54 protein-coding genes (2 of these 54 cut by a window edge) are annotated in these 55,890 nt (G+C 62.1%); 24 read left to right on the top strand and 30 right to left on the bottom strand.

The genetic code is table 11. From position 1 onward, the window contains the following. The 4 genes in view from KYK33_RS17695 to argC are tightly spaced (at most 51 nt apart) and all read right to left on the bottom strand, a layout consistent with a single transcriptional unit that may run on beyond the window. Nucleotides 1-676, bottom strand: the 5' portion of a protein-coding gene (locus KYK33_RS17695; RefSeq protein WP_042044275.1) for an argininosuccinate synthase. The gene continues 560 nt to the left of window position 1, outside the view; 676 of the gene's 1,236 nt are visible here — the first part of the coding sequence; its start codon is at nt 674-676; its stop codon lies beyond the left edge, outside the window. Between the two features lie 51 nt (nt 677-727). Further along, a complete protein-coding gene (locus tag KYK33_RS17700) occupies nt 728-1,639 on the bottom strand; it encodes an ornithine carbamoyltransferase (RefSeq protein ID WP_042044276.1) in 912 nt (303 codons plus the stop codon). A 21-nt stretch (nt 1,640-1,660) separates the two neighbouring features. Then, nucleotides 1,661-2,440 (bottom strand): acetylglutamate kinase, encoded by a 780-nt coding sequence (argB, locus tag KYK33_RS17705; protein WP_042044277.1) that lies wholly within the window; start codon nt 2,438-2,440, stop codon nt 1,661-1,663. Between the two features lie 15 nt (nt 2,441-2,455). Next, nucleotides 2,456-3,463 (bottom strand): N-acetyl-gamma-glutamyl-phosphate reductase, encoded by a 1,008-nt coding sequence (gene argC, locus KYK33_RS17710; protein ID WP_042044278.1) that lies wholly within the window; start codon nt 3,461-3,463, stop codon nt 2,456-2,458. Nucleotides 3,464-3,752: 289 nt separating this feature from the next. Between argC and argE the strand changes: the two genes are divergently transcribed. The 3 genes from argE (at nt 3,753) to ybaK (ending at nt 8,836) form a co-directional block, all read left to right on the top strand. Continuing rightward, complete coding sequence (gene argE, locus KYK33_RS17715) at nt 3,753-4,898, top strand: acetylornithine deacetylase (RefSeq protein WP_224431364.1); 1,146 nt, start codon at nt 3,753-3,755, stop codon at nt 4,896-4,898. Between the two features lie 339 nt (nt 4,899-5,237). Beyond that, nucleotides 5,238-7,871 (top strand): phosphoenolpyruvate carboxylase, encoded by a 2,634-nt coding sequence (gene ppc, locus KYK33_RS17720; protein WP_042044280.1) that lies wholly within the window; start codon nt 5,238-5,240, stop codon nt 7,869-7,871. 500 nt (nt 7,872-8,371) lie between these two features. Then, nucleotides 8,372-8,836 carry a Cys-tRNA(Pro) deacylase gene (gene ybaK / locus KYK33_RS17725; protein WP_042044281.1) on the top strand — a complete coding sequence of 155 codons (465 nt, stop codon included), beginning with the start codon at nt 8,372-8,374 and terminating at the stop codon, nt 8,834-8,836. A 106-nt stretch (nt 8,837-8,942) separates the two neighbouring features. On the opposite strand, the gene KYK33_RS17730 is transcribed toward ybaK, so the two are convergent. Genes KYK33_RS17730 through KYK33_RS17740 form a run of 3 tightly spaced genes read right to left on the bottom strand, consistent with a single transcriptional unit; the run spans nt 8,943 to nt 10,610 of the window. Next, complete coding sequence (locus tag KYK33_RS17730) at nt 8,943-9,692, bottom strand: GNAT family N-acetyltransferase (RefSeq protein WP_224431365.1); 750 nt, start codon at nt 9,690-9,692, stop codon at nt 8,943-8,945. After that, entirely contained in the window at nt 9,682-10,131 is a 450-nt protein-coding gene (locus KYK33_RS17735; protein ID WP_042044283.1) for a rhodanese-like domain-containing protein, read from the bottom strand. The genes KYK33_RS17730 and KYK33_RS17735 overlap by 11 nt, the downstream gene beginning before the upstream one ends. Beyond that, nucleotides 10,128-10,610: an OsmC family protein gene (locus tag KYK33_RS17740; RefSeq protein ID WP_224431366.1), complete on the bottom strand. Its 483-nt coding sequence runs from the start codon at nt 10,608-10,610 to the stop codon at nt 10,128-10,130. Before KYK33_RS17740 ends, KYK33_RS17735 begins: the two co-directional genes overlap by 4 nt. A gap of 135 nt (nt 10,611-10,745) precedes the next feature. On the opposite strand from KYK33_RS17740, the gene KYK33_RS20155 reads away from it, so the two are divergent. From KYK33_RS20155 to pdxR, 3 genes are read left to right on the top strand one after another with little or no spacing between them, the layout of a single operon-like run. After that, the gene (locus tag KYK33_RS20155) at nt 10,746-10,877 is read left to right on the top strand and encodes a hypothetical protein (protein ID WP_263479967.1); all 132 of its coding nucleotides are present in this window, start codon (nt 10,746-10,748) and stop codon (nt 10,875-10,877) included. Next, nucleotides 10,874-11,005: a hypothetical protein gene (locus KYK33_RS20160; RefSeq protein WP_259236950.1), complete on the top strand. Its 132-nt coding sequence runs from the start codon at nt 10,874-10,876 to the stop codon at nt 11,003-11,005. The genes KYK33_RS20155 and KYK33_RS20160 overlap by 4 nt, the downstream gene beginning before the upstream one ends. After that, nucleotides 11,002-12,468 (top strand): MocR-like pyridoxine biosynthesis transcription factor PdxR, encoded by a 1,467-nt coding sequence (gene pdxR, locus KYK33_RS17745; protein ID WP_224431367.1) that lies wholly within the window; start codon nt 11,002-11,004, stop codon nt 12,466-12,468. Before KYK33_RS20160 ends, pdxR begins: the two co-directional genes overlap by 4 nt. Before the next feature lie 74 nt (nt 12,469-12,542). Here pdxR and KYK33_RS17750 read toward each other — a convergent pair whose 3' ends face one another. Continuing rightward, nucleotides 12,543-13,424 (bottom strand): LysR family transcriptional regulator, encoded by an 882-nt coding sequence (locus KYK33_RS17750; RefSeq protein WP_224431368.1) that lies wholly within the window; start codon nt 13,422-13,424, stop codon nt 12,543-12,545. A gap of 125 nt (nt 13,425-13,549) precedes the next feature. On the opposite strand from KYK33_RS17750, the gene KYK33_RS17755 reads away from it, so the two are divergent. Both KYK33_RS17755 and KYK33_RS17760 read left to right on the top strand, forming a co-directional pair. Then, nucleotides 13,550-13,945 carry a CidA/LrgA family protein gene (locus tag KYK33_RS17755; protein ID WP_224431369.1) on the top strand — a complete coding sequence of 132 codons (396 nt, stop codon included), beginning with the start codon at nt 13,550-13,552 and terminating at the stop codon, nt 13,943-13,945. Further along, complete coding sequence (locus tag KYK33_RS17760; RefSeq protein ID WP_224431370.1) at nt 13,938-14,627, top strand: LrgB family protein; 690 nt, start codon at nt 13,938-13,940, stop codon at nt 14,625-14,627. Before KYK33_RS17755 ends, KYK33_RS17760 begins: the two co-directional genes overlap by 8 nt. Nucleotides 14,628-14,829: 202 nt before the next feature. Here KYK33_RS17760 and KYK33_RS17765 read toward each other — a convergent pair whose 3' ends face one another. Both KYK33_RS17765 and metB read right to left on the bottom strand, forming a co-directional pair. Further along, complete coding sequence (locus KYK33_RS17765; RefSeq protein WP_224433049.1) at nt 14,830-17,277, bottom strand: bifunctional aspartate kinase/homoserine dehydrogenase II; 2,448 nt, start codon at nt 17,275-17,277, stop codon at nt 14,830-14,832. A 56-nt stretch (nt 17,278-17,333) separates the two neighbouring features. Beyond that, complete coding sequence (gene metB / locus KYK33_RS17770) at nt 17,334-18,500, bottom strand: cystathionine gamma-synthase (protein ID WP_042044291.1); 1,167 nt, start codon at nt 18,498-18,500, stop codon at nt 17,334-17,336. 172 nt (nt 18,501-18,672) lie between these two features. On the opposite strand from metB, the gene metJ reads away from it, so the two are divergent. Beyond that, a complete protein-coding gene (gene metJ / locus KYK33_RS17775) occupies nt 18,673-18,996 on the top strand; it encodes a met regulon transcriptional regulator MetJ (protein ID WP_005891844.1) in 324 nt (107 codons plus the stop codon). 250 nt (nt 18,997-19,246) lie between these two features. Here metJ and KYK33_RS17780 read toward each other — a convergent pair whose 3' ends face one another. Both KYK33_RS17780 and KYK33_RS17785 read right to left on the bottom strand, forming a co-directional pair. Next, complete coding sequence (locus KYK33_RS17780) at nt 19,247-19,669, bottom strand: DUF417 family protein (protein WP_042044421.1); 423 nt, start codon at nt 19,667-19,669, stop codon at nt 19,247-19,249. A 29-nt stretch (nt 19,670-19,698) separates the two neighbouring features. After that, a complete protein-coding gene (locus KYK33_RS17785) occupies nt 19,699-20,238 on the bottom strand; it encodes a carboxymuconolactone decarboxylase family protein (protein WP_224433050.1) in 540 nt (179 codons plus the stop codon). Nucleotides 20,239-20,351: 113 nt separating this feature from the next. Between KYK33_RS17785 and KYK33_RS17790 the strand changes: the two genes are divergently transcribed. Next, nucleotides 20,352-21,191: an AraC family transcriptional regulator gene (locus tag KYK33_RS17790; RefSeq protein WP_224431371.1), complete on the top strand. Its 840-nt coding sequence runs from the start codon at nt 20,352-20,354 to the stop codon at nt 21,189-21,191. 86 nt (nt 21,192-21,277) lie between these two features. On the opposite strand, the gene cysQ is transcribed toward KYK33_RS17790, so the two are convergent. Both cysQ and nudE read right to left on the bottom strand, forming a co-directional pair. Continuing rightward, entirely contained in the window at nt 21,278-22,096 is an 819-nt protein-coding gene (cysQ, locus tag KYK33_RS17795) for a 3'(2'),5'-bisphosphate nucleotidase CysQ (RefSeq protein ID WP_224431372.1), read from the bottom strand. Nucleotides 22,097-22,130: 34 nt separating this feature from the next. Further along, nucleotides 22,131-22,715, bottom strand: coding sequence for an ADP compounds hydrolase NudE (nudE, locus tag KYK33_RS17800; protein WP_042044294.1), 585 nt, complete (start codon nt 22,713-22,715; stop codon nt 22,131-22,133). 105 nt (nt 22,716-22,820) lie between these two features. On the opposite strand from nudE, the gene yrfG reads away from it, so the two are divergent. Then, nucleotides 22,821-23,489, top strand: a complete 669-nt coding sequence (yrfG, locus tag KYK33_RS17805) for a GMP/IMP nucleotidase (RefSeq protein ID WP_042044295.1) — start codon at nt 22,821-22,823, stop codon at nt 23,487-23,489. Nucleotides 23,490-23,617: 128 nt separating this feature from the next. Here the strand turns inward: yrfG and tyrS are convergent, their stop codons facing one another. Continuing rightward, nucleotides 23,618-24,886 (bottom strand): tyrosine--tRNA ligase, encoded by a 1,269-nt coding sequence (gene tyrS, locus KYK33_RS17810; RefSeq protein ID WP_224431373.1) that lies wholly within the window; start codon nt 24,884-24,886, stop codon nt 23,618-23,620. 142 nt (nt 24,887-25,028) lie between these two features. Between tyrS and KYK33_RS17815 the strand changes: the two genes are divergently transcribed. Further along, nucleotides 25,029-25,838 carry a helix-turn-helix transcriptional regulator gene (locus tag KYK33_RS17815; RefSeq protein ID WP_224431374.1) on the top strand — a complete coding sequence of 270 codons (810 nt, stop codon included), beginning with the start codon at nt 25,029-25,031 and terminating at the stop codon, nt 25,836-25,838. A gap of 60 nt (nt 25,839-25,898) precedes the next feature. Here the strand turns inward: KYK33_RS17815 and exeN are convergent, their stop codons facing one another. The 12 genes from exeN to exeC all read right to left on the bottom strand — a co-directional run bounded on the left by exeN (nt 25,899) and on the right by exeC (nt 37,244). Next, on the bottom strand, nt 25,899-26,654 hold the full coding sequence (gene exeN, locus KYK33_RS17820) for a GspN family type II secretion system protein ExeN (RefSeq protein WP_224431375.1): 756 nt from the start codon (nt 26,652-26,654) through the stop codon (nt 25,899-25,901). After that, a complete protein-coding gene (gene exeM / locus KYK33_RS17825; RefSeq protein WP_224431376.1) occupies nt 26,651-27,142 on the bottom strand; it encodes a GspM family type II secretion system protein ExeM in 492 nt (163 codons plus the stop codon). Before exeM ends, exeN begins: the two co-directional genes overlap by 4 nt. Beyond that, on the bottom strand, nt 27,139-28,323 hold the full coding sequence (gene exeL / locus KYK33_RS17830) for a GspL family type II secretion system protein ExeL (protein WP_224433051.1): 1,185 nt from the start codon (nt 28,321-28,323) through the stop codon (nt 27,139-27,141). The genes exeM and exeL overlap by 4 nt, the downstream gene beginning before the upstream one ends. 88 nt (nt 28,324-28,411) lie before the next feature. Then, nucleotides 28,412-29,425 carry a GspK family T2SS minor pseudopilin variant ExeK gene (exeK, locus tag KYK33_RS17835; protein WP_224431377.1) on the bottom strand — a complete coding sequence of 338 codons (1,014 nt, stop codon included), beginning with the start codon at nt 29,423-29,425 and terminating at the stop codon, nt 28,412-28,414. Further along, nucleotides 29,409-30,074, bottom strand: coding sequence for a GspJ family T2SS minor pseudopilin variant ExeJ (exeJ, locus tag KYK33_RS17840; RefSeq protein ID WP_224431378.1), 666 nt, complete (start codon nt 30,072-30,074; stop codon nt 29,409-29,411). Before exeJ ends, exeK begins: the two co-directional genes overlap by 17 nt. A 37-nt stretch (nt 30,075-30,111) precedes the next feature. Next, complete coding sequence (exeI, locus tag KYK33_RS17845; RefSeq protein ID WP_224433052.1) at nt 30,112-30,468, bottom strand: GspI family T2SS minor pseudopilin variant ExeI; 357 nt, start codon at nt 30,466-30,468, stop codon at nt 30,112-30,114. Between the two features lie 11 nt (nt 30,469-30,479). Then, complete coding sequence (exeH, locus tag KYK33_RS17850; RefSeq protein WP_224431379.1) at nt 30,480-31,037, bottom strand: GspH family T2SS minor pseudopilin variant ExeH; 558 nt, start codon at nt 31,035-31,037, stop codon at nt 30,480-30,482. 40 nt (nt 31,038-31,077) lie between these two features. Then, nucleotides 31,078-31,509: a GspG family T2SS major pseudopilin variant ExeG gene (gene exeG / locus KYK33_RS17855; protein ID WP_224431380.1), complete on the bottom strand. Its 432-nt coding sequence runs from the start codon at nt 31,507-31,509 to the stop codon at nt 31,078-31,080. A 76-nt stretch (nt 31,510-31,585) separates the two neighbouring features. Then, on the bottom strand, nt 31,586-32,806 hold the full coding sequence (gene exeF / locus KYK33_RS17860; RefSeq protein ID WP_042044305.1) for a GspF family T2SS innner membrane protein variant ExeF: 1,221 nt from the start codon (nt 32,804-32,806) through the stop codon (nt 31,586-31,588). Nucleotides 32,807-32,815: 9 nt separating this feature from the next. Next, a complete protein-coding gene (gene gspE, locus KYK33_RS17865) occupies nt 32,816-34,324 on the bottom strand; it encodes a type II secretion system ATPase GspE (protein ID WP_042044306.1) in 1,509 nt (502 codons plus the stop codon). Further along, nucleotides 34,324-36,357 carry a GspD family T2SS secretin variant ExeD gene (gene exeD / locus KYK33_RS17870; RefSeq protein ID WP_224431381.1) on the bottom strand — a complete coding sequence of 678 codons (2,034 nt, stop codon included), beginning with the start codon at nt 36,355-36,357 and terminating at the stop codon, nt 34,324-34,326. The genes gspE and exeD overlap by 1 nt, the downstream gene beginning before the upstream one ends. A gap of 20 nt (nt 36,358-36,377) precedes the next feature. After that, entirely contained in the window at nt 36,378-37,244 is an 867-nt protein-coding gene (gene exeC / locus KYK33_RS17875) for a GspC family type II secretion system variant ExeC (RefSeq protein ID WP_224431382.1), read from the bottom strand. A gap of 186 nt (nt 37,245-37,430) precedes the next feature. On the opposite strand from exeC, the gene hslR reads away from it, so the two are divergent. The 7 genes from hslR (at nt 37,431) to KYK33_RS17910 (ending at nt 44,540) form a co-directional block, all read left to right on the top strand. Continuing rightward, the gene (hslR, locus tag KYK33_RS17880) at nt 37,431-37,829 is read left to right on the top strand and encodes a ribosome-associated heat shock protein Hsp15 (protein ID WP_042044309.1); all 399 of its coding nucleotides are present in this window, start codon (nt 37,431-37,433) and stop codon (nt 37,827-37,829) included. Between the two features lie 102 nt (nt 37,830-37,931). Further along, a complete protein-coding gene (gene hslO, locus KYK33_RS17885) occupies nt 37,932-38,816 on the top strand; it encodes an Hsp33 family molecular chaperone HslO (protein WP_042044310.1) in 885 nt (294 codons plus the stop codon). A 148-nt stretch (nt 38,817-38,964) separates the two neighbouring features. After that, on the top strand, nt 38,965-40,590 hold the full coding sequence (pckA, locus tag KYK33_RS17890) for a phosphoenolpyruvate carboxykinase (ATP) (RefSeq protein ID WP_224431383.1): 1,626 nt from the start codon (nt 38,965-38,967) through the stop codon (nt 40,588-40,590). Between the two features lie 165 nt (nt 40,591-40,755). Beyond that, a complete protein-coding gene (locus KYK33_RS17895) occupies nt 40,756-41,421 on the top strand; it encodes a GntR family transcriptional regulator (protein WP_042044312.1) in 666 nt (221 codons plus the stop codon). 34 nt (nt 41,422-41,455) lie between these two features. After that, a complete protein-coding gene (locus KYK33_RS17900) occupies nt 41,456-43,258 on the top strand; it encodes an aminopeptidase P family protein (protein WP_224431384.1) in 1,803 nt (600 codons plus the stop codon). A gap of 174 nt (nt 43,259-43,432) precedes the next feature. Then, entirely contained in the window at nt 43,433-43,894 is a 462-nt protein-coding gene (locus KYK33_RS17905; RefSeq protein ID WP_224431385.1) for a GNAT family N-acetyltransferase, read from the top strand. 181 nt (nt 43,895-44,075) lie between these two features. After that, the gene (locus KYK33_RS17910) at nt 44,076-44,540 is read left to right on the top strand and encodes an outer membrane lipoprotein (RefSeq protein WP_042044314.1); all 465 of its coding nucleotides are present in this window, start codon (nt 44,076-44,078) and stop codon (nt 44,538-44,540) included. A gap of 85 nt (nt 44,541-44,625) precedes the next feature. On the opposite strand, the gene KYK33_RS17915 is transcribed toward KYK33_RS17910, so the two are convergent. The 3 genes from KYK33_RS17915 to KYK33_RS17925 form a co-directional block, all read right to left on the bottom strand. Beyond that, entirely contained in the window at nt 44,626-46,617 is a 1,992-nt protein-coding gene (locus KYK33_RS17915; RefSeq protein WP_224431386.1) for a bifunctional 2',3'-cyclic-nucleotide 2'-phosphodiesterase/3'-nucleotidase, read from the bottom strand. 114 nt (nt 46,618-46,731) lie between these two features. After that, nucleotides 46,732-47,352, bottom strand: a complete 621-nt coding sequence (lysE, locus tag KYK33_RS17920; protein ID WP_224431387.1) for an L-lysine exporter — start codon at nt 47,350-47,352, stop codon at nt 46,732-46,734. A 242-nt stretch (nt 47,353-47,594) separates the two neighbouring features. Beyond that, a complete protein-coding gene (locus tag KYK33_RS17925) occupies nt 47,595-48,377 on the bottom strand; it encodes a LuxR family transcriptional regulator (protein ID WP_042044316.1) in 783 nt (260 codons plus the stop codon). Between the two features lie 59 nt (nt 48,378-48,436). On the opposite strand from KYK33_RS17925, the gene KYK33_RS17930 reads away from it, so the two are divergent. The 5 genes from KYK33_RS17930 to KYK33_RS17950 form a co-directional block, all read left to right on the top strand. Next, nucleotides 48,437-49,093, top strand: coding sequence for an acyl-homoserine-lactone synthase (locus KYK33_RS17930; protein WP_224431388.1), 657 nt, complete (start codon nt 48,437-48,439; stop codon nt 49,091-49,093). Nucleotides 49,094-49,298: 205 nt separating this feature from the next. After that, complete coding sequence (locus KYK33_RS17935; RefSeq protein WP_224431389.1) at nt 49,299-50,192, top strand: LysR family transcriptional regulator ArgP; 894 nt, start codon at nt 49,299-49,301, stop codon at nt 50,190-50,192. Nucleotides 50,193-50,306: 114 nt separating this feature from the next. After that, nucleotides 50,307-52,328 (top strand): exoribonuclease II, encoded by a 2,022-nt coding sequence (locus KYK33_RS17940; RefSeq protein WP_224431390.1) that lies wholly within the window; start codon nt 50,307-50,309, stop codon nt 52,326-52,328. Between the two features lie 675 nt (nt 52,329-53,003). Further along, entirely contained in the window at nt 53,004-54,932 is a 1,929-nt protein-coding gene (locus KYK33_RS17945) for a PTS mannitol transporter subunit IICBA (protein ID WP_224431391.1), read from the top strand. 35 nt (nt 54,933-54,967) lie between these two features. After that, on the top strand, nt 54,968-55,890 hold the 5' portion of the coding sequence (locus tag KYK33_RS17950) for a mannitol-1-phosphate 5-dehydrogenase (protein WP_224431392.1). 220 nt of this gene lie beyond the right edge of the window; the window shows 923 of its 1,143 coding nt (coding positions 1-923); it begins with the start codon at nt 54,968-54,970; its stop codon lies off the right edge, out of view.

Here is a 55,890-nt window from a genome sequence, read left to right on the forward strand (position 1 = left end):
TGACGGTCAGCTTGACGTATTCCGGCTCGTTCGGTGCCTGCTCCGGGGAGACGGTCCACTGCCAGACGGCGTCGGACGGCTCGTTCCAGGTGCTCTCCAGCTCGCCACCCTCGGTGGAGATGTGCCAGGCGTTGGCATCGCGGCTGTAGAGCTTCTTCAGGGTCGCCTTGCAGGGGATGTTGCGCGCTTCCAGATAGGCAAGCAGCTCTTCCCGGGAACGCATGTCCCAGATGCGCCAGGGGGCGATCACTTTGAGCTGGGGTGCCAGGGAGGCCACGGCCCCTTCGAAACGCACCTGATCGTTGCCCTTGCCGGTGCAACCGTGGGCGATGGCATCGGCCCCTTCGGCCTTGGCCACTTCCACCATGGCCTTGGCGATCACCGGACGGGCCATGGAGGTGCCCAGCAGGTAAGTGCCTTCGTAGATGGCGCCCGTCTTCAGGGTCGGATAGACGTACTCCTTGACGAACTCTTCCTTCAGGTCATAGACGATGCACTTGGTGGCACCGGAAGCCAGGGCCTTCTCTTCCACCCCTTCCAGATCATCTTCACCCTGACCGACATCGGCCACGAAGGCGATGATCTCGGCGTTGTAGTGCTCTTTGAGCCAGGGAATGATGGCCGAGGTATCCAGTCCGCCCGAGTAAGCCAGTACTATCTTGTTGATTCCGCTCATTTACTTCTCTCCATGATCAATCTTGAAAACATTAAAAACAGGGTCGGTCGCTCAGTTGTGGCCCATCAGGGTCAGCAAGATGGCGTTCTGGATATGCATCCGGTTCTCTGCCTCGTCCAAAATGAGGGAGGCGGGGCCGTCCATCACTTCCGAGGTGATCTCCAGCTCCCGATGGGCCGGTTGGCAGTGCAGCACATGCGCGATGCCGGTCCGGTCGAGCAGGGCCTGGTTGATCTGATAAGGCATGAAGATCTCTTTTACCTGCTCCATTGGGGTGTTGTCACCCATGGAGACCCAGGTATCGGTGTAGACAACATCGAAGCCCTCGATGTCGGCCACATCGTCACTGATGTGAATGTGCGCGCCAGATTGCGCCGCCAGCGCCTCGGCCTGCTTGAAGATCTGGGTATCGGGGCCATGGCCTTTCGGGCAGATCAGGGTCACGTCCGTACCCAGGGTCGCCCCCAGCAGCATCAGGGAGTGACTGACGTTGTTGCCATCCCCCAGGTAGGCGAGCTTCACCTTGGACAGGTCGTCATAGTGCTCGGCGATGGTCATGAAATCCGCCAGCCCCTGGCAGGGGTGATAGAGGTTGCACAGGCTGTTGACCACGGGCACTGTCGCGTACTTCTGCAGATCGACCAGGGTCTGATGATCGAATACCCGGGCGACGATGGCATCACACCAACGGGACAGGTTGGCAGCGAAATCCTGCACGGATTCGCGCTTGCCGAGCGCCCCGTTCTGCTGATCCAGATAGACGCTGTGGCCACCCAGCTTGGCGATGCCGATGTCGAAGGTGACCCGGGTGCGCAGCGAGGGCTTCTCGAACAGGGTCACCACTGCCTTGCCCGCCAGGGCCTGACGGTACTTTTTCGGGTCTGCCTTGACCTGTTTGCCCAGGGCAATCAGGGCCAGGATCTGGGCCTTGTCGAGGTCGCTGTCTTTGAGCAGGTGTTGCATCGAATCGTCCTTTTGTCGCGCTTAGAGGGTAACCTGGGTGCCGATGGCGGCGCCGCCGAGCAGCTTGAGCAGCTGATCCGGGTAGCGCCAACTGGCGACGCAGACCGGCTGGCCCAGGGTCTCGGCGGCGTGCAACGCGGCCTTCACCTTGACGGCCATGCCATCGGTGATCACCCCCTTCTCCATCAGATCCTGAGCGGTGGCCTTGTCCAGCTGGGGAACCAGCTTGCCCTTGCCATCCAGGATGCCGCTCACGTCCGACAGCATCACCAGATCCGCGCCGAGCGCCTCGGCAATGGCGGTGGCCGCCTGATCCGCATTGACGTTCATCAGCTGACCCTCGCTGGTGATGCCGATGGAGCTGATGACCGGCAGGAACTGCTGGGAGAGGATCCCTTGCACCAGGGCCGGGTTGCCCGGGGAGCAGTCGCCGACCGCGCCGAGATCCGGATCCAGCTGCACCACCTGGCACAGACCGCCATCGGCCAGACACAGACCCACGGCCGGGATGCCACAGGCGATGGCCTTGGCCATCATCTGCTTGTTGGCGGTACCGGCCAGGGCGCCTGCGATAAAGGGGATCTGGTCAAAGGGGGTCACCCGCAGGCCATTCTTCTTGGTAGAAGTGAGCCCCAGCCCTTTGAGCAGGTCATCGACCAGGCAGCCACCGCCGTGCACCAGCACCAGCGGCCTGTGCTGCTCATCCAGGAAGCTCTTCAGGGTCGCGAACAGGGCGGTCAGGGCCTCATCATTCTCGATCAGCGCCCCACCCAATTTGATGACTAATGTCGGTTTGTCCATCTTCTCGATCCTTCCTTAAATCAGGCCGGTGGCCGGTTTAAAACCAAATTTGATGTTCACGCACTGGATGGCCTGGGAGGCCGCGCCCTTGAGCAGGTTGTCGATGGCGGACACCACCACCAGCATGTTGCCCTGCTGCTGCCAGGCCAGATCGCAATAAGGGGTGCTCGCCACGCCACGGATGGAAGGCATCTGGCCGGTGAGACGCACCAGCGGCTTGCCTTCGTAGGCGGCGAGGTAGGCTCTGTCCACCTGCTCCGGGGTCACCCCTTCGGCCAGCTGCACATAAATGGTGGCCAGGATGCCGCGCACATAGTTGCCAAGGTGGGGCTGGAACAGCACGCCCTTGCCCAGATGATGGCTGATCTCCGGCTGATGTCTGTGGCTGAAGGTGCCATAGGGGCTCAGGCTCACTTCGCAGAAGCTGGTGTTGACCGATGCCTTGCGGCCCGCGCCGGAGACACCGGACACCGCATTGATGATGGGTTGCCACTCCGCCTTGATGAGGCCCGCCTGCTGCAATGGCTTGAGGGCGCAGAGGGAGGCGGTCGGGTAGCAACCGGGTACGGCGATGAGCTGGGCGGCGGCGATGGCGTCGCTGTTCCACTCGGCCAGACCGTAGGCCGCCTGAGCGAGCCACTGTTCATTGGCGTGGGTGAAGCCGTAGTAATCCTGATAGAACTGCTGATCCTGCACCCGGAAGGCGCCGGAGAGATCGAATACCGGCAGCCCCTTGGCCAGGAACTTGGGCGCCAATTCGGCACTCACCTCGTGGGCGGTGGCCAGCAGCACCAGATCGGCCTGGGTCAGGATCCGGGTCATGCCATCCTCATCCAGGGGCAGCAGCGGCTGATCCAGCTCGCCGACCCACTGGGGATGAAGAGAGGAGAAACGCTTGTGGGCATCCTGGCTGCCGGCGGAGACATAGAGGCCGAACAGCTTGAGGTCAGGGTGGTTCTGCACCAGGGCGGCCAGCTCTGCTCCCGCGTAGCCACTGGCACCGACGATAACGGTGTTAAGCATTGATCAATTCCAAAATATGAGGTCTGGGTTCACAGCATGATGCTGCATAAGGATTAAGAGGCCGTGAATCGCCTCTCCATTCTTGCGTAGCAAGGGTGCAACGAGCGGGTCAGCTCATGCGGAGGCAATTCAGGCGGGGTTGCGTCGTCGGTGATAGATCAGGTGACAGAACATTGACTTTCCCTTACAACTAGAGCCTTATCGGTGAGCGCAAGAACAGAATATTCATTCACTCAGTTTGCATTTGTATTTTCTAACAGAAACCTTCCGAGGGTGCAAGGAGGAGCTAGTGGCCAATCAGGATTTTTTTTCACTTTATAAGAATATTATTGCAATACCCTCTATCAGCAGCACGGATCCCAAGTGGGATCAGAGCAACGAAGGAGTGATCCGGTTGCTGGCCGACTGGTTCGGCCAGCTCGGGTTTCACTGTGAGGTGACGCCACTGGCGGAGCTGCCCGGCAAGTTCAATCTGGTCGCCACCTATGGTCAGGGAGAAGGCGGTCTGCTGCTGGCAGGCCATACCGATACGGTGCCGTTTGACCAGGGTGCCTGGCGCAAGGATCCCTTCAAGGTGACCGAAGAGGGCAATCGCCTCTATGGTCTGGGCACCATCGACATGAAGGGCTTCTTCGCCTTTATCGTCGAGGCGCTCAAGGAGATCGATCTCAAGACCCTCAACAAGCCCCTGCGCATCCTGGCCACCGCCGACGAGGAGACCACCATGGCGGGAGCCCGCGCCATCGCCGCGGCCGCCGAGCTCAAACCCGACTATGCGGTGATAGGCGAACCCACCGGCCTGGTGCCCGTGGTCGCCCACAAGGGCCATATGTCGGAAGCCATCCGCATCACGGGCAAGAGCGGTCACAGCTCGGATCCCGCCAACGGCATCAACGCCATGGAGATCATGCATCAGGCCATGGGTCAGGTATTGGCGCTGCAACGCAGCCTCAAGGATAAGTATGCAGATCACCGCTTCAAAGTACCGCAACCGACCCTGAATCTGGGGTACATCCAGGGGGGCGATAGCCCGAATCGCATCTGCGGTTGTTGCGAGTTGCACATCGACATGCGCCCCACTCCCCAGGTCGGTCCCGACGAGCTGCTGGGCTTGCTCAAAGAGGCGCTCGCCCCCATCGAAATCCACCAGCCGGACTGCCTGCACCTGCAACACCTGCACGAGCCCATCCCCGCCTACGCCTGCGACGATGCCTCCTTGCTGGTACGCGAAGCCGAGTTGGCGAGCGGCAAGCGCGCCGAATCGGTCAACTACTGCACCGAGGCGCCCTTCATCCAGCAGCTCGGCTGTCAGACCATAGTGATGGGCCCTGGTCACATCGCCCAGGCACACCAGCCGGACGAGTACCTGGATCTCTCCTTCGTCGAGCCCACCAAGGCGGTGCTGCAACATCTGGTCCGCCGCTTCTGCGTCTAGCCCTGACCGGCACCCATGGCGAAGTGTGCATGGCAGCCATGGCATCCTTGCTGATGCGGCTAGCGATTCATTCGCAACAGGTGCAACCGAGCGCAGGGAGGCGCAACCGGATATGTAGGAAAGTTACATGACAACGAGGGGGACGAAAGGACTCAGCCATGCCAGGGAACTATCGAAAATACATGTTCTAAATTGGCTTGTTATTTGACCTTGCGCAGACAATCTGGGTAGATTGTCCCCCTAAGATGACGGAGCATATGTTGTAATCGCACAACAATAAGTGGGGCAGCCCCATGCCGAGGAGCGGCGGCCGGGCACCAACAAAAATAAGGATGTGGAATGAACGATACTTACGCAGCACTACGGGCCAACGTAGGCATGTTGGGCCAGTTGCTGGGCAAATCCATCAAGGACCATCAGGGCCAAGCCTTCCTCGACAAGATCGAGACCATTCGCCAACTGGCCAAGTCCTCTCGCAAGGGTAATGAAGCAGACCGTGAGCGGTTGCTCGACATCCTGCGCAATCTTTCGGACGACGAGTTGCTGCCCGTGGCACGCGCCTTCAGCCAATTCCTCAATCTGGCCAACGTGGCCGAACAGTTCCACACCATCTCCCGCCATTGCGAAGAGCATATTTGTACCCCGGATCCCCTGGAGGAGATGTTCGCCAAGCTCAAGGCGTCCAACCTCTCCCAGGAAGCCATCATCCAGGCCGTGCGCGAGCTGGACATCGACCTGGTGCTGACCGCTCACCCGACCGAGGTGACCCGTCGTACCCTGATCCACAAGCATGTGCAGCTCAACGACTGCCTGGAAGCCCTTGAGCTGTCCGATCTGCTGCCCCGCGAGCGGGACAAGATCCAGAGCCGCATCGAACAGCTGGTCAATCAGGCCTGGCACACCAACGAGATCCGGGTGCAGCGTCCGACCCCGGTCGATGAAGCCAAATGGGGCTTCGCCGTGGTGGAAAACAGCCTCTGGCCCGCCATCCCCGAATTCATGCGCAACCTGGACGAACGGCTGCAGCAGCACCTGGGGGTGCGCCTGCCCCTGGACGCCGCCCCGGTCAAGTTCACCTCCTGGATGGGGGGTGACCGTGACGGCAACCCCTTCGTCACCGCCAAGGTGACCGCCGAGGTACTGGAACTGGGCCGCTGGATGGCGGTGAGCCTGTTCTACAAAGACATCAAGGAGCTCACCTCTGAGCTCTCCATGTCTGACTGCACCCAGGCCGTGCGCGAGCGCGTGGGCGACAGCGCCGAACCCTACCGTGCCCTGATCCGTGAGCTGCGTGAGCAGTTGCGCGAGACCCAGGAGTTCCTCACCGCCAAGGTGCAGGATCAGGCGAGCGAGAGCCGGGATCTGGTCAAGACCACGGCCCAGCTGCGCGAGCCCCTGGAGCTCTGCTACCACTCCCTGCACGCCTGCGGCATGGGCAACATCGCCGACGGCATGCTGCTGGACGTGCTGCGCAAGCTGGCCTGTTTCGGCATCCATCTGGTCAAGCTCGATATCCGTCAGGATGGCGAGCGTCACGGTCAGGTCTTCTCCGAACTGACCCGTTATCTGGGCATGGGCGACTACGCCGAGTGGAGCGAGGACGACAAGCAGGCCTTCCTGCTCAATGAACTCAACTCGCGCCGCCCGCTGCTGCCCGTCGACTGGGAGCCGAGCGCAGAGACCAAGGAGACCATCGACACCTGCAAGGTGATCGCCGCCCATGATCCGGATGCCTTCGGCATCTACATCATCTCCATGGCCGGTGCCCCCTCGGACGTACTGGCGGTGCAACTCTTGCTCAAGGAAGCGGGTTGCAAGTTCCGCATGCCGGTTGCCCCCCTGTTCGAGACCCAGGAAGACCTGATGGCAGGCACCCAGGTGATGGATCGCCTGCTGTCGGTTGACTGGTATCGCGGTTACATCCAGGGTCGCCAGTACGTGATGATCGGCTACTCGGACTCTGCGAAAGATGCGGGCATGATGGCCGCCGGTTGGGCCCAGTACGCCGCCATGGAATCCCTGGTGGCCCTGGCCGAAACCAACAAGGTACGGCTCACCCTGTTCCATGGCCGTGGCGGTACCGTCGGTCGCGGTGGCGCCCCCGCCCATCAGGCTATCTTGTCTCAACCGCCAGGATCCCTGCGCGGCGGCCTGCGGGTCACCGAACAGGGCGAGATGATCCGCTTCAAGTTCGGCCTGCCGAAAGTCGCCATCAACAGCCTGAACCTCTACACCAGCGCCGTGCTGGAGGGCAACCTGCTGCCGCCGCCCAAGCCCAAAGAGAGCTGGCGCACCGTGATCGAACAGGTGGCCGAGGCCTCCTGCGAACACTACCGCAGCATAGTGCGCGGCCACCCGGACTTCGTGCCCTACTTCCGCGCAGCCACCCCCGAGATGGAGCTCGGCAAGCTGCCGCTCGGTTCCCGCCCCGCCAAGCGCAAGCCCAATGGCGGCGTCGAGAGCCTGCGCGCCATTCCCTGGATCTTCGCCTGGACCCAGAACCGCTTGATGCTGCCGGCCTGGCTCGGTGCCCATGAGGGCCTGAAGCAAGCCATCGACAGCGGTCACCAGTCCGTGCTGGAAGAGATGAGCCGTCAATGGCCCTTCTTCCGCACTCGCCTCGAGATGCTGGAGATGGTGTTCCTCAAGGCCGATACCTGGTTGGCGGAGTACTATGACACCCGTCTGGTACCCGAAAGCCTCTGGCCGCTGGGCAAGCAGCTGCGCGCCGAACTGGAAGCGGCCGCCGAACTGGTGCTGGCTCTGCGTCCCCAGGGAGACTTGCTCGACGATCAACCCTGGATCAAGGAGTCCATCAAGCTGCGCAACCCCTACACGGATCCCCTCAACGTGTTGCAAGCCGAGCTGCTCAACCGCTCGCGCAGCAACCCGGGATCCCTGCACGAGGAGATCGATCAGGCGCTGATGGTCACCATCGCCGGTATCGCCGCCGGTATGCGCAATACCGGTTGATAGACGGGGCTATCAAGCTCCCCGCAATGACAAAGGGCGCCACAGTGGCGCCCTTTTTATTTCCACGAATTGTCTCGCCTGATGCAGCCTCTCCTCTGGATGCATGTTGTCGTAGGAACATTGGTCGTTAGGCGTTGCCGTGCAATCGTAGGGTCGATTAGCCGTCAGGCGTAATCGTCCGTTCCGCGGGTTGGAAGGGAATGGCACGGCGTCGCCGTGCAGGACACGAGGCCGCTGGCCTCGACGGGGTTTCGCCCGCCCTTAGAGCCGGGGCGAGTGACTTCTTGAAGGCCCAAGAAGCGCGTAGGGTGCAATAAGCGCAGCGCATTGCACCGCAAAAAAGATGAGGCTGCTGGCCTCGACAGGATTTCGCTGGCCTCGGCGAATCAGAGGGGGATCAATACCGTCCCCCTCCAGGAAACGACGAAAGCTGCGGAGCCTTGCATAGCCACTCGTCTGGGAGCAGACTGTTTGACCTTGCCAAGGCTCGAGGAAATCTGATGACCCCCGCTATCAACTTGCTGAAAAAGCTAAAGATCCCCCATAAGCTCTATCCCTACGAGTGCGAGGCCCACGACGATTTTGGCAAGCATGCCGCGACTCAACTTGGCCTGCCCGAAGCGCAAGTGTTCAAGACCCTGATCGCCCATCACGACAAGCAGGCGGTGGTGGCTATAGTGCCCTCATCGGGCCTGTGCAGCCTCAAGCAGCTCGCCAAGGCGGCGGGCCTCAAGAAGGTGGAGATGATGAAGCCTGCGGAGGCCGAGAAGCTGACCGGTTACAAGGTGGGGGGCATCAGCCCGCTGGCCCAGAAGAAGCTGTTGCCCACCGTGCTCGATGACTCCGCCCTGCAGTTTGACGAGATCCTGGTGAGCGGCGGCAAGCGCGGCCTCTCGGTCGGGGTGGCGCCCCGAGACATGCTTCGCCTTCTGAAATGGCTAGCCGCGCCCATAGGTGAACACTAAGGGACGATCACCATGATGAGGTCGCAGAGGTGATAGCAAAGAGGCCCCGACATCCGGGGCCTCTTTGGTTTTATCGAGTGTTGCCAGCCAGGGCGCCAACCGACGCTCAGGGCACTTTATCTGCCTGAGCGCGGCAGGCCGCCGTCAAGTCGGAGAGCCGCAGCCGCTGGCGCCCCTGCCCATCGAAGTTGTCATCGGCCAACCACCCCTCGAAACTGGCCGCCAGTGCAGGCCACTCGCTGTCGATCACCGAGAACCAGGCGGTATCGCGGGAACGGCCCTTGTCGACCCTGGCCTGGCGGAAGGTGCCCTCGTAACTGAACCCTAGCCGCAGCGCCGCCTGGCGGGAGGGCAGGTTGAGATCGTTGCACTTCCACTCGTAGCGACGATAGCCCAGGGCAAAGGCCCGCCCCATCATCAGTGCCATGGCGGCGGTCGAGAGGCGGGTGCGCTGCATGGCGGGGGAGAAGTGCAGCCAGCCCACCTCTATGCTGCCAGCGGCAGGATCGATACGCAGGTAGCTGGCGAGCCCCAGCGCCTTGCCGCTCGGCTCATCGACAATGACATAGAACTGGGGATCGACCTTGGCAGCGCACTGCTGCAACCAGGCCAGCATGGCCGACTCGTCCGCGAAGGGACCGCTGGTGAGGTAGGTCCACATGGCCCCATCATCGGCACTGAACGCCTGCCACAGCGGGCCGCCGTGCAGCCCGGGGTCAAGGGGCTCCAACCGGCAGCCCCAGCCCCTCATCAGCTGATGAGGGGGAAACTCGGCCCCCGTCCAATCCGGCACCACAGCGCCCAGGGGTTGATTGAATTCGTTAGTGATATGAGAGGTAACGTTGTTAGCAGCCACAGGCTATCCCTCCTTCTTGCAAGACACCGGCCTCGCTGCCGGTGGCGACGGCGAAACCGTCCTGACGCCACCAGTGCAGGCCGCCGATCAGCTCCTTGACCTGAAAGCCCAGCGCGGCCAGCTTATGGGCCCCCTGGGTCGAGCCGTTGCAGCCGATGCCATCGCAGTAGCAGACATAGACCTTGTCTCGCGCCAGCCCGGCCGTGGTGACCGGGCTCATGGTGCGATGGGGAAAGGAGACGGCCCCCGGAATATGGCCCTCGGCATAATGTTCAGGGGAGCGGGTGTCGATGACGACGATGCGCCCCTCCTCACCCGCCTCTGCGTTTAACAGATCGGCGGCGAGATCCGCCGGGTCGGTGCGAAATTTCAGCTGGGCCTCGAAGAAGGCGCTGGCCTCCTGCGGGCTGGCCACTCCCGTGCTCAATACATGACTCATACCGGCTCCTGATATAGCGCGACTTCTGTGGTGATCTCGGTTCTCACCGAGTTGGCGATAAAGCACTGCTCGTGGGCCTGATGGTGCAGCCGCTCCAGCTCGACCAGGCTCGGCTGGCGATCCCCACCAAACAGTACCCGGGGGCGCAGGGTGACGCGGCTGATCGACTGGCGACCCCGCTCGTCCTGCTCCATGACCCCGACCGCCTTATCGCGGTAGTCTTCCACCAGATAGCGCGCCTTGGCCGCCAGCCAGAGGAAGGTCAGCATGTGACAACTGGAGAGCGAGGCGACGAAGGCCTCCTCCGGATCGACATGCTCCGCCACCGACCAGGGCAAGGGCACCACGTGGGGGGAGGAGGAGGCGGGCACCCGCACGCCGCCGTCAAACTCCCACTCATGGGCCCGACTGTAACGCTGGTCGACGAAGGGCTCGCTGGCCCCCCGCTGCCAGCTGATGATGGCACTGAACTCTGACATCCCGACTCCTTGTGATGGTTGTATCCCTTTCTCTGACCCTCAATGTAGCGCCATAATGGCCTTGCCACGCCGACCAATTTTGCCAATATAAGCAGACCAATTTTGATGGACTGACTGCCCCGTCCGGAGGCCACCATGACCGCCCTGCCTACCCTGTTTGCCGACCAGCAACAAAACAGTTTGCCGTTGCACGAGCAGCTGGCGCGCACTCTGCGCGGCGCCATCTTGGCCGGTCACCTGCCCCCGCTCACCCGGAGACTGCCATGACCGCCCTGCCTACCCTGTTTGCCGACCAGCAACAAAATAGTTTGCCGCTCCACGAGCAGCTGGTGCGCACTCTGCGCGGCGCCATCTTGGCCGGTCACCAGCCCCCACTCACCCGGAGGCCATCATGACCGCCCTGCCTACCCTGTTTGCCGACCAGCAACAAAACGATCTGCCACTGCACGAGCAGCTGGTACGCACATTACGTAGCGCCATCTTGGCCGGTCACCTGCCCCAGCACAGTCGGCTGCCCGCCAGCCGCATGCTGGCCCGGGATCTCGGCATCTCCCGCAGTACGGTGGAGCTGGCCTATGGCCGACTGGAGGCCGAGGGCTACCTGGTGCGCAAGGTGGGGGCCGGCAGCTTCGTCGCCCTGGCGGCGGTGCGGCCCACTCCAAGGCCGCCCCAGTCGGCGGCCGGACTATCCCGTCGCGGTCAGGAGATGGCGGCAGGCGGTGCCTGTCACGATGCCCCCGAGGTCGGCGTCTCCTTTGCCTCCAGCCAGCCGGATCCGCGCATCTTTCCCCAGGCGCTCTGGGGCCGCTTGATGCAACAGCAGTGGCGCCAGCGCGCCAGCCAGTGGATGAACTACGGGGATCCGCAAGGCTTAGGGGAGCTGCGCGCCGCCATCAGCAGCTATCTGGTGCAGTCGCGGGGGGTGCAGTGCGAGCCGGAGCAGATCCTGATCCTCACCAGCTCCCAGCAGGGGATCTTGCTGGCAACCCAGCTGCTCATCGACGCCGGCGACACCGTCTGGGTCGAAGATCCCGGTTATCCGGGAGCCAGAACCGCACTGGAGAGCGCCGGCGCCCGCATTCACCCGGTGCCGGTGGACGAAGAGGGCCTCGACCCGGCGGGGGAACATCCGCAGCCCAGGCTCATCTACTGCACCCCGGCCCATCAGTATCCCCTCGGCGTACCCATGAGCCTGCCACGGCGGATGGCATTGCTGGCCGAGGCCGAGCGGCACGGCGCCTGGATTTTGGAAGACGATTACGACGGGGAGTATCAGTATGATCAGCGCCCGCTGCCCGCCTTGCAGGGGCTCGACAGCCAGGGGCGGGTCATCTATGTGGGCACCTTCAGCAAGGTGCTGTTCGGCTCGTTGCGTCTCGCCTATCTGGTGCTGCCGCGCCCGCTGATGGAGGCCTTCAGCCGGGCCCGCGCCGCCTTCGATGGCCACAGCAACCAGTTGCAGCAGGCGGTCACCGCGGACTTTATCCGGGCCGGCCACTTCGCCACCCATCTGCGCCAGAGCCGCCTGCTCTACCAGAGTCGCCGGGATCTGCTGCTGAGCGAACTGGCCGAACACTGCCCCCAACTGACCCCCATCCACAGCGGCGCCGGCCTGCAGTGCGCCGTGCTGCTGCCCCCGGGCGGCGAGGCCCGCTGGACTCAGGCTGCCAATGCCCTCGGGCTGGGGCTGCGCCCCTTGCGTCAGTTCTATCTGGGGGAGCCCAGGCTGGAGGGCTGGCTGCTCGGCTTTGGCTGCCTCGACAATCAGACCCTGCGCCAACTCTGCCGACGACTCGGGGCCCTGATGCGCACTGCGTCATATGGATTGCTGGGCACAGCAGATCGGGACAAGCCCTGATGGATAGCGGCGTAGAGAGCGGGGTGGCCGAGCAAGAGAGCCTCAACCCTGGGTCGCGGATCCAACACCCAGCCTTAGCCTGCCTGGAACTCACGGCAGAGCGCCAGCCAGGCTTCGGCACTGCGTGACAGATAGCGGCCCTGGGGCCAGATCACCCCGAGTTGCCAGCTCAGCTCCGGCAACAAGGGTCTGAGCAGCAGACCCTCCGGGTTCAGGCGACGACAGACGGGCTCTGGCAGGAAGGCGACCCCCATGCCACTGCGCACCATGGCGGTGAGAAAGTCCCACTGACTGCTGCGGGCCGCCACCTGAGGGCTGAACCCTGCATCCAGACAGGCCTGCTCGATGCGATCGCTCAGGGTGAAAGCCTGGGTATAGAGCAGCAGCGGCTCGTCACGCAGATCCGAGAAACGGACGCAGGCCCGCTCGCGCCAGTGCGGCTCGGCTGGCAGCACCACCTGGATCGGATAGCTGGCCAGTACCAGGGCGTTGAGTGCCCCCGTCTCCCGGGTCGGCAACATGGTGATGGCCAAGTCCAGCTCCCCCTCCAGCACCGCCTGTTCGATACGACGCCCGCCATATTCCACGATGGAGAGCTCTATGGCCGGGTAACGCTGGCGATAGGTACGGATCAAATCGGCATAGACATGCCCCACCATGGGGGGCATGCCCAGCGCCAGGCGCCCCCCCTTGAGACTCTGCAGATCCGCCAGTTCGGTCTCGAGCTGCTGCATCTGCGTCAATATCTCCTGGGCACGGGCGAACAGCACCTGGCCGCTGTCGGTCAGGGTGAAGCGGCGCCCCTCCCGGTTGAGCAGCGGCTGACCGAGCTCCTCTTCCAGGCTGCGGATCATCTTGCTGATGGTGGGCTGAGTGACGAACAGCTTCTCGGAGGCGCGGGTGAAGCTCTGCTCCCGCACCAGTTCGACGAAGTAACGCAAGGCACGGATATCCATGATTCCTCCTCCAGGGGCAAGGTCGTATCATGCCAATTTGGCATGAATTTCATAATTTAAATTCATTTTTTGCAGGTTTAGTCCGGCGGTAGACTGAAAGCCTTCTTACCGAATGGCCCTCTCTCATGGCTCTGCCCCTCTGGTTTATCACCCCCTTGCAGGTCGCCCTGCTGGCCGCCATCTGGTGGCTCGCCGATGCGGCAGTGCGCCTCTTTCATCTGCCTTTGCCCGCCAATCTCACCGGCATGCTGGTCCTGCTCGCCCTGATCCTGACCGGCATCGTCAAGACCCGCTGGTTTAGCGCAGGCTCGCGCTGGCTACTGGCCGAGATGCTGCTGTTCTTCGTGCCCGCCGTGGTGGCCGTGGTCAACTATCAGGATCTGCTGCTGCATCAGGGGCTGCGCATCCTGCTGGTGATAAGCCTCAGCACTGTGCTGGTGCTCGGCACCACGGCCCTGGTGGTCGACAGGGTCTACCGGCTCGAGCTCAAACTGGCTCGCAGGCAGCGCCGTCATGACTAACCAGACCCTGAGCCTGCTCTGCCTGGCCCTCACTCTGCTGTTCTATTACCTCAGCAAATGGCTCTATGGCCGCAAACGCATACTGCCGCTGATGCCCCTGCTGCTGGCCCCTGCTCTCCTGATCGCCCTGGTGCTGTCGTGCCACATCCCCTATGAGACCTATATGGCCGACAGTCACTGGCTGCTCTGGCTGCTGGGCCCGGCCACGATCGCCTTCGCCATCCCCGTGTATGAGAACAAGGCCCTGATGCGCAAACACTGGCTGTCCCTCTCCATCGGGGTCCTGGCCTCAGTGGTGATGGCGGTGGGCAGCTCAGTGCTGCTGGCTCGCTGGCTCGGGCTCTCGGATCTGCTGCAACGCAGCCTCGCCATGCGCTCCATCACCACCCCCTTCGCCGTCGAGGCGAGCAAGAGCGTCGGGGGTCAGAGCGACCTGACCGCGCTGTTCGTGGTACTGACCGGGGTGATAGGCATGGCGGTGGGGGATGGGGTGCTGCGCCGTCTCGCCATCCGCAGCAAGCTCGGCAAGGGGGCGGGCTTTGGCGCATCGGCCCACGGGGCAGGCACCGCCAAGGCCTATCAGCTGGGCAACGAGGAGGGGGTGGTGGCCAGCATGGTGATGATGATTGCGGGCATGGTGACCGTGCTGCTCGCTCCCCTGCTCGGCCAGCTGCTGTGGTGAGTCGGGCCAGCCGGTTAGCGTCATGCAAAGAGGCGCCCGAAGGCGCCTCTTTGGTGGTCAGTTGGCTGGTTGCAAGGGATCAGCTCGCCACCATCACCTTACAGGCTGACGCAGCGCTGTCGGAGATCTCGCTGAGGTGTGGTTGCTGCCAGTTCACCGTTCACCGTTCACCGTTCACCGTTCACCGTTCACCGTCATAGGCTTACAGCTCGGCGCAGATCTGCCAGAGATCGTACTGGATGGCACCGGCGGTCACCTCCCGTCCCGCCCCCGGCCCCTGAATGACCAGGGGATTGCTGCGGTAGCTGTCGCTCTCGATGGCGAACACATTGTCGCAAGGGAGCAGATTGGCGAAGGGGTGGTGCGGCGCCAGGGTCTCCAGTCCGACGCGCGCCTTGCCGCCTCGTTCGAAACGGGCCACGAAACGCAGCACCTTGCCGACCCGATGCGCCCCCTCGAACGCCGCCTGCAGCGGGCCGTCCAGCTCGCCCAGCCTGTCCATGAACTCCTCGACCGACAGCTTGCGCAGGGCCGCTGGCACCAGATTTTCCAGCTCGATATCGGCAGAATCCAGCTCGAAGCCCGCTTCCCGCGCCAGAATGAGCAGCTTGCGACGCACATCCTGGCCGGAGAGATCCTCGCGCGGATCCGGCTCGGTCAACCCCTGCTGCCAGGCGTCGTCCACCAGCTCGGAGAAGGGACGACTGCCGTCATATTGCTGGAACAGCCAGCTCAGGGTACCGGAGAAGATGCCGGACACGCCCTGGATGCGATCCCCGCTCTGGCGCAGCATCTGGATGCTGGACTGGATGGGCAGCCCGGCACCGACGGTGGCGTTGTAGCGCCACTGCACCTGATGATCCCGACAGCTCTGCTTGATGCGCTGATAGAACTCGCTCTCGGCGGCACCGGCGAACTTGTTGGCGGCGATGATGTGGCAGCCGAGCTGGGCAAAGTCGGGATAGTAGCGACTCACCGTCTCGCTGGCGGTCAGATCCAGGGCGATCAGACTGTCGAAACTGTGCTGTTCGAGCTGGTTTAGCAGCTCTGGCCAGATGAGCGGGCTGGGCTCGAAGTGCTGCTGCACCTTGACGGGATCCAGCCCCTCCTCGTCCAGCAGCCCCCCCTGGGAGTTGAACACCCCATAGAGGGTGAGCGCCACGTTCAGTTCGCGCTCGAGACGAGCCTGCTCGCGGCCATAGAGGTTGAGCCACTGGCTGCCGATGTTACCCTTGCCAAACAGCACCAGGCCGACCCGGGTCGGGCGGCTGAACAGGGCGCTGTGCAGGGCTATCATCAGCGGCTCCAGCACCACCTGGCGCAGCACGGCCACCAGGCTCAGGCCATCTTTGGCGACCTGCACGAACTCCTGGGGCTGATCCGAGAGCAGTTGATAGAAGCGATGACACTGCTCGGCGTTGTCCGTCACCCCGGCTCCCACCAGGGCGACCAGGCTGTAACCCTCTTTCTGGATAAGGCCGGTGAAGCCCCCCTGCAGCTGGAAGTCCCGCAGCAGGTCGTAGGCGCCGACCGCCACTTCCAGGGTATAGGCGAGGCGCAGCACCCGCCTGTCCGGCTGACGTTGCAGGGTCAGCGGGCTGAGACGATGACGGTCCAGATGGGCCTCTATGGTCTTGACCGCCTGCTCGAAATCACCCTGAGGCAGCACCTTGAGCTCGATCAGCGCAATCTGATCCACCGAGTTGACGATGCGGGCACCGTTGCTGCGCGGCGCGCGGCGCAAGATATGGGTACAGCCCTCGTCGGGGTTGTAGCTGCAACGCAGAGTGAGCCGCTGGCGGCTGTCCGCCACCGGTTGCAGGGTACGCGAATGCAGCACGGAGGAGCCCAGCCGAGCCAGTTCGTTGGCCTCGGCCAGACTGAGCCGCTCCAGCAGGCGCGCCTCCTTGACCCGGCGCGGATCGGCGCTGTAGACCCCGGCCACGTCGCTCCAGATGGTGGTGGAGTCGCCATCGGCCAGCAGGGCCAGCAGGCTGGCACTGTAGTCGGAACCATTGCGGCCAAGCAGCAGGGAGCGCCCCTCCATGTCGGCGGCGATAAAACCTGTCACCACGATGCGGCCCGCATGCTCGGCGAGCCGCGCCTTGAGCAGCTCACGGGAGAGCACCTCGTCCACCTTGACCAGGGCGCCATCCTCTGCGCGCAGGAAGCTGCGGGCATCGAGCCAGATGGCGGGTTCGCCACGGCTGCTGAGCAAGGCGGCCAGGAGGCGCGCCGACCAGACTTCCCCGAAGGCGAGCAGGCCGTTGCGCTCGAAGCGATCGAACTGCCCCTCCAGGATCAGGCCCAGACTGCTGATATCGCCGTTGAGCTGAGCGGTCAGGCTCTGGTGCAAATCCCCTTCCAGCAGGCCGTCGATCAACCCTTGCTGATAGGCACGCAGGGCGTTGAGCGCCTCACCGGCCGCCTCGTCCCCCGCCTCGGCCAGCTCCACCAGCTGGATCAGCCGGTTGGTGGTCTTGCCCGCGGCCGAGACCACAATCAGTTCGCTGCCGTTGCCCTGTTGCTCGACGATGGCCGCGACCCGGCGATAACAGACGGGATCCGCCAGGCTGCTGCCACCGAACTTGTGTACTTGCCGATGCTTAACGTTGACCGTCACCTCGGCCTCCTTGACCATTTCACTCATCTTGGTGCTACCCGTTGTGGCTTGGCCACCGAGGACGGCGGCTTGACTGCTCTGACTCATTGCGCGGCCACCTGCCCGGCGACCGCCAGGGCCTGGGCCAGATCCGCGACCAGATCCTCGCCGTGTTCTATGCCGACCGAGATCCGCAGTAATTGGGGGCTGATCCCCGCCGCCTGCTGCGCCTCGGCGCTCATGGCCCTGTGGGTCATGCTGGCCGGGTGGGCCACCAGGCTCTCCACCCCCCCTAAAGACTCGGCCACCGAGAAGTAGTTGAGGGCGCCGAGGAAGGCGCGCAGACCCGCCTCGTCGCAATCGAGCTCGAAGCTCAGCATGGCACCGAAGCCGGACTGCTGGCGCAGCGCTATCTCGTGGCCGGGGTGAGTCGGCAGACTGGGGTGATAAATGGTTTTCACCAGGGGCTGGGTCTGCAGGAAGGCCAGAATGCTCTGGGTATTCTCCTGATGGGTGCGCAGACGGGGCCCCAGGGTACGCAGGCCGCGCAGGGTCAAATAGGAATCGAAGGCGCCACTGGTCAGCCCCAGGCAGTTGGCCCACCACAGCAGGCTATCGGCCAGCGCCTGCTCCTTGGCGATGGCCACCCCCCCCACCACGTCCGAGTGACCATTGATGTACTTGGTGGTGGAGTGCACCACCAGATCGGCGCCGAGGGCCAGGGGCTGTTGCAGCAGCGGAGAGAGGAAGGTGTTATCGACCGCGACCAGAGCGCCCACGGCATGGGAGGCATCACAGATGGCGGCCACATCCACTACCCGCAACAGCGGGTTGGAGGGGGTCTCGACCCAGACCAGCTTGGGCCCCTCGGCCAGGGCGGCGGCCAGGGCCTGCTCATTCCCCTGATCGACGAACTTGACCCTGTAGTTGCCCTTTGCGGCCAGGAATTCAAACAGGCGCCAGGTACCGCCGTAGCAATCATGGGGGGCAATCAGCAGATCCCCCACCTGCAACAGGGCCTGGGTCACCAAATGGATGGCCCCCATGCCGGTGCCGGTCACCACGGCGCCCGCTCCCCCTTCCAGGGCCGCCAGCGCGTCCGCCAGATTGCCACGGGTCGGGTTGCCGGAGCGGGCATAATCGTATTGACGGGGCACGCCGAAGTCGGCAAAGGTGTAGTTGCTGGAGAGATAGATGGGCGGCACTACGGCACCATGCTGAGTATCTGTCTCTATGCCGGTGCGTACCGTCAGGGTTGCCTTATGGGTCATCTCTCTCTCCTCATCCTTGTGCGAGTCCATCCTCGCCATTGCACAAGACATTACGCCACCCCAATAAAGCCGTCAACACTTCTAGACGTCTAAATGGCTTTGCTGTTGGATTGCCATTGATTTCCTTAAGGGTTAAAATCCGCGCTCAAGGCCAAATGAGAACAGGTGAATCATGGGTACAGAGTGGAACGGCGACTACGTCAGCCCTTATGCGGAACACGGTAAGAAGAGTGAACAGGTCAAGAAGATTACCGTCTCGATCCCGCTCAAGGTGTTGAAAGTGTTGACCGATGAGCGCACCCGTCGCCAGGTGAACAACCTGCGCCATGCGACAAACAGCGAACTGCTCTGCGAGGCCTTTCTCCATGCGTTCACCGGCCAGCCACTGCCCGGCGACGACGATTTGCGCAAGGATCACCCGGACAGCGTTCCGGCTGAAGCCCGAGCCATCATGGAAGCGCTCGGCAAAGAGATTGAAGATTACGATGCCGAGTGAGTTTTCACTCGAAGGCTCACGAAAACGCGGCTCTCAGGCCGCGTTTTTGTTGTCTGGATATCGAAGCCCGCGGCTCTCGGTCATGGCAGCGCTCGGCAAAGAGATTGAAGATTACGACGCCGAGTGAGTTTTCACTCAACGGCTCACGAAAACGCGGCTCTCAGGCCGCGTTTTTTTATTGCCAGGCGCTGGCGACAACCATAAGAAAGCGCCTCATCCTGAGGCGCAAACAGTAGCTGAAAGCTTGAAATTACAAGGCCCGGCTACGGTTGATCACGGTCAGCGAGACCCCTAGCAGCACCAGATCCTTGAGCAGGAAGAAATCGACTATCGGCATGCCATCCACCCAACGCCAGGCGCCGGGCAGGGTAAAGATAAAGCTCAACGTCATCAGGAAGATGATGCAGGCGCCCAAACCGCCGTAAACACCCGCCAGGCGATAGCGCAGGGAGAGCAGCAGGGCCAGGGCGACCACCAACTCGGCGATCCCCACCAGATTGGAGACCCCCTGCACCGACCAGATGCCATAGAGCCAGCTCATCAGTGGATGGCTCGCTACCAGCGGCCTTATCGCCTCCGCCTCGGTGGGAGTGAACTTGAATATCCCGAGCCAGACGAGGATGAGCAGCACCCCCGCCAATCCCACCAGATAACCGCTCTCTTCCCGGGTCACGGGCTTGGCCCGTGCCAACCAGCCGTCCCTCATGGCTGCACCTCAACCAGGGGGAAGTCGATCTCGGTACCCGCCACATGGTTGCTGTAGTTGGTGAAGGTGTTGAGGGCGACCTGTCCCAACACTTCGATGAGCAGTTCATCGTCCACCCCGGCGGCTCTGGCCGCGGTCAGCTGGCCATCATCGATGACGCCCCGCTGACGAACCAGCTGGATTGCCAGCGAGATCAGCCCCTGATCCAGCGGATCCTCCGCCTCCCCCAGACGGGCTTGACGGATCTGCACCGGGGAAAAACCGGCCTTGTTGGCGCCCAGCACATGGGCGCTCAGGCAGTATTGGCAGGCATTTTCCTGGCCGATGGCCAGTGCCAGCAGCTCCCGTTGGCGGACACTGAGTCGCCCTTGGCCCAGGGTCTCGGCAAAGGCCAGATAGGCCTTGAACACCGTGGGGGAGTTGGCCAGGGTGGAAAACAGGTTCGGCACCATGCCGAGTTTGCCCTTGATGGCGGTGAGGGTCGTTGCGGCGGCGGGTTTGGCCTGGGCTATGGTCAGGGGATGGATACGTACCATGGACATTGTCCTCTCGTGTTAATGGATTGGCTGGTCAACGAGAGGGAGTATTTCAAAAAGCATGATACGATTTATCACCAACAGTCCAAAAATAGTCACCTATCGTATCAATCATGGATTCCTTGTCGGTACTGCTTCATCAATACGCGCCCCGGGCCCGGCTCTTCTACGCAGGCAGCCTGTGTGGTCGGGTCGATTATCAGGGCTCGGACCCTGGTGGCCACCTGCACCTGCTTCGCGCGGGCACCCTCAGACTGAGCAGTGACGGGGAGGCTAGTGTCACCCTGGATGAGCCGACCCTGATCCTGTTTCCAGCGAGCTGCGGTCACCGCATGCAGAGTCGGCTCGACTGCGATCTGGTCTGCGCCAACGTCCGCTTCGGCCGCACCCACAGCAACCCCCTGGTTGCGGCACTACCGAGCCGCCTGATCATTCCCCTGGCCAGCGCCCCCGGCCTGGCTCCCGTGTTGGAGCTGCTGTTTCAGGAGGCGGCTCAACCCGGCTATGGCCAGAGTCAGGCGATGGATCGCTTGCTGGATCTGCTGCTCATCCTGGTGTTGCGCCATGTGCTCGATGCCGGGCTCTACCGGGGGGGCGTGCTGGCGGGGCTGGCCGATCCGAGGCTGGGCAAGGCGATCATCGCCATGCAGCAACAACCCGAGCATCCCTGGACGCTGCAAGGGCTGGCTGCGCTGGCGGGCATGTCCCGCGCCCGCTTCGCCGCCCACTTCCATCAGCTGATAGGCAAGACGCCACTGCTCTATCTGACCGAGTGGCGGCTGACCCTGGCCCAGCAGCATCTGTTGGCGGGGGAGCCCCTCAAGCTGATTGCCCCGACGGTGGGCTATGGCAGCAGCGCCGCCCTGACCCGCGCCTTCGCCAAAGCCTGTGGCTTGACCCCTGGCCAGTGGCTGCGCCAGCAGCAAACCGTCGCAGAACCGCCTCTTGATTGATGGCAGGCGAGCTCCCCCACCCGCTGGCGATATCAACGAAAACGGCGACCCTGAGGTCGCCGTTTTTATGCCGATACAAGATACGGTCAGTCGCGGTGCAGCACTATCTGGGTCCAAGCCAGACGAGGATCCCCCATCACGATAAAGTCGGGATTGCCAAGGGATTCTGTCTCGTTATAGCTCAGCGGCTGCAGTGCCAGACTGAGAATACGCCCCCCAGCCGCCTCGACGATGCACTGAGCCGCTGCGGTGTCCCACTCGCCGGTAGGGCCGAGTCGCACATAACAGTCGGCCGCCCCCTCGGCCACCAGGCAGGATTTGAGGGAACTGGAACCCAGCGGCACCAGATCGTAATGGATGCTCGGGTTGAGACGACGCGTCAGACTCACCTGTTGCTGACGGCGGCTGATGGCGATCACCAGGGAACTGGGAAGATCATGTTCATGGTGCTGGGCGCGGATGGGCTTGCTCTCACCGGCTACCTCCTTGAAGGCGCCATGACCACGCACCGCCCAGTAGAGCAGATCGGCCTCCGGGGCATAGATGACGCCGAGCACCGGCACATTGTCCCGCACCAAGGCTATCAGGGTGGCGAAGTCACCGCTGCCGGCGATGAATTCCCCCGTGCCATCCAGGGGATCCACCAGCCAGTACTGCCGCCAGTTCGATCTTTGACTGAAGGGGACATCCGCCGCCTCCTCGGTCAACACAGGAATATGGGGGGTGAGCGCCGCGAGCGCCTGTTTCAGGTAGGCATCCGCGGCCAGATCGGCACTGGTGACCGGGGTCGCATCCTCCTTCAGCTCGCGCTCAAACTGGCCGCCTTGATAGATGTCGTGAAGGATACGCCCCGCTTCGCGGGCTATCTCCTTGACCCCGGGAACCCAGCTCAGTAGTTCCTGCATCTTGTCATCCTCTGTGTCACTCGCCGCTCTGGCGTTATTTTTCCTGCTCTGCCAACCACTTGATGGTCAATAGCAGGGCGCTGATGCTACGTGATTCGGTGAAGTCCTCCCGCTCGAGCAGTTCGTCGATGCGATTGAGTGGCCAGGGGATCACTTCCAGGGGCTCAGGCTCGTCACCGACCCGCTGTTCGGGGAAAAGATCCCGGGCCAGCAAGATGTCCATCTTGCTGGCGAAATAGCCAGGGGCCAGGGAGACCTGTTTGAGGGGGGTCAGGCTGTTGGCGCCAAAGCCCGCCTCCTCCATCAGCTCGCGGTTACCCGCGGTCAGGGCATCCTCACCGGGATCGATCAGCCCCTTGGGAAAGCCCAGCTCATAACTGTGGGTGCCAGCGGCATATTCACGGATCAGCAGCAGGGTGTCGGCATCGAGCATGGGCACCACCATGACGGCACCCCGGTTGCCGCCCCGCATCCGCTCATAGACCCGCTCCTCACCGTTGGAGAACTTGAGATGCAGGGATTCCACCTTGAACAGGCGGCTTTCGGCCACGATGTCAGCCTTGATGATGTCGGGTTTGCGCTTGTTGGGATCCATAGCCGGGCCACTGGCGAGAGTCATGACTCAAGAGTAAACGAGTCGCAAGACGAACACCACGGGACAAGGCCGGGAAAGCGGTGGGAAAAATCCGTTATAATGGCCGCCCTTTCAACACCGAGATACCCCATGCCGACCCCGCTTCCCTGGCACCAGATAGATACAGTCCTGCTCGACATGGATGGCACCCTGATCGATCTCCATTTCGACAGCTACCTCTGGCAACGGCGGGTGCCCGAGTGTTATGCCGAGCGGCGCGCGCTGTCGCTGGCCGAGGCCAGGGCGCAGATCGATGCCCACTATCAGGCGGTCGCCGGCACCCTCGACTGGTATTGCGTGGATTACTGGAGCCGGACCCTGGGACTGGACATTCGCGCCCTCAAGCAGGAGCTCCTGGAGAAGATCCAGTGGCGACCTCATGCTCTTCCCTTCCTGGCCGCCTTGCGGGCGGCGGGCAAGCAGCTGGTGCTGTTCACCAATGCCCACCCCGCCAGCCTCTCGGTCAAGGAGGCGCGACTCGGACTGGCCGACCATCTGGATCTGATGATAAGCACCCATGAACTGGGCTGGTCGAAGGAGAGCCAGCACTGCTGGCAGGCCCTGGCAGAGCGGCTGGCGTTCGATCCGGCCCGTACCCTGTTCGTCGATGACAGCGAGCGTATCTTGCAGGCCGCCGCCGATTTTGGCATCGGCTATCAGCTTGCCATCCAGACCCCGGACAGTCAGCAGCCCGCGCAGCGGATCACCGCCTTCCCGGCCATACACGACTACGCCGAGCTGTTGCCGCTAGCGGGCTGACTCAGCGCAAGATGGGGCAGAGTCCCTCCTCTCCATCATGGCGCGAGCTGCCCCATGAGTAGCGCTGGCGATTGAGGGTGACGGACGGTCAGCACCATGTCACCCCCGTGGCGTCTATCAGGGACGGCTCAGTCCAGCCACTCCACCAACCGGTACTGCTTCTTGCCCCGGCGCAGCAGCAGGTAGCGGCCAAACAGCCGATCGCCAGGGGCCAGCCACTCATCCTGCGTCGACACACCATTGAGGGAGATGGCCCCCGCCCCTAGCAGCTCGCGGGCGATACGCTTTGAGGCCGCCAGGCCACACGCCACCAGCAGGCTCGGCAGATCCTGCGGCCCCTGCACTTGGCAGCTCGGCATGCCATCCTGGGCCAGTTGGGCCAGATCGCTCTCCCCAAGGCGAGCCGCATCGCCGCAAAACAGCAACTCACCGATGCGCCGCGCCGCCGCCAGCGCCCCCTTGCCATGCACCAACTCGGTCAACTCATCGGCCAGCACCTGCTGAGCCAGCTTGCGCCCCTGCCGGCTGGCGTCTTCTGCCTCCAGTGCATCAATCTCGGTCAGCGCCATAAAGCTGTAGTAGCGCAGCAAGCGATGGACATCCTCGTCCGCTGTGCCGAGCCAGAACTGATGGAAGGCATAGGGCGAGGTGAGCGCAGGATCCAGCCAGATGGCGCCCCCCTCGGTCTTGCCGAACTTGGTGCCGTCCGCCTTGGTGATAAGCGGCAGCGTCATGCCAAACACCTGGGCCTGATGGCGGCGGCGGGTGAGATCCATGCCGCTGAGGATATTGCCCCACTGATCGTTGCCGCCAATCTGCAAAGTGCAGCCGAGCCGCTGGTGCAACTCGGCGAAGTCCAGGGATTGCAACAGGGCATAAGAGAACTCGGTGAAGGAGATACCCTGATCCGGGCGGGCCAGCCGCTGGCGTACCGACTCGCGCGCCAGCATGGCATTGACCGAGAAGTGCTTGCCGACATCCCGCAAGAAATCCAGGGCCGACATCTGCCCCAGCCAGTCGCCGTTGTTGACCAGGGTGGCCGCCGCCAGCCCCTCAGCGGCAGGTAACAGGGCGGTTATCTGGGCCGACAGGCTGGCGACCCAGCCCTGTACGGTTTCATTGCTGTTGAGGCTGCGTTCGGTCGCCTTGAAGCTGGGATCGCCGATGAGGCCGGTGGCGCCGCCTACCAGGGCCACCGGGCGGTGCCCGGCGAGCTGGAAGCGGCGCAGCATCAACAGCGGCACCAGATGACCGATGTGCAGGCTGCCCGCGGTGGGGTCGAATCCGCAATAGAGGGTACGCGCCGTGGCGAGGTGATCGCGCAGGGCCGCCATGTCTGAGTGCTGGGCGATGAGGCCACGCTCGGTCAACTCATCGAGCAACCTGGGGTCTGTCATGGGATCTCCGAAACGGGGGAAAGGTCGCTATCCTCCCCCTCTGGCAGCCCGACGGCCATGTCCCTCAGGGGACAGTTTTCTCACCCCGTGCTAGCATCTCTGCTCAAGTGACTCAGCCCCTCCCCAGGAAGCCAAGCCCGTCATGACCCACGCCACCCTCACCCCCGATCTGACCGCCACCCTGGATGCCCTGCACACCAGTGCCTTCCCGGCCATGCTGGTGCGTCTCATCCAGCGGCAAGTGGCATTCGACTGCGCCCTGCTGCTCGGGATGGGGCAGCGGCCCGTCTACCTCTATGACAATCTGGAGCACCGGCGAGCCCTGTTGTTTGATCGCTACCTCACCAGCCACTTCGGTCAGGATCCCTTCATGCAGGCATTGGCCGCTGGGTTGCCCGCAGGGGTCTGGACCCTGGCACAAGTATCACAGGGCAAGCTGGATCCGGACTATCAGCAACGCTTCTATCAGGCCACCGGCTGGCAGGAGGAGGTGGGGCTGATCCTGCCCATCCATGCCGGGCTGACCCTGGTGCTCTTTCTCGGGCGTCTCGGCAAGCGCCACCCCCTGAGTCAGGGCGAACGAGTCAAGCTGGAAGAGCTGTTTCCGCTGGTGCATGCTCTGTGCCGCCAGCATTGGCCACAGGCCATGCCCTTGATGGCAACCAGCACCACGTCGGCTGACGGCGCCACGGTCAAGGCCGCGCTGGAGCTGGCGATGGACACTGTCGGCGGGGATCAGCTCACCCCCAGGGAGCGCCAGGTTGCCCGCCTGCTGTTGCAAGGGCTGGATACCGAGGCCATCGCCACGGCGCTCGGGATTGGCAGCGGCACCGTGAAGAATCACCGTAAACATCTCTATGGCAAGCTGCGGCTCGGCTCGCGCGCCGAGCTGTTCAGCTTCTTTCTGAACCATCTCATCACGGCGCCCGGCGACGGCGAACCGACGGCCTGATCAGCGCCATAACGAAACACCCCGCCGAGGCGGGGTGTTGTCTATTCGTGCTGCTGCGGGTCAGATGCGGCCCTGATAACGCAGCGGGAAGCGACCCTGACTGTCTGGCTGACCGAGATAGGGCAGCCCCTGTTTCATCTGCTCCGGCAACTCGGGACCGGGCTTGAGACTGCCCTGGAACAGGTACTGGCGATTGGCCTGCAACTCCAGCTTGCCCAGTACCTGCACCGCCTCCGACCCCTGCTTGAGCTCGGCCACCAGCTTGGAGTCGAGACAGGTCAACTTGACCTCGGGATCCCCCAGTTTCAGCTTGCCCGCCGGGGTGTCGGCCTCGGCATCGTACCAGTGGAGGTTGCCATAGAGGCTATCGCACCAGGGCTGACCCTGACTGAATTCATCGATCTTGAGCTGTAACTGGCCCGTTACCGTGATCGGGAAGGGCAGGCGCAGGGGCAGCCGGCTCAGCAACCAGGGGGCAGGAGCGTTGAGGGTCAGGTCACGGCCAAAGGCGGCGCGGCCCCAACCAACCACCCCTTGGCCATTGAGGCCATCCCGCTCGCCGAAACGCACCGACAACTCGGGAGCAAAGCGCAGCAGCGACCAGCCATTGAGATCCCAGCGCAGCCGGGTCACAGACTCGCTGGCATATTGCAGACGCGCCACTTCCCCCTGCCAGAGGGTGCCACTCACCCCTTCCAGTTTGACCATGGGCGGCAGCGGCAGATGGCGAGCCACCAGACTGGCGGGCACGCTGGTCAGCAAGAAGCCCAGCCAGGCCAGCATGAAGACGACGACTATCCAGATCTTGCGTTTCATTGCGGGCGACTCACCTGTAAGCGTCTCACCTTGACCATGCCGGCGGGCAACTGCTCGCGGGCCACCTCAATCACCTTGACCTGGACGCCGTATCTGTCCGACAGCTCGGCCAGCCACATCAGCAGCCCATCGAAGGGGACTGCGTCTATCCATACCTGCAACTCCTGACCCTGGGGTTGCAGCCGGGTGATCTTGATCTTGTGGTTGAAGGCGGTGCGGTTGACGACCCCATCCAGGGTGCCCCCCAAATCGATGTTGCGACCGCTGCCCGCCTGGGCCGCCAGGATTCGTTCACCCTTCTCTTTCAGCCAGACCAGGGTCTGCTGCTGGTTCTTCACCTGTCGCTCCCGCTCCGCGATGCGATTGCCGAGGGGTTGCCACACCAGCCAATAGAAGAGACCGATGATCAGCAGAGTACCGCCAATGGCCACCAGTCGCTGCTCCCGGGCGCTGATGCCGCGCCACCAGAGTTCGAATCTTGTCATCATGATGATTTACCCTTGAGCACCAGTGCCCCCTCGACCCGACCTTCCGTGCTGCGCACCTCGCCCTGTTGCACCTCGAAACCCTTGCCCGCCAATTCGCGGAATCGCTCCATCTCGGTAAAACCGGGGGCCGTGACTTGCAGCCTCAGCTCTCCCCGCTCCACATCAAAGCGCAGCACCTCGGGCTTGAGCCCAGGCACTTCGGCAAAGGTGGGGGCCAGCTCGGTCAGAAACAGCAAGACGCCACTCTGGGGCGCACCGCCCAGCAGCCTCAGATGCTGCTCCACCTGACTGCGTACATTCACTATCCGGGTCTCTCCCGGGAAGATACGGGTATAGACCTCCCGGATCTCGGCCTTGAGTGCCTTGTCCTGCTTATCGAGCTGATAGAGGGCCAGGCCGCGCTGCCCCAGGGTGACCAGCAACAAGGCCACCGCCACCGCCACCACCTTGCGCCACTGCAACCAGTGACGACTGTACTCGGTCTGTGGTCGGAAGGGCCCCTGCAACAGGTTCACCTGACCGCGCAGCGCCTCCCGGGCCAGCAGCAGCATGGGCAGTTCGGGATCGGCCCCCTGCCAGTTCGCTCCCGCCAGGGCGGGGGGGGGCGTATGGCTGTGAATGGTGACAGGCTCGGGCTGCGCGCCCAGCAGCAGGCCGAGCAAGACTTCGTCCGCAACCAATCCCTGGTGAGGCCCTTGGCGCAACAACCAGACCTTGCCCAGCTGCAGCGCCGACCAGCCGTCGCTCGCCTGCGGCAAGGCCAGCACATCCGGCAGCAGTTGCAGGCTCTTGAGCCCCGCCGCCTCCAACCAGCCGAGCCAGCGCAGCATCTGCTGCCGGTCCACCGCCATCAGGTCCACCTCCTGGCCCTGATGGGCCAGCACGACCAGATGCAGGGATTCCACATCGGAGGCGATCTGCTCCTCAAGCAGATAAGGCAGGGCCGCCGCCGACTGGCGGTTGTATTTGCCCGGCAGCCGCACTCGCCGGAAGATAACGGCGCTGCCCGGCACCAGAACGACCACGGGACGACCTCCGGCCCGTTCACGCAGCTCATGCAGTTCATGGGCCGAGGCCAGGGTCCCGGAGGCGATGATCTCCTCCTCCCCCTTCGACCAGACCAGCCACTCGACCGGCTCTTCCTGGGTCGTCCCCAGACGGATGACCAGACTCTCGTTCAACACACTCTCTCCTTGGCCTTGGCCGAATCCTGTCGACGGCTGACCCTTGATATGGACAGCGAGATGCCGTCGCGCGTCGAGGCGAGCTTCACTCAGCCCCCCCATTGACCCGCCGCAGCACCACCGCCTTGTTCTCTTTACTGCGCTGGAAGTAGGTCTCCAGCCTGGCCCGGGTGTCGGCCACCTCGGCCAGCAGATAAGCCACGAAGTAATCGCTCTTGACGTCTATCGCCTCATTCAACCCCTTGATGCCGGAGCCCGCCGCCAGCGCAGGCAGGCTCGTCATCTCCGCCTTGCTTTGCCAGCCTTTCCTGGGGCGATCCTTGAGCACACCCTTGGCGTCATCCACACTGATTTTTCCCAGGTAGAGCGCCGCCAGCAGTTCGGGCTGATCCGGGGATATGGTATTGATATTCACCAGTAACTTGTCGTTTGGCAGGGCGCAGACATAGGGCGCCAGCCTGGCATATAGCTTGCCGCTGACCCCACGCACCGCCCGCAACTCATCCACCCCCAGCATCTTCTGATTGGCGGGCAGATAGGGCTGACTCAGCCCTTCATAATAAGCATCTTCGGCCCCATAGCTGGAGACCAGTACCGTATCGCTGTCGGTCCAGTCACGCACCGCATCCGTCAGCTGGGTTGCCTCGTATTCGTCGATCTCAAGCAGGGTCAACAGGGTGCGGAACACCTTGACGGGATAAGGCTGGTTGGCCAGATCGTCCCCACTGTCCCCCTGCTGCCCTACGCTCAGGCTGTTGAGGTTGAAGCAGCTTTGCAGGTCACGCACCTCTCCCTTGAGGGTGCCATCCTCGACCGGAAATATCACATCCTTGCGCGCCCAGTACTGGCTCAGGCTGACCACCTTGGGATCATCCTTGAAGTCCTGGGCCAGTATCTTGCTGACCAGCGCCTCGGTGGAGATGGCATACCACCATGCCTGCTTGCCGGTGCTGAGGTTGGCGGTGCGCCTGAGCTCAAGCTGCAAGCGGCCACTCATGTTGCTGGCGATGATCACCATGACCGAGAGGATCAACAACACCACCAGCAGTGCCATGCCCCGGCTTCGTCCCGGCCCGGCGCCTCTATTGTGTCGGTGCATCTTCGAGCCTCTGGCCGCCGGCCCCAATCAGAAACTGGCGACGTATGGTGCCGTAATCGTCCAGATCCAGTTCCACCGCCAAGCCGTCAGGCAAGCGCTCCTCCTGGGTCCACTCCGACTTCCAGCCCCCCTCGCTGTAGAAGAAGAGGCGCAGTCCCGTCACCCGGTCGAGTAACCCTTGCACCCTGGGCTCGGTGCCTATCACTGGGTCCGGGTAGAGATAGCTGAGCCGCTCCAGCTGGTGATCCTTGAGCCGCCAACCGACCCGGTGCAGGCCAGATCGCGGCAAGATACCATCCGGGTTGAGCCAGCCCCCCCGGATGAAGGCCATGCCCCAATCATCACTCTGCTGGCCAAACTGGCTGGCAGCCAGCAACACCCGGTTATTTTCACCCTCGATGCGGCCGGTACGCGGTACCATCTGGCTCACGTCCCGCTCCAGCACATCGAAGGCGCGCTGTAATTGGGCCAGACGCACCTCTTTCTTCCTGGCCACCTCATCGCTGGTGAGCACCCCCTGCAACACCTGATAGGCGCCCAGACTCAGGCCGGCGAAGATGGCGATCGCCACCAGCATCTCCAGCAGGGTAAAGCCCCCCTGCTTGCTCAGATGCCGAACCTGCGGCCCTGACGCGGACGATGACCTCATTGGCGTCTCCAGCGGCATGGCACCGCAAGCGGGTCGTTTAGCGGCTGACATAGGTGCGCATCATGGCCACGGGACTCTCGGATTTGGGGGCGGTACGCACCTCCAGATCCAGTGCCTTGAAGTTGCTGTCGGCGGTAGCGACACCGCGATAACGCCAATACCAGCGCTGTCCCGCCATCTCTTCATCCCCCTCGACCCAGCTGTCGCTCGGCCAGGAACCTTCGAGTCGCTGCTGCACCAGCTGGTTCTGGACAACCCAGGTCGCCAGGGTCTTCTGTTCCAGATAGCTGAGCCCGGAGAGGTGTTCGCTCGCCGTCTTCATCACCGCCAGCCCGGCGATGGCAAACACCACCAGGGCCACCATCACCTCGAGCAGCGTCATGCCCCTGGCCATGCGCGGCGTTCTCATTGATCCTCCTCAGGCCGATCGCTATCCAGCTTCAGGTTGCCAAATTCATCGGCCCACACCACACGGAAGTAGCGCTCCTCATCGACCTGCTGAGTGAAGGTCAGCACGAAGGGGGTCAGCTCGTCACCGGGAAAGATAAACACCTGGGGGCTGGCCACCTTGTCGTCCTCCCCTCGTTCGTCTTCATCCGGCTGCCAGGCCAAACCGCCCAGTTCGACGCCGAGCTGGATATCCTCCGGCAGCTGCACCGGCCCCAGCACCTTGTCATCACCCAGGGCCGTCCAGTTGCGATCCTTGCCTTGGCGCACCATGAATTGCCAGCCGTGATCCTCGAGGCGCAAGCCCAGCAGACGACCATCCATCACGGCCTGCTCCTGGGCTTGCTGCAGGACGGCCATGAAGCGACGCGCCTGCTTGTCCAGCTCGCGATCCCCCTTGGCGCCGCCCATGCTGAGGGTAACGGCGGTGGCCACCAGTCCCATCAACATGGCGACCAGCAACACTTCCAGCAGGGTGAAGCCGGCTTGGCGATGACGAGACGACGCGCCGATCACGCCAGCCTCATCCACAGCACCTGGATGGCAGTACAAGCACTTACTGGAAGTCCTTCAGATTCCAGTTGCCGATGTCGTCATCGGTGCCCGCTTCGCCATCTTGCCCCATGGAGAAGACGTCGAGCTTGCCGAATTGGCCTGGGCTGAGCAGCTGATAAGGATTGCTCCAGGGATCTTGCGGCAGGCGCTTGATATAGCCCCCTTCCCGGTAGCTGCGCGGCTCGGGGGCCGAGGTCGGTTTATTGACCATGGCATCCAGACCCTGCTCGGTGGTCGGGTAGCGATTGTTGTCCAGCTTGTACATGTCGAGGGCGTTTTCCAGCGCCACTATGTCGGAGACCGCCTTCTGCTGATCGGCTTTTTCCTTGTTTCCCATCAGGTTGGGCACCACCAGGCTGGCCAGTATCCCCAGGATGACGATGACCACCATGACTTCCAGCAGGGTGAAACCCGATTGACGACGCTTATGCATGACTTACTCCCTCACAAAATAAGATGGTCTGTACCATCAGCGATTGACCATAGTGAGACCCGGCGGGCGGATCCCGTTACATATTGACCATGTTGTTCAATTCCAGGATGGGCTGCAGGATCGACATCACGATAAAGAGCACCACCCCGGCCATGGAGACCACCAGCATGGGTTCGAACACGCCAAGGGCGATGTTGACCTGGCTTTCAAACTCCCGATCCTGGTTGTCCGCCGCCCGCTCCAGCATGCTGTCGAGCTCGCCGCTCTGCTCGCCGGAGGCGATCATGTGCAGCATCATGGGCGGAAATATTTTGGTTTCATTCAGAGACTTGCGCAGACTGGTCCCCTCGCGCACCCGTTCGGTGGCCTCGAGGATGCGGGCCCGGGCGAAGTCATTGGAGAGCACTTCGCCGGAGATCTTCATCCCCTCGATGAGCGGCACGGCGCTGGCATTGAGGATGCTCAGGGTGCGGGCAAAACGGGCAGTATTGAGGCCGCGGCTGACCCGGCCAATCACCGGCAGACGCAGCAGGATCCCGTGCCAATGGCGACGGCGCAGCGCATCCCCCAGCCACCAACGCCAGACGAAACCACCCAGGAAGATCAACAGCAGGAACCAGAGGCCATAGTTCTGCATCAGTTCGCTGGTGCCGATCAGGAAGCGCGTGGTCGCGGGCAGCTGCTGCCCCATATGTTCAAACTGGGCAACCACCTTGGGCACCACGGCGGTCAGCAAGATGGAGATGACCCCCACCGCGACCAGGGTCAACACCATGGGGTAGATCATCGCCTGCATCAGCTTGGTGCGCATATGCTGGCGCTGTTCGGTGTAATCGGCGAGCCGGTTGAGCACCTTCTCCAGGTGGCCGGATTTCTCCCCGGCCGCCACCATGGAGCGGAACAGCTGATCGAATACATGGGGGAAGGCGCCAAGCGAATCGGCCAGACTGTAACCCTCCACCACCCGGCCACGCACTGTCGCCACCAGGCTGCTGAGATGGGCCTTCTCACACTGCTGGGAGACCGCCTTGAGCGCCTCCTCTATGGTGAGACCGGCCCCCACCAGGGTCGCCAGCTGGCGGGTGATCAGTGCCAGCTCGGCGGTACTGGCGCCACGGCGAAACAGCCGGAACTGGCCTGCCTCACGCTTGGCCTTCTCGGTGGTTTCACTCACCTCGAGCGGGGTCAGCCCCTGCTCGCGCAGTTGCTGGCGCACCTGGCGCGCCGAGTCACCCTCGGTCACCCCCTGCTTCTGGCGCCCCTTGTCATCCAGGGCCTTATATTCGAATGCTGCCACGTCCTATCCTCAATCTTCCCGAGTCACACGCAGCACTTCTTCCAGGCTGGTCTGCCCCTGGAGCACCTTGTCGATACCGTCGCGGCGAATACTGGGGGTGTGGGGGCGGATCAACCGCTCGATGGCGAGCTCACCGCTCGCACTGTGGACCGCCTCGCGCACCGCCTCATCGACCACCACCAGTTCATGGATGCCGGTCCGGCCACGGTAGCCGGTGTGGTTGCACTGTTCGCACCCCACCGGATGCCAGAGCTGACTGGCCCTGTCCAGGCCCTCGATGCGCATCAATGCCAGCTCTTGCTCCGTGACCGGACGCGCCTCCTTGCAGTCGGGACAGAGGGTACGTACCAATCGTTGCGCAAGCACCGCCAGCAGGGAGGAGGAGAGCAGGAAGGGCTCTATGCCCATGTCCCGCATCCGGGTGATGGCGCCGATGGCGGTATTGGTGTGCAGGGTCGACATCACCAGGTGGCCGGTGAGCGACGCCTGTACCGCTATCTGGGCGGTATCCAGATCCCGGATCTCCCCCACCATGACCACGTCCGGATCCTGACGCAAGATGGCGCGCAGGCCACGGGCGAAAGTCATGTCGACCTTGGCGTTGACCTGGGTCTGGCCGACCCCTTCCAGGTCATATTCGATGGGATCCTCAACAGTGAGGATGTTGCGATCCCGGGAGTTGATCTCCGAGAGCGCCGCATAGAGGGTGGTGGACTTGCCCGAACCGGTCGGCCCCGTCACCAGAATGATGCCGTGGGGTTTGCGAATGAGCTCGCTGATGATGTTGCGATTGGCCAGCGTCATGCCGAGCTGCTTGAGCTCGAGGCGAATGTTGTTCTTGTCGAGCAGTCGCAATACCACCCGCTCGCCGTAGCTGGACGGCATGGTCGAGACCCGCACGTCCACCGCCCGGCCACCGATGCGCAATGAGATGCGGCCATCCTGAGGCAGGCGCTTCTCGGCGATGTCCATGCGCGACATGACCTTGATGCGCGACACCAGCAAGGAGGCCAGCTTGCGATGGGGACGCAGGATCTCCCGCAGCACGCCATCGATGCGAAAACGGATCACCAGCACCCGCTCGAAGGTCTCGATGTGGATGTCGGACGCCTCCTCTTTTATCGCCTCGCTCAACATGGCGTTGATGAGGCGAATGATGGGCGCGTCGTCATCGGCGTCGAGCAAGTCCTCGCTCTGGGGCAGCTCTTCGGCCAGGGCGAAGAAGTCCATCTCGTTACCGAGATCTTCCATCAGCTGACGCGCCTCGGAGGAGTCGCGCTGGTAGTGGGCCATCAGCAACTGCTCGAACGCCTCGCCCTCTATCTGCTCGACAGCGAAAGTGGCACCCGCCACCCGCTGCACCTCGAGCAGGGTCTGGGGGCTGACCCCGGGCCGGCAGATCAGCACGGGGGCACCGGCCCGCTCGGTCAGGATCACCCCGAAGTTGCGGGCAAAGGCGAAGGGCAGCTCGGGCAGGGGGGCCGACAGTTCGCTGCCATCAAGCTGATAGGCCGCCATCAGGGCTTGCTCTGCACGAAGGGTTGCACGCTCGCTGCCGTGGCCTGCTGCTGACTCTTCATGGCCTGGATCTGCCTCTGGACCTCGGGGGAGACCATGATGTCCTGGCCATATTCGGGCAACACCTGGCGCGGTGGCGAGGTGAGGTAGCCCTCTTGCGCCGCGCGATCCAGCTGCTCGGCCCGGAACAGGGTGTACTTGCTGCTGGAGATGCCGGAATAGACATTGGCATCGCGCAATATGGTCGGCCGGATGAAGATCATCAGGTTGCGTTTGGCCGTGGTGTTGGAGGTGGATCGGAACAGATAACCCAGTACCGGGATGTCGCCGAGGATGGGCACCTTGGAGATCTGCTCCTTGGTCTGCTCATCCATCAAACCACCCAGCACCACGGTTTCGCCACTCTTCACCAGCACGGCGTTCTTGACGGTACGGGTGTCGAAGGTGGGGCCAAGATCGGCCGTACCCGCGGCCTGAGCCTGGGCGACGCTGGAGACCTCCTGCTCGATGTTGAGCAGCACGGAGTCCCCTTCGTTGATCTGGGGAGTGACCACCAGCTTGGTGCCCACCGTCTTGCGCTCTATGGTGTTGAAGATGTTGTCGCCCGAGGTGGAACTCTGGGAGCCGGTCTGTACCGGCACCTCCTGACCCACGTTGAACGATGCCTCCTTGTTGTCCATGGTGACGATGCTCGGGGTCGAGAGGATATCGTTCTTGGTATTGGTGGAGAGCGCCGTCACCAGCATGGCCCAGTCCCCTTTGTAGAAACCGGCAGCCATGCCACTGAAGCCACCCAGCAGGTTCTCCAGCCCCTCGGTGTTGCCGTTATCCTGGTAATCCTTGCCCGCGATGATGGCAGGCCCTATCGGCAAGCCGGTATTGGTAAACTGGGTACCGCCGCCATTGGCATTGCCCCACTGCACCCCGAGATTGAGGCCATCGCCGTCCTGCACCTCGACGATGATGGCTTCGACCAGCACCTGAGCCCGGCGGATGTCGAGCTTGGCGATCACCTGCTCCAGCTCGGCCATGACGTCCGGTTGAGCGGTGATCACCAGGGCATTGGTGGTCTCATCCGCCGAGATGGCCAGCTGACCGCCGCCTATGCTGGTGCCAGCCGTGGCACCTGCGGCATTGCCCTTCTTGTCGGCCTCGATGCTGGAGCTGACGCCCTTGAGCACATCCACCAGATCCTTGGCCTTGCCATATTTCAGGTAGAAGACCCGGGTATTGCCCTGACTCTGCAGATCCCGATCGAGCTGATGCACCATCTGTATGATACGCGCCCGCGCCTTGGGCTCACCACTCACCACCACAGAGTTGGTGCGCTCATCCGCCACCACCTTGGGAGTGAGCTGGAAGCCGGCGTTGCCCCCCTGGGCCGCACCATCCTTGTTGAGGTTGCTCACCAGGCGCACCATCTCGCCAGCGGAGGCATATCTCAACTTGATGATGTCCACATCCTGATTGCCCGCCTTGTCGACCCGGCGCACCACCTCGACCAGGCGGTTGACCACGGCGGCGCGGCCGGTGATCAGCAGCACGTTGGAGGGCTCGTAATGCACCACGTTGCCGCCGCCCGCGTTGTCATTGAGCTGACGCAGCAGGGGAGCAAGCTCGCGCACCGAGACATTGTGCACCGGGACCACCCGGGTCACCATCTCGTCGCCAATCCCGGGGTTACGGTCGTCGACCACGGGAATGGCCGAGGTCTTGGCGTCCTTGGCACGCACCACCTTGAGCACCCCGTTGTTCATGGGCACCACGGCGAAGCCGTACACATCCAGCACGCTCAGGAAGAATTGGTAGTACTGATCCTCGTTGAGCAGATCGTAACTGCGCACATTGATCTTGCCGCGCACAGATGGCTCTATGATGATGGTTTTGTTGAGGTTTTTACCAACTGTGTTGATGAACTCTTCGATCTCTGCATTCTTGAAGCTGGCCGAATACTCGGTCGCCCAGACGGATCCCGTCATCAGCAAGGCCGCCGCCACAGACGCCAGGCGCCAGCCTTTCCCTTTATTTCTCATGCGTGCACTACTCCGGATCATTATTCTGACAAGCCGACATAGACGTCATACAGCTGTCCTTGCCGTTCGACTGTCACTGTCATCTCGGTGGCACTCGCCACCTGCTGCATTGCTTGCATCGCCTGAGCATTGTCGCGCAGGTCGAGCCCATTGATACTGACGGCCAGGTCATTGGCGACCAGGCCGAGCTGGTTAAAGAGTTCAGGATCCCGCCCAGGGTTGAGGCGATAGCCCGCCATGCGGCCATCAACCCGGACCGGGGATATATTGAGGTAATCGGTGAGTTTGCCCGGATTGCTCATCAGCTCGCCACGCACCTCGCCCAACTTGTCTGTCGCGTTGCCCTTGGCTGGCAACGGCTTGCCGTACTCTTCACCATCGAGCATCAGGGTCTCATCACGACTGTTGCGCGCTATGATGACGCGATCGGCAAAAATCTGTCGCAGCCGGGCCTGGGTACCATCTATGTAGTCACCAATACCGTAGGAGTTCTGGGTGCCGTTATGGGCGATGATGGCGATGGATTTGGCGGCATTGGAGCTCGCCAGTACCCCGTTGAGCTGGGCATTGAGCTGGGTCTTGGGGGCATCGGCCGCCACCTGGGCCTGGGCCTGGATTTGCTCCGCACGACCAAACAGACCCAGGCGAGTGAGAGGCGCCAGATCAGTGCCCTGACTCGCCGTCTCCGCCACGCCCGTGCGGGGTTGCCAGGCAGTCTGCGGCTCCGGACTCGCCAACGAGAACAGGCGCCAGGTCAAACCGGCGCACTGGTGAGCCAGCAGCAGCAAGAGTCCCCAGAACAACCAGTGGCTGAGACGGGCAAGGGGCAGCCGCTTGCCCTGGGCAAGCAAGGCAGACAGCAAGTCATCCCTGAACGGTAGCGTCATGTTTCTCAAAATAATTTTCTATCCAAATCGGTCCGCCATTGTGTACGGCAATGGCGCCTGAGACAACTGACCTAAAGCGCAAGATGGTCAAAAATGCTCGTGCCATCACTCCAATGCAGCCCGGATTCAACCCAGGGCCCCGGCTCTGGTATAATCGGTCACCATGTCACATCGTCGGAATCCGTCATGAGCAAAGCCGTTTCGCCCGAATCCTCCCTGCGTCTGGACAAGTGGCTATGGGCCGCCCGCTTCTACAAGAGCCGCAGTCTGGCACGGGAGCAGATCGAAGGGGGCAAGGTGCACTATAACGGCCAGCGCAGCAAACCTGGCAAGGCGGTCGAGCTCGGCGCCCTGATCCGTTTCTGGCAGGGTCAGGATGAGCGGGAGGTGCGAGTGCTCACCCTGAGCGAGCAGCGCAAATCGGCTCCCCTCGCCCAACTAATGTATGAAGAGACCCCCGAGAGCCTCAAACGCCGGGCCGACAATGCCGAGGCGCGCCGCTTCAACAGCCAGTTTGCGCCCAGCCCCGAGCGTCGCCCCGACAAGCAGGAGCGCCGCCAGCTGATCCGGGTAAAGCAATACTGACCTGAGTCCATGACCCCTGTATGACGACATGTACACCAGAAAGTTCACACCCGACCCAAGATGCCGGGTGTCCAACCTATTACCACCCCGAAGGAAGATGAGATGAGTCACCAAGATCTGCTGTATCGCTATCTGTTTGAAGAGTACGAAGTGCGGGGTGAGCTGGTCCAGCTGGATAGCACCTATCGCCACGTGATCGAGGCGCAGAGCTATCCGGTTCAGGTACAACAGCTGCTGGGCGAACTGCTGGTCGCCACCAGCCTGCTCACTGCCACCCTCAAGTTCGAAGGCTCCATTACCGTGCAATTGCAAGGGGATGGCCCGGTGCGTCTGGCCGTCATCAATGGCGACAACAACCAGCAGCTGCGCGGTGTCGCCCGTCATGAAGGGGAGCTGCCCAGCGATGGCAAACTGCAGAGCCTGATAGGTAACGGCCAGCTGGTCATCACCATCACCCCCGAGCAGGGTGAGCGCTATCAAGGCATCGTTGCCCTGGAAGCCGATACCCTGGCCGGCTGCCTGGAGCAGTATTTCGCCCAATCTGAACAGCTCGCCACCAAGCTCTGGATCCGCACCGGACACCATGAGGGCCAACCCCGCGCCGCCGGCATACTGCTGCAGGAGCTGCCATCCCAGAGTGAGGATCACAGCATCGACTTCGACCACCTGACCCAGCTCACCAGCACCATCAAGGATGAAGAGCTGTTCGGTCTGGAGGCCGAAGAGATCCTCTATCGTCTCTATCACCAGGACAAGGTGCGCGTGTTCGATCCCCAGGCCGTCGCCTTCCGCTGCACCTGTTCGCGGGAGCGCTGCGAGGGCGCCCTGTTGCAGGTAGAGAAGGCAGAAGTGCTGGAGATGCTGCAGGAGCAGGGCAAGATTGAGATGCACTGCGACTATTGCGGCGCCCAGTATCCCTTTGATGCGATCGATGTCGAAACCCTGTTCAGCGGGGCTCCCGGTAATGATACAAACCAGTTACACTAAATGAAGGCGGGGAAACCCGCCTTTAACTTAAATAACAAAAAAATACCCTACTTTATAAAGTTTGATGAAGGTCGCTAAATTCTACCACCTAAGTGGTAGAGTTGATGCCAGATAGAACCCTACACACCTCTGAACCCAGGAGAATACAATGACAATAGTGGCAGAACCCACCCTGGCCCAACAGTTACAACTGGAGCAATATGGCATCCATAACGCCGTAGAAATCCTGCGTAACCCCTCCTATGAGCAGCTTTTCGCAGAAGAGACTCGCCCAGACCTGGAAGGATTCGAACGCGGTACAGTAACTGAATTGGGCGCCGTCAATGTCAATACCGGTATCTTTACCGGCCGCTCCCCGAAAGATAAATATATCGTCAAGGACGCCACTACCCAGAATACTGTGTGGTGGTCTGACCAGGGCAAGAACGATAACAAGGCACTGAGCCCGGAAGTCTGGTCACATCTAAAATCCCTGGTGACCAAACAGCTCAGTGGCAAGCGTCTGTTTGTCATCGATGGCTACTGCGGTGCCAACCCGGACACCCGTCTGGCGGTGCGTGTCATCACAGAGGTGGCCTGGCAGGCCCACTTCGTCAAAAACATGTTCATCCGCCCCAGCGAGGCCGAGCTGAAGACGTTCAAGGCTGACTTCGTGGTGATGAACGGTGCCAAATGCACCAACCCGAACTGGCAGGAGCAGGGTCTCAACTCCGAGAACTTCGTCGCCTTCAACCTCACCGAGAAGATCCAGCTCATCGGCGGCACCTGGTACGGTGGCGAGATGAAGAAGGGCATGTTCTCCATGATGAACTACTTCCTGCCCCTGCGCGGCATCGCCTCCATGCACTGCTCCGCCAACGTGGGTCAGGAGGGCGACGTGGCCATCTTCTTCGGCCTCTCCGGCACCGGCAAGACCACCCTCTCCACCGATCCCAAGCGTGCGCTTATCGGCGATGACGAGCACGGCTGGGATGACGACGGCGTGTTCAACTTCGAAGGGGGTTGCTACGCCAAGACCATCAAGCTCTCCAAGGAGGCCGAGCCGGACATCTTCAACGCCATCCGTCGCGACGCCCTGCTGGAGAACGTGAGCGTGGCCGAAGACGGCACCATCGACTTCGATGATGGTTCCCGCACCGAGAACACCCGGGTCTCCTACCCCCTCTATCACATCGAGAACATCGTCAAGCCGGTCTCCAAGGCGGGTCACGCCAACAAGGTGATCTTCCTGACGGCCGATGCCTTCGGCGTGCTGCCCCCGGTCTCCAAGCTGACCAAGGCACAGACCAAGTACCACTTCCTGTCCGGCTTCACAGCCAAACTGGCCGGTACCGAGCGTGGCATCACAGAACCGACCCCGACCTTCTCCTCCTGCTTCGGTGCGGCCTTCCTCAGCCTGCACCCGACCAAGTACGGTCAGGAACTGGTCAAGCGGATGGAAGCATCCGGCGCCGAGGCCTACCTGGTCAACACCGGCTGGAACGGCACCGGCAAACGCATCTCCATCAAGGACACCCGCGCCATCATCGACGCCATCCTGGATGGCTCCATCGAGCAGGCGCAGACCAAGATGCTGCCCATCTTCAACCTGGAAATCCCGACCGCCCTGCCCGGCGTCAACCCGGCCATACTGGATCCTCGCGATACCTATGCCGAGGTCGCCCAGTGGGATGAGAAGGCTCAGGACTTGGGGATGCGCTTCATCAAGAACTTTGAACGCTTCACCGATAACGACGAAGGCAAACAGCTGGTAGCCGCAGGCCCTCAGCTGTAACAGCCCCACCGCACTGCCATACCGGTCAGCTCTGCTGGCCGGTATTTTTTTGACCAACATCTGGCAATTGGTCGAGCGCCACCTTGCCTTGCCGGCGCGAGCGCGTTAGATTCAGCCAAACTTTATACAATATACAATTTTGCAACCTGCCCCCATGACACAACCATGACGCCTATCTACAAGACCCGCACCCAGATGGTGATGGACAACCTCAGAGCCAGGATACTGCGCGGAGACTTCCCGGCCGGCGCCCCCTTGCGCCAGGACGCCATCGCCAAGGAGCTGGCGGTCAGCCGCATTCCGGTGCGGGAGGCCCTGATGCAGCTGGAGGCTCAGGGGCTGGTCAAGTTCGAACCCCATCGCGGCGCCGTGGTCACCCGACTCGATAGCGAGTCCGTGGCCGAGCTCTTTTATTTGCGAGCCCTGCTGGAAGCCGATACCCTGTTTCACGCCGTCGATCTGATGACGGAGGAGACCTTCGTCAACGCCCAGGCCATTCTCGATCAGTTCGATGCCGCACTCGAGTCAGGGACCCGGGTCGAACATTGGGCCCAGCTCAATCACAGCTTCCATGCCACCCTCTATCAGGCCGCCAATCGCCCCCAGGCCATGGAGCTGATCGCCCAAATCAATCTGAGTTGCGACCGTTACGTGCGCTTCGAGCTGCTATTTGCCCAAGGTGGTGTAGACAAGGCGGAGCGCGAACATGCCGAACTGCTGGCCCTGTGCCGGGCGAGGCGAAAACACGAGGCTGCCGTGCTGCTCAAGCAGCATATACAGGCGGCAGGCCTGTCCATCGGACAGATCCTCAGCCACGGTCAGCCCGGCTGAACCGCTCATCGAACAACTATCTGGCAATTACGACATGAACCATTTCGAGATCATTGAAACCCGCGTCGCCCAAGTCAGGACCACCCTGGCCCAGCAGGAACTGGACGCGTTCATAGTGCCCCACGATGACGAACATCTGGGAGAGTACATTCCGGCCCACGCCGAGCGCCTGGACTGGCTGACCGGCTTCAATGGCTCGGCGGGTCTGGCCATCATCCTGGCCAAGCAGGCCGCACTCTTCGTCGATGGTCGCTACACTGTCCAGGCCCGGATGCAGACCCCGGCCCACCTCTTCAGCTTCTTGCACCTCAATGAGGATCCCCATGTCAGCTGGTTGGCGGATCAGCTTGAGCCGGGCAACCGGGTCGGCTTCGATCCCCGTCTGCACAGCCTGACCTGGTACCAGCATGCCAATGCCCAACTGAGCGAGCGCGGCATCACCCTCGTCGCCATCACCGACAATCCCGTCGACCAGCACTGGCTGGACCGCCCCGCCCCCGGCAAGCACCCCGTCATGTTCTACAGCGAAGAGCTGGCCGGCCAATCCAGCCAGGCCAAGCGCGAGCTGCTGGCGAGCGACCTGCGCAAGCGTGGTCTGGACGCCGTGCTGCTGACCCAGGCCGAGCCCATCAACTGGCTGCTCAACCTGCGCGGTCGCGATGTCGAGCGCCTGCCCGTGGTACTGGGATTCGGTGTGCTCTATGCCAACGCCAGCATGGATTTCTTCGTCGATACCGACAAGCTCGACTGCATCGCCTTCAGCCAGCATGTGGGGCAGGATGTCTCCGTCTACCCCACCGACAAGTTGGGAGCCCTGCTCCAGCGCATCGGTGAAGATCAACAAAAAGTCCTGGCCGACCCCAACACCGCCAACGCCTGGGCCCAACTGACCATGGAAGAGGCGGGTGCCATCCTGGTCGCGGGTCAAGATCCCACCATGCTGCCCAAGGCCTGCAAGAACGAGACTGAGCTGACGGGCATGCGTGCCGCCCACCTGCGCGATGGCGTGGCCGTCACCCGTTTCCTCGCCTGGCTGGATCGCCTGATCGTCTCCGGTGAGTTCGACGGAGTCGATGAAGCCAGCCTGGCGGATCAGCTCGAAGCGTTTCGCAAGGAACAGCTGCACTATGTCGAACCCAGCTTCGACACCATTTCGGCGCTCGGTCCCAACGCCGCCATGTGCCACTACCGCCATACCAACGGGGTGCCACGCGGCTTCGGTCAGGACGCCATCTATCTGGTCGACTCGGGGGCTCAATATCTGGACGGCACCACCGACATCACCCGCACCGTCAAGGTGGGTGAGGTGACCGAGGAGCACAAGGCCATGTTCACCCGCGTGCTGCAGGGTCATATCGCCCTGGATCAGGCTCGCTTCCCGCGCGGCACCTCGGGCATCCAACTCGACGTGCTGGCCCGCATGCCGCTCTGGCAGGCCGGGTATAACTACGACCATGGTACCGGCCACGGTGTGGGCCACTTCCTGAGCGTGCACGAAGGCCCCCAGCGCATCGCGCCCAAGGGCAGCCTGGTGCCGCTGATGCCGGGCATGGTGCTCTCCAACGAGCCCGGCTACTACCGGGAAGATGCGTTCGGCATTCGCTGCGAGAACCTGGAGATCGTGATCGAACTGCCCCGTCAGGGTGAGCTCGACATGCTGGGCTTCGAGCGACTGACCTATGTGCCGTTCGACATTCGCCTGATCGATCGCAGCCTGCTCAGCCAGGATGAGTTCCGCTGGATCAACGAGTATCATGCCGAGGCTTATCGTCGTTTGAGCCCCTTACTGGAAGGCGAGGATCTCGTCTGGCTGGAGCAGGCCACCGACCTCATCTGATTGCAGTCAGCCTCATAAAAAGCAGGGCCTCATGGCCCTGTTTCGTTTCTTGCCCCCGGCAGCCACATAGACAACGCCACACTTACCGCCACCTCGCCGCCGCTTGAATCCCCTCTCGACTAGGGCTACCCTTGCCGACCATTTCTCTCGCACTCGCCAGCCAGCGGAGCCCCAATGACCCCGACCCTCAGACTTGCCACCCCGGCCGACATGCATGCCATCTGGCAGATTGAATCCCAGGTATTCGGCGACGCCGTCTACCCCGACTTCTTCTTTCGCCAGGCCATGGATCTGTGGCCCGAACTGCTGCTGGTCGCCGAACGCGAGGGGCAGTTGCTCGGCTACGGCTTGGGGGGCGTGGGACAGCACAGAACCCAGGGCTGGCTGCTCTCCCTGGCGGTCTTGCCCCAGGCCCGCGGACTCGGACTGGCCAAAGCCATCATCGACAATCTGGAGCAAGCACTGCTGGCGCAAGGTTGCCTGCAGGTGCGACTGACCGTCGATCCGGCCAATCCGGCCAGGCGACTCTATGAGCGGCTCGGCTATCAGGAGCTGGCGCTGGAGCCCGCCTACTTCGGACCGGGGGAGGATAGGTGCCTGCTCGAGCACCAGCTAGTCCCATCACCCTCCCCATAACAGGCAGTAGAGCGCGATCCGACAGAGGCTGACGGAGCTATGCCAAAACCCTGCCAAGACCTCGGAGTGAGCCAGCTTGGATACAACATACTTGGTTACACTTTGAGGGTGCCATCATGGTGAAGAGAGGGGTAGAGTGACCCAGGATGCCCAATTTGTAGTCAAATTCAGGAGAACCATTATGTTGCAACGACTGACCCTCATCGCCCTGCTGGCCACAGCCATCACCGGTTGTGCCAACAGCGATGTCTATTCTGGCGATGTCTACACCAAAGACAGGGCCAAGCAAGTGCAGACCGTCAACTACGGCACCATCGTCTCCACCCGTCCGGTCAAGATCCAGGCGGAGGAGAACTCCATCCTCGGCACCATAGGGGGCGGTGTGGTCGGCGGCCTGCTCGGCAGCACCATTGGGGGGGGCACCGGGCGTAGTATCGCTGCCGCAGGGGGGGCCATCGCGGGTGCCGCCGCGGGCAAGGCCGCCGGGGACAAGCTCAATCAGGTCGATGGTGTCGAGCTGGAGATCAAGCAAGATAACGGCGGTTCCATCGTCGTGGTGCAAAAGGCCGATCCCAGCTTCCAGCCTGGTGCCAAGGTGCGGCTGACCCAGGGCAACGGCAGCGTCAACGTGGCTGTGGTGCCCTGATGCAATCCGAGGAGCCGCCTGTGGCTCCAAAAGAAAAAGCCCTCGCATGCGAGGGCTTTTTTACGGGTCTGCGACCGCGCCTGAATTACTGGCGGATCAGCCGGTAGATGGCGTAACCGGGATGCTTGGCATCGTCCATCGCCAGGGTGGACTGGTACTCAAGATCCGCACCGGCCAGGGCCTTGGCCTCATCGCTCGGCGAGGAGTAGAGCCGCACGTCAACCCCCGCTGGTAACGCCTTCATGTGCCAGTTGTTGTTGGCTGCCGGGCTGAAGCCCGCCGGATTGGCAGCAGACTGGGACTTGAGGTACTGGGCGATGATCTCCCGCGTCTCGAAGGGATCTTCATGGACTATGTTGCTGCCATCGATCCCCGGGAAGTGACCGCCGCCGCTGGCGCGGTAGTTGTTGGTCACCACGTAGAACTTCTGGGCCGGATCCACCGGCTGGCCGTTGAAGGTGAGGCCGCTGATGCGCTGACCGTCACTCACCCTGGCGCCCTCCTTGCTGTAACGGGCCGGCTGGGTGATATCCACTTCGTAGTTCACGCCATCGATCACATCGAAGTTGTAGGTCGGGAAACTTTCGTTCACCAGCCACTGCACCCCGCTCTGGGCGGTGTCGATCCGGTTGAACTGGCCGGCACTCATCTCCAGCCACTCCTTGACGGTGGCCCCGTTCACCTCGACCACCTGCAGGGTGTTCGGGTAGATGTAGAGATCCGAGACGTTGCGCAGGGAGATGTCCCCCTGGGCCACATAGGTGAAGTCATTGATGCCGTTACGCCCGCCGCGGAAGGGGGCCGCCACCGACAGGATCGGGTAGGACTCCTTGAGCAGACCGTCTCGTTGCAACTGCTCGGCATGTTGGCGCTGGGCATCGCTCACCAGCTGCACCGAAGGATCGTCCTGCACCAGGGCGAAGAAGCTGTGAATGGGCGAGGTTATCTTGCCCAGCGGCTCGTCCAGCCACTGGTTGGTGGCATCGTGGTCTGTCTGCACCAGATCGACCACCCGCTGATCCACGGCGCTGCCTTCGCTGGAGTCAATCTTGCGTAGGCTGGCCTGGCTCTGTTTCACCTGCCACTTGCCGTTCACCTGCTCCAGCTTGAGATCGATGATGCCCAGATGATTGCCCCAATAGCCGGGCATCACGGTCGGGATGCCGCTCAGGGTACCTGCCTGGTTGTCCACCTCCGGCAAGTCCGGGAAGTCGCCCGGGAAGTTCTTGTGGGCATGGCCCAGCATCAGGGCATCCACCCCCTTCACCTTGGCCAGATGCCAGGCGGAGTTCTCCATCATGGCCTCATAGCTGTTGGCGTTGATGCCGGTGTGGGCGACCACCACCACGATATCGGCGCCCTTGGCGCGCAGCTCGGGCACATAGTGGTTGGCGGTCTCGACCATGTCGGCCACCACCACCTTGCCTTCCAGATGACGCTTGTCCCACTGCAGCACCTGGGGTGGCGTCAGTCCGAGGATGCCGACCTTGATGGTCTGGGACTGACCCTTGTCATCGGTCACTTGGCGATCCAGCAGCAGATAGGGGGTGAACCTGTTGCCGCTCCAGTCGATTTGCCCCTTGGCATCGCGCTTGAAGGCACCCGCCTCGAACACGTTGGCGTTCACGTAAGGGAAGTTGGCCCCCGCCAACACCTTGCCGAGGTACTCCAGCCCGTAGTTGAACTCGTGGTTGCCGAGGTTGCCGGCGTCATAACCGAGCTCGTTCATGACCTTGAACACCGGGTGGGCCTGTTTCTCGAGGTAACCGGCGCCGGACTGCTCGAAGATATAATCCGCCAGCGGCGTACCCTGGATCAGGTCACCGTTGTCGAGCAGCAGGCTGTTGGGGTTTTCGGCGCGGGCGGCGCGGATCAGCAGCGCGGTACGGGAGAGGCCGAACTTGCGGTCTTCCTTGTTCTGGTAGTAGTCATACCCCAGCACGTTGGAGTGGATGTCGGAGGTCTGGATCAGGCGCAGGGAGACGGCTCCCGGCTGCGCCTTGCTGTCATTTTCATTGCTGCAGGCAGACAACAGCACAATGGCTGCGATAGCGCCCAGCTTCGTGGCTTTATTCACTGTTTTTCCCTTTTATTATGAGTATTGCTTTACCAGCAACGGGAATTTAACAGACGAATATGTCAGCAGATGGAACCTGGACTCATTTTTATGAAGCTCGACACAAAAATAGCCTTATGAGGCCGTCAGTGCGCCAATCGCCAGCTGCAGTGCCAGGGCAATCATGATTAAACCCACAACAACATCAATAGCTTGCTGTACCTTTCCCCGGGCAAGCCAAGGGGAAAGTGCCGCCGCGCCAAAGGCCAGACCATAGAACCAGACCAGGGATGCCAGCATGGCGCCCGCGGCGAAGGCCGGTCGCAGCTCCTCGGCAAACTGGCTGCCGAGGGAGCCGAGCAGCATCAGGGTATCCAGGTACACATGGGGGTTGAGCAGGGTGACGCCCAGGGTCATGGCCAGCACGCTCCTGACCCCCATCAGTTGGGCCGAATCCGCCAGGGCCGCCCCCTGCCCGCGCCAGGCGCTGCGCAGGGAGCGCACACCAAACCAGCTCAGGAATAACACGCCGCCCCAGGTCAGCAGCGCCAGTCCGAGTGGATTGGCCGCCAGCAAGCTGGCGCCGCCGAATACGCCAATCCCGATCAGCACGAGATCGCACAGGCAGCAGAGTGTCGCCGTCAGCAGGTGGTGGTTGCGGTGAATGCCCCGGCTCAGCACAAAGGCATTCTGGGCTCCGATTGGGATTATCATGGCAAGGCCTAATACAAAGCCCTGCAAGCTGGTCGCCATCATGGGTTCAAGGTCTCTCAGTGAAGATGGCGGCAGTATGCGAGATGGAGTTATTTAAGAGAAATTCATTAAATTTCTCATTGATTCGAAAATTTAATAAAAGGGCCCTGACCTGAACGTGACGGCGATCGGCTTCTGGCTGTCAATTGCCAGATCTGACAATGGTCGAGGGCGAGATCCCTCCCGATAATGCAGGCCGCCTGGGCCCTATGGAAGAGAAAGAGATGAGCTCTGCTGAATGCGGGTTATTGCAGCTGACGCGGAAAATTGGTGACCACGACCTCTTCCAGATTGGGCACCAGTATGCCGCTGCTCATGCCCTTGGCGATGGCCTGATAGCGGTTGATGGAGCCCGTCTTGCGGGTCACCTGATTGAGATGGTAATTCACGGTTCGCTCGGTGATGCCGAGGATGCTGGCGATTTCACCGGACGTTTTACCCTCGCTGGCCCAGGAGAGGCACTCGGTCTCGCGCCCCGTCAGCACTTCCTGCTGGGCCCCTGCCGGCAGCCCGAGTCGCACTGTGCGCAGCGCCGCATCGAAAATGTAGGTCGACATCCAGGAGAGCACCGGGGAAGACTCCAACAACAGGTCACTGGAGGCTCGTTCCCGGGTGATGAAGGAGAGAATGCCGCTCTCACCGGTCGGGCCATGGAGCGGGAAAGAGATGCCGTTGCGCAGACCGAATTCGGCGGCCAGGCTCATCACATCCAGACTGCCCGCTTGCAGGAAGCTTGCCTTCTCGTCGAGCTGGTTCCAGTAGATGGGCAGAGTCTGATGGCGGGCGAGTTGGATGATGGGATCCCGAGCCAGCATATGGTGGGCCGTATAGGCCTGGATCCAGGAGTCGGGGCAGCGGTTGAACAGCACCACCTTGGGACGCTGCATCGACATCGGCAGGATCAGCGCGAAGCGATAATAGTCATACCCCATGCCGAGCGCGAAACGTCCAATCAGCTCAGACAGTTGATCTCCATCCATGACCCTGGTGAACAGTTCAAGGTATTCCAGCAGTTGAGCCTGTTTCATTTCAATCCCCTTCCCGAGTCCGTGAGTATAACGCCCTTCCTGGATATGGAGTGAGCAGAATGCGTGTTTTCAAGGGAAAACTGAGCAAACATCGAGATAAATCCGTAGAAAATTCCCTATATACCTTTAGAAACCGAGTTTTCAACGAAAGGCTTCAGTGGGATGTCGAATCCCATTCCGGCCTTGAGCGAGATAATTTCGATGGTCCTGACACTCACTGGGTTCTGATCGAAGATGACCAGGGTCTGTGCGGCTGCATCCGCCTGCTCAGCTGTGCCCAGGACTACATGCTGCCCACTATCTTCCCCGCCGCCCTCGCCGGTGAGGCCCCACCTCGTCATCAGGATGTCTGGGAGCTGACCCGACTCGCCATCGATGCCAGCCGGGCGCCGCGACTCGACAATGGGGTGAGCGAACTCACCTGCGTCATCTTCCGTGAGGTGTATGCCTTCGCCCTCGCCCAGCAGATCCGTGAGCTGGTTGCCGTGGTCAGTCTGCCGGTTGAGCGCATCTTTCGTCGACTCGGCCTGCCAGTTGAGCGGCTCGGCCACCGGCAAGCCGTTGATCTGGGTGCCGTGCGCGGCGTCGGCATCCGCTTCCTGCTCGACGAACGTTTCGCCGCTGCCGTCGCGCGTCCGCTACGCGGCCACTATGCAGACCAGGGCACGGCGGCCCATTCCGACCCCATAAAAAATCCCGGGAAGATCCCGGGATAAAGCACTCACGCTAAGTCCGATCCCACCCCACGCAGAAGCGGACACAAAGGAGTATCTTCTTTTGGATCCCTGACAGCTACTGTCACTTTTAACAGTGTTAAATGCGACCACCATGGGGCAGGGCCGAACACCACAGTCTGCTTGCCTCCCCCTCGATGCCGATAGTAGAGTGACTTCTGAATCGTCATATTGATAAGGGATATTGATGAAGGCTCTGGACTACAAGTTGCTGCTGGCCCTGGATGCCGTGATGCAGGAGCAGAACTTCGATCGTGCCGCCCAGCGCCTGCACCTCACCCAATCTGCCATCTCCCAGCGCATCAAGCAGCTCGAACAGCAATTCGCCGAGCCCCTCATCATCCGCAGCCAGCCGCTACAGGCAACGCCACTGGGCCAGAAACTGCTGGCCCACTACCGTCAGGTACGTCAGCTCGAACAGGAGCTCAGCAGCGAGCTGACCCCCGCCAGCCCCCAGGCCCCGATCCGCATCAGCATAGCGGTCAATGCCGACAGCCTGGCCACCTGGTTTTTACCGGCCCTGGCCCCCCTGCTGGAGCAGTTTCCCATCGAGCTTAACCTGCTGGTCGATGATGAGAGCCGCACTCTGGACAAGGTACGCGAAGGCCAGGCATTCGGTGCCGTCAGCCTGCATCCGCAGCCACTGCCTGGTTGCAGCGTCGATGCGCTCGGCCAGATGTGCTACGTCCTGACAGCCAGCCCGGCCTTCATGGCGCGCCACTTTCCAGAAGGCCTCACTCCTCAAGCCCTGGCCAAGGCCCCCGGGGTCGCCTTCGATCCCCGGGATGACATGCACATCAGTTTCTTGCGCCGCGAGTTTGGCCTCGAGCCCGGCGGCTACCCCTGCCACATAGTCCACTCCTCCGAAGCCTTCGTCGCCATGGCCGAGCAGGGGCTGGCCTACTGCCTCATCCCGGAGTTGCAGATCCGCGCCCAGCTCCAGTCCGGCCGCCTGCTGGATCTCTGCCCGGACCGTCACCTGATAGAGACCCTCTACTGGCATCGCTGGCTGCTGGAGCGAGGTCTGCACAAACAGATCTCCCAGCGTCTGATAAGCCAGGGGCAGGCCGCCCTGAATTGAGCACGGCCAACCCCTGACCATCCCGGGATCGGCCCAGTCACCTTGGCTTTGCGGGGTGAAAAACGTATAGTGCTGGGCGATTCTTCATCAGGTTTTCACTCAGGTTCCTCACATATGTTCCAAGACAATCCCTTGCTGGCCCAGCTCAAACAACAGATCCGCGAAAACATCCCCAAGAAAGAAGGGGTGATCCGCGCCTCCGATCGGGGATTTGGCTTCCTGGAGGTGGATGAGAAGACCAGCTACTTCGTGCCGCCCCCCTACATGAAGAAGGTGATGCACGGGGATCGCGTGAGTGCCCTGATCCGCACCGAGAAAGATAAGGAAGTGGCCGAGCCGGATGCCCTGCTGGAGCAGGCGGTGACCCGCTTCGTCGGCCGCGTCAAGATGTTCCGCGACCGCCTCAACGTGGTGGCAGATCATCCCCTCATCAAGGATGCCATCAAGGCGCGCACCAAGAAGGGACTGGACGAGAAATCCTTGAAGGAAGGGGACTGGGTGGTCGCCACCCTCAAGCGCCATGCCCTGGCCGACGGTAATTTCTCCGCCGAGATCACCGAACTCATCGCCGACAAGGACGATCACAATGTGCCCTGGTGGGTGGTACTGGCCCGTCACAACCTGGCCCAGATAGAGCCAGCTGACCTGCCCGAGTGGAAAGTCATTGAAGAGGAAGAGCTGCCGCGCACCGACCTGACTCAAGTGCCCTTCTTCACCATAGATGGCGCCAAGACCAAGGACATGGATGACGCCCTCTCCATCCGCAAACTGGACAACGGCTGGGAGCTGCTGGTCGCCATCGCCGATCCGACCGCCTACGTGGCCGAAGGCAGCGAGCTGGATAAGGAAGCCGCCCAGCGCGCCTTCACCGTCTATATGCCGGGCCGCAACGTGCCGATGATACCGCGCACCCTCTCCGATGAGCTCTGCTCCCTGAAAGAGGGCGAGGAGCGCAACACCCTGTGCGCCCGCCTGCTCATTGCCGAAGATGGCCTGCTGCTCGAAGAGACCGAGTTCTTCGCCGCCCGCATCAATTCCCACGCCCGCCTCAACTATGACGACGTCTCCGACTGGGCCGAGCACGGCAAAGCACTGGACATAGACGCAGGCGTCATGGCCCAGCTGCCGCTGATGAAGGCGATGACCGAAGCGCGTATCGCCTGGCGTACCGAACACGCCCTGGTGTTCCCGGACCGCCCAGACTACGACTTCGAGCTGGGTGAAAACGGCGCCGTGCTGGCCATCCACGTCGAACCGCGCCGCATCGCCAACCGAATGATCGAAGAGTCGATGATCGCCGCCAACATCTGTGCCGGTCGCGTGCTGGGCAAGCAGGTTGGCTACGGCATCTTCAACGTCCACACCGGTTTCGATGAGGAGTCCCTCGACGGTGCCATGGAGCTGCTCAAGACCGCCGAGGCGCCGTTCGAGAAGGAAGATATCGCCAGCCTCACCGGTTTCTGCGCCCTGCGCCGCTGGATAGACAACCTCGATACCCGCTGGCTGGATGGCAAGATCCGCCGCTTCCAGAGCTATGCACTGATGTCCGCCGAGCCAGGTGCCCACTACGGCCTGGGGCTGGATGCCTATGCCACCTGGACCTCGCCAATTCGCAAGTACGGCGACATGGTCAACCATCGTCTGCTCAAGGCCGTCATTGCAGGCAAGACCCCGGGCCCGCGCCCCAGTCTGGAGCTGACCGAGCACCTGACCGCCTGCCGCCGCCTGCACCGCATGGTGGAGCGCGGTATCGGCGACTGGCTCTATGTCCGCTTCCTGCAGAGCGCCGCGGGTACCGAGCAGATCTTCAATGCCGAGATCATCGATGTGATGCGCGCCGGACTCAAGTTGCGGTTGCAGGAGAATGGCGCCGTGGTCTTCATGCCCGCCCGCCATATCCTCGACAACAAGGAGAGGTTGGAGTGCAGTTGGGACAACAGCCGCGTCTACCTCGACAAGACAGAGGTGGTCTATGAGCTGGGCCAGGTCATCGAGGTCAAGCTGACCGAAGCCGTGGAAGAGACACGCTCCCTCATTGCCAAGCCCGCCGTGGCGCTGGTGCCAGGCCCGGCCCCGGTGGCTGTGGTCAGCGAGAGTACGGAAGCACCGGCAGAGACCGCCCCCAAGGCCGAATAAACTCGAAGCCAACAGCTCGATCCCCAAAGCCCGCAACCCTGCGGGCTTTTCTATGGCCGCCATAAATCCATCGCCGCGATGACGATGACCTCAACGCTCGGCGGCCAGCTGATGTATTCGGTATGCAGGGCCAGCCCCCTTGAGCCCGCACTCGCTGACCGGGACTGAACGCCTCACCACGGACCCAAATGGACCTCAAATATGCAACGAGTCTGGCGAAACGCCCGAGGGGAGAAACTGAAAGTGGGTTACAAAATAAGTGATTCATTGGTAATTAGCAGTCAATGCCGATCTATCCATCGGTGTGAGCACTAGATAATGCACCGCACACACTGTCTCGATTGAATACAAATAATAGATGTGTGACCACCATCACATTGACATTGGGTTTTCGAAAACGAGATAAGGAGACGTGGATCACATTAAAAAGCCACTCATGGCAGAAAAGATCGAAATGTAGTCAAGGCACAGCGAAGAGATGTGATCGACATCACTACTGTGGGAGGGGGGTAGGTCAGGTATTTGAGAGGTGGGTCACAAGACACCCCGTTTTCAGCCCAATCAGAAAATGAAGTGGTAGATTGAAGTTGCTTAGACGACAGGGATGAGGGTTCGGCAAAACCCGTTATCCCGACTACCACTTTTAATCACACAGGCTCAAAACGGGGTGCCGTCATGTTATCACCGGATACCAAAGTCAAGATACAGAATTTTGGACGCTTCCTGTCCAATATGGTCATGCCCAACATAGGGGCATTCATCGCCTGGGGCTTCATCACCGCCCTCTTCATTCCCACCGGCTGGCTGCCCAGTGAGACACTGGCCAAGCTGGTTGGTCCCATGATCACCTACCTGCTGCCACTGCTGATTGGCTACACCGGCGGCAAGCTGATGGGCGGTGAACGGGGCGGCGTGGTCGGCGCCATCACCACCATGGGTGTCATCGTCGGTACCGACATCCCCATGTTCATGGGTGCCATGATGGTCGGCCCCCTCGGTGGCTGGGTCATCAAGCGTTTCGACAAGGCGATGGAAGGTCGGGTCAAGAGCGGCTTCGAGATGCTGGTCAACAACTTCTCCGCCGGCATCATCGGCATGTTGCTCGCCATCCTCGCCTTCTTCGTGATCGGCCCCTTCGTCAAGGTGCTCTCCGGCCTGCTGGCGGGTGGGGTGGGTTTCCTGGTAGAAAACCACATGTTGCCGCTCACCTCCATCTTCGTTGAACCGGCCAAGATCCTGTTCCTCAACAACGCCATCAACCACGGTATCTTCTCGCCGCTGGGCATTCAGCAGGCAACCGAGCATGGCCAGTCCATCTTCTTCCTGATCGAAGCAAACCCGGGCCCGGGCATGGGCGTGCTGCTGGCCTACATGGTGTTCGGCCGTGGCGCGGCCAAGCAGTCTGCTGCTGGCGCCTCCATCATTCACTTCTTCGGCGGCATCCACGAGATCTACTTCCCCTACGTGCTGATGAACCCGCGCCTCATCCTGGCGGTGATCGCCGGTGGCATGACCGGGGTATTCACCCTGACCCTGTTCAATGCGGGTCTGGTCTCCCCTGCCTCGCCGGGCTCCATCTTCGCCGTGCTCTTGATGACGCCGAAAGCCTCCCTGATCGGGGTCGCCCTCTCGATCATCAGCGCCACCCTGGTCTCCTTCCTGGTTGCCGCCGTGTTCGTTCGCGCCCAGCAGCCAGAAGCCGACCAGGCCGATGCCCTGGGTGAGGCCACCCGTAAAATGAAAGCCATGAAGGGCGGTAAAACCGACACCGTCGCCACCAAACACCCGAGTGGTGAGCTGCTGACCGTACGCAATATCGTGGTCGCCTGCGATGCGGGCATGGGATCCAGCGCCATGGGCGCCGGCATGCTGCGCAAGCGGGTACAGGCCGCCGGCCTCGACATCAGTGTCACCAATCGCGCCATCGACCAGCTCGACGACCAGGTGGACTGGGTCATTACCCACCAGGATTTGACCGAGCGAGCTCGTCGCCACGCACCGAATGCGCGCCATATCTCCCTGACCAACTTCCTCGACAACGGCCTCTATCAGGCCATGGTGCAGGAGCTGAGCCAGACCCAGGCCGCCAACGACGATGTGGCCCACCCCACCTTGCTGGTTGCGGCCAACGACGACAACTATGAGCCGCAGGATGCCCAGGTGTTCACCCTGAGCCGCCAGGATATCCAGCTCGGTCTCATGGCCGACAGCAAAGAGGCTGCCATCAAGGCCGCCGGTGCCCTGCTGGCCGAGCGCGGCTATGTCGAGGCCAGCTATGTCGAGGCCATGCTGGAGCGTGAGCAGTTGGTTTCCACCTACCTTGGCGAGTCCATCGCCGTGCCCCACGGCACCATAGCCGCCAAGGAGAAGGTGATCCGTACCGGCATCGTCATCTGCCAATACCCAGCTGGCGTCGCCTTCGGTGAAGCCGCGGACGAGGTGGCCCGCCTGGTGATTGGCATCGCCGCCCGCAACGATGAACACATTCAGGTGATAACCCGCCTGACCAATGCACTGGATGAGCCCGGTCTTATCGACCGGCTGGCCAGCACCCGGGATCCTCAGGAGTTCCTGGACCTGCTGGGTGGCGAACAAGCTGCCTGATCCTGCCCACATCATTGGTTCAAGAGGTTGATTTTATGAAAACATTACATTTTGGTGCCGGTAACATAGGCCGTGGCTTCATCGGAAAACTGCTGGCCGACGCCGACCATCAGGTCACCTTCGCCGACGTCAACGAGACCCTGATCGACCAGCTCAACCACCGTCAGGAGTACAAGGTGCATGTGGTGGGAGCGGATCAGAAACTGGACACAGTGCGCAACGTCGCGGCGGTCAGCTCCTCAGGCCCGGAGGTGATCGCCCGTATCGTCACCGCCGACCTGGTCACCACGGCGGTGGGTCCCAACATACTGGACAAGATTGCCAGTACCCTGGCCAAGGGATTGGAGGCCCGCTTCGTGGCAGGCAATCTCAGCCCGCTCAACGTGATTGCCTGCGAGAACATGGTGCGCGGTACCACTCACCTCAAGCAGGAGGTACTCAAGTACCTGCCGCTCGCGTATCATGCCACCCTCGAATCCTGTGTCGGCTTCGTGGATTCGGCGGTGGATCGCATCGTGCCTCCCGCCGCCGCCAACGATGATCCGCTGGAGGTGACGGTGGAGAGCTTCAGCGAGTGGATTGTCGACCAGACCCAATTCAAGGGAGCACTGCCCCAGGTGGCGGGCATGGAGACCACGGACAACCTGATGGCCTTCGTCGAGCGTAAACTCTTTACCCTCAACACGGGTCACAGCATCACCGCCTACCTCGGCAAGCTGATGGGCTACCAGACCATTCGCGAGGCCATCGAGGATCCGGTGATCCGCAGCAAGGTGCGCCGTGCCATGGAGGAGAGCGGTGCCGTGCTGGTCAAGCGCTACGGCTTCGATCCGCGCCTGCACGCCGCCTATATCGAGAAGATACTGGCCCGTTTCGCCAACCCCTATCTGGTGGACGAGGTGGACAGGGTCGGCCGCCAGCCCCTGCGCAAGCTGGGAGAGCACGACAGGTTGATCAA

The organism is Aeromonas rivuli, from assembly GCF_020149575.1.
GTDB classification, from domain to species: domain Bacteria; phylum Pseudomonadota; class Gammaproteobacteria; order Enterobacterales; family Aeromonadaceae; genus Aeromonas; species Aeromonas rivuli.

Bases quoted from the DNA above. Each gene is read 5' to 3' on its own strand.
- KYK33_RS17700 (WP_042044276.1), bottom strand. From the start codon at position 1,639: ATGCAACACCTGCTCAAAGACAGCGACCTCGACAAGGCCCAGATCCTG.
- argB (WP_042044277.1), bottom strand. From the start codon at position 2,440: ATGGACAAACCGACATTAGTCATCAAATTGGGTGGGGCGCTGATCGAG.
- argC (WP_042044278.1), bottom strand. From the start codon at position 3,463: ATGCTTAACACCGTTATCGTCGGTGCCAGTGGCTACGCGGGAGCAGAG.
- ppc (WP_042044280.1), top strand. From the start codon at position 5,238: ATGAACGATACTTACGCAGCACTACGGGCCAACGTAGGCATGTTGGGC.
- ybaK (WP_042044281.1), top strand. From the start codon at position 8,372: ATGACCCCCGCTATCAACTTGCTGAAAAAGCTAAAGATCCCCCATAAG.
- KYK33_RS17735 (WP_042044283.1), bottom strand. From the start codon at position 10,131: ATGAGTCATGTATTGAGCACGGGAGTGGCCAGCCCGCAGGAGGCCAGC.
- KYK33_RS17740 (WP_224431366.1), bottom strand. From the start codon at position 10,610: ATGTCAGAGTTCAGTGCCATCATCAGCTGGCAGCGGGGGGCCAGCGAG.
- KYK33_RS20155 (WP_263479967.1), top strand. From the start codon at position 10,746: ATGACCGCCCTGCCTACCCTGTTTGCCGACCAGCAACAAAACAGTTTG.
- KYK33_RS20160 (WP_259236950.1), top strand. From the start codon at position 10,874: ATGACCGCCCTGCCTACCCTGTTTGCCGACCAGCAACAAAATAGTTTG.
- pdxR (WP_224431367.1), top strand. From the start codon at position 11,002: ATGACCGCCCTGCCTACCCTGTTTGCCGACCAGCAACAAAACGATCTG.
- KYK33_RS17750 (WP_224431368.1), bottom strand. From the start codon at position 13,424: ATGGATATCCGTGCCTTGCGTTACTTCGTCGAACTGGTGCGGGAGCAG.
- KYK33_RS17755 (WP_224431369.1), top strand. From the start codon at position 13,550: ATGGCTCTGCCCCTCTGGTTTATCACCCCCTTGCAGGTCGCCCTGCTG.
- KYK33_RS17760 (WP_224431370.1), top strand. From the start codon at position 13,938: ATGACTAACCAGACCCTGAGCCTGCTCTGCCTGGCCCTCACTCTGCTG.
- KYK33_RS17765 (WP_224433049.1), bottom strand. From the start codon at position 17,277: ATGAGTGAAATGGTCAAGGAGGCCGAGGTGACGGTCAACGTTAAGCAT.
- metB (WP_042044291.1), bottom strand. From the start codon at position 18,500: ATGACCCATAAGGCAACCCTGACGGTACGCACCGGCATAGAGACAGAT.
- metJ (WP_005891844.1), top strand. From the start codon at position 18,673: ATGGGTACAGAGTGGAACGGCGACTACGTCAGCCCTTATGCGGAACAC.
- KYK33_RS17785 (WP_224433050.1), bottom strand. From the start codon at position 20,238: ATGGTACGTATCCATCCCCTGACCATAGCCCAGGCCAAACCCGCCGCC.
- KYK33_RS17790 (WP_224431371.1), top strand. From the start codon at position 20,352: ATGGATTCCTTGTCGGTACTGCTTCATCAATACGCGCCCCGGGCCCGG.
- cysQ (WP_224431372.1), bottom strand. From the start codon at position 22,096: ATGCAGGAACTACTGAGCTGGGTTCCCGGGGTCAAGGAGATAGCCCGC.
- nudE (WP_042044294.1), bottom strand. From the start codon at position 22,715: ATGACTCTCGCCAGTGGCCCGGCTATGGATCCCAACAAGCGCAAACCC.
- yrfG (WP_042044295.1), top strand. From the start codon at position 22,821: ATGCCGACCCCGCTTCCCTGGCACCAGATAGATACAGTCCTGCTCGAC.
- tyrS (WP_224431373.1), bottom strand. From the start codon at position 24,886: ATGACAGACCCCAGGTTGCTCGATGAGTTGACCGAGCGTGGCCTCATC.
- KYK33_RS17815 (WP_224431374.1), top strand. From the start codon at position 25,029: ATGACCCACGCCACCCTCACCCCCGATCTGACCGCCACCCTGGATGCC.
- exeN (WP_224431375.1), bottom strand. From the start codon at position 26,654: ATGAAACGCAAGATCTGGATAGTCGTCGTCTTCATGCTGGCCTGGCTG.
- exeM (WP_224431376.1), bottom strand. From the start codon at position 27,142: ATGATGACAAGATTCGAACTCTGGTGGCGCGGCATCAGCGCCCGGGAG.
- exeK (WP_224431377.1), bottom strand. From the start codon at position 29,425: ATGCACCGACACAATAGAGGCGCCGGGCCGGGACGAAGCCGGGGCATG.
- exeJ (WP_224431378.1), bottom strand. From the start codon at position 30,074: ATGAGGTCATCGTCCGCGTCAGGGCCGCAGGTTCGGCATCTGAGCAAG.
- exeI (WP_224433052.1), bottom strand. From the start codon at position 30,468: ATGGCCAGGGGCATGACGCTGCTCGAGGTGATGGTGGCCCTGGTGGTG.
- exeG (WP_224431380.1), bottom strand. From the start codon at position 31,509: ATGCATAAGCGTCGTCAATCGGGTTTCACCCTGCTGGAAGTCATGGTG.
- gspE (WP_042044306.1), bottom strand. From the start codon at position 34,324: ATGGCGGCCTATCAGCTTGATGGCAGCGAACTGTCGGCCCCCCTGCCC.
- exeD (WP_224431381.1), bottom strand. From the start codon at position 36,357: ATGAGAAATAAAGGGAAAGGCTGGCGCCTGGCGTCTGTGGCGGCGGCC.
- exeC (WP_224431382.1), bottom strand. From the start codon at position 37,244: ATGACGCTACCGTTCAGGGATGACTTGCTGTCTGCCTTGCTTGCCCAG.
- hslR (WP_042044309.1), top strand. From the start codon at position 37,431: ATGAGCAAAGCCGTTTCGCCCGAATCCTCCCTGCGTCTGGACAAGTGG.
- hslO (WP_042044310.1), top strand. From the start codon at position 37,932: ATGAGTCACCAAGATCTGCTGTATCGCTATCTGTTTGAAGAGTACGAA.
- pckA (WP_224431383.1), top strand. From the start codon at position 38,965: ATGACAATAGTGGCAGAACCCACCCTGGCCCAACAGTTACAACTGGAG.
- KYK33_RS17895 (WP_042044312.1), top strand. From the start codon at position 40,756: ATGACGCCTATCTACAAGACCCGCACCCAGATGGTGATGGACAACCTC.
- KYK33_RS17900 (WP_224431384.1), top strand. From the start codon at position 41,456: ATGAACCATTTCGAGATCATTGAAACCCGCGTCGCCCAAGTCAGGACC.
- KYK33_RS17905 (WP_224431385.1), top strand. From the start codon at position 43,433: ATGACCCCGACCCTCAGACTTGCCACCCCGGCCGACATGCATGCCATC.
- KYK33_RS17910 (WP_042044314.1), top strand. From the start codon at position 44,076: ATGTTGCAACGACTGACCCTCATCGCCCTGCTGGCCACAGCCATCACC.
- lysE (WP_224431387.1), bottom strand. From the start codon at position 47,352: ATGATGGCGACCAGCTTGCAGGGCTTTGTATTAGGCCTTGCCATGATA.
- KYK33_RS17925 (WP_042044316.1), bottom strand. From the start codon at position 48,377: ATGAAACAGGCTCAACTGCTGGAATACCTTGAACTGTTCACCAGGGTC.
- KYK33_RS17930 (WP_224431388.1), top strand. From the start codon at position 48,437: ATGCGTGTTTTCAAGGGAAAACTGAGCAAACATCGAGATAAATCCGTA.
- KYK33_RS17935 (WP_224431389.1), top strand. From the start codon at position 49,299: ATGAAGGCTCTGGACTACAAGTTGCTGCTGGCCCTGGATGCCGTGATG.
- KYK33_RS17940 (WP_224431390.1), top strand. From the start codon at position 50,307: ATGTTCCAAGACAATCCCTTGCTGGCCCAGCTCAAACAACAGATCCGC.
- KYK33_RS17945 (WP_224431391.1), top strand. From the start codon at position 53,004: ATGTTATCACCGGATACCAAAGTCAAGATACAGAATTTTGGACGCTTC.